This is a genomic window from Streptomyces sp. AP-93, from assembly GCF_022808175.1.
Classification (GTDB): Bacteria; Actinomycetota; Actinomycetes; order Streptomycetales; family Streptomycetaceae; genus Streptomyces.
Genome location: NZ_JALGBX010000034.1, coordinates 1 through 57671 on the forward strand (window position 1 = coordinate 1; position 57671 = coordinate 57671).

Sequence of the window (57671 nt, forward strand, 5' to 3'; positions counted from 1 at the left end):
AGGTCGTTCGTCACACATCGACGTTGGACGCCCTCGTCTCATGTCCGCAGGCGATCCCTTGGACTCATTCATCTAGGCGGTCAGTGCGGGGACTGGAGGTCCTCTACGCGGTCCAGGAGGCGGGTGAGCATGTCGCCCAGCACGCCTCGCTCCGCCGTGGAGAGGTCCTGGAGGAGGTCCTCCTCGAAGACCGTCGCCGCGCGCATCGCGTCCAGCCACTTGCTGCGGCCTTCCGCGGTGAGCTCCACGATCACGCGCACGCGGTTGTTCTCGTCCCGCTCGCGCGTGACCAGTCCTTCCGCCGTCATGCGGTCGATCCGGTGGGTCATCGCCGCCGGCGTGAGGCCCAGCTGCTTCGCGAGCTCGCTCGGGCCCATCCGGTACGGGGCTCCGGACAGGACGAGGGCCTTGAGGACCTCCCACTCCGCGTTGCTGATGCCCAGAGCCGCCGTCTGACGGCCGTACGCGACGTTCATGCGGCGGTTCAGGCGGCTGAGGGCCGATACGACCTTCTCGACCTGGGGGTCGAGGTCCTGGAACTCGCGCTGATAGACGGCGATCTGTTCGTCGAGGCTCGGCTCGTGGACGGGCGCAGTGCCGTCGGGGGTGTCACCCATGAGTCGAAGTATGGCACGGGGTCGTTGGCGTCTAACTCCTTCGGTGTGTAGTGTTAAGGATCGAACTTTAGGTATGAAGTCTTCAAGCTTCAGCAATCAAGGTGGTGAGAAGTGACCAAGGTGATGGGCGCTGCGATGCGGAGGATCCAGGCCGGGAACGCGTTGACCGCGTTCGGTATCGGCTTCACGGTTCCGTTCCTCTACGTCTACGCGGCGAAGGTGCGAGAACTGGACCCCATGTGGGCGACGGGTACGTTCATGGCGTTCGCCCTCGGCGCGCTTCTCGCGCTGCCCTTCACCGGGCGGGTGATCGACCGGCGCGGACCGGTCCCCGTCGTCATCGGTGCGGCCGTCGTCGCCTCGTTCGGCGCACTGTCGCTCGGGCTCTCCACGGGCGTGGTCGCGATCCTGCTCTCCGCGCTCGCGCTGGGTGCCGGCCAGGCCGTCATGCAGCCCGCGCTGGCCACGATGATCGTGCGGTGCTCCACCCCGTCCACCCGGACCCGTGCCTTCGCCCTCCAGTTCTTCATGCAGAACCTGGGTCTGGGCATCGGCGGGCTGATCGGCGGGCTCATCGTCGACGAGAGCCGTCCCGGCAGCTTCACCCTGCTCTTCAGCATCGAGGCCGTGATGTTCCTGGTGCTGGCCGGGGTCATCGCCACCGTGCGGATGCCTCAGGTGCCCGCCATCAGCAGCGCGCTGGCCAAGGACGCCGCCCAGGCGGGCGGCGGCTGGAAGCGGCTGATGGAACACAAGGCGATGGTGCAGTTCTGCATTCTCGGGTTTGTTCTGTTCTTCGCCTGTTACGGACAGTTCGAGTCGGGTCTCGCCGCCTTCGGTACCGAGGCCGCCGGGATCTCCCCGTCCACGCTCGGTTTCGCGCTCGCCGCCAACACCGGTGCGATCGTGCTCGCCCAGTTCGTCGTGCTGCGGCTGGTGGAGAACCACCGCCGGTCCCGCGTGATCGCGCTCGTCGGTCTGCTCTGGACCGTGGCGTGGATCATCGCCGCGTTCTCCGGGCTGGGGCACGGCAGCACGGTCATGGCCGCCGCCGCGTTCGTGACCACGTACGCCCTCTTCGGCATCGGCGAGGCCATGCTGTCGCCGACGCTGGCGCCGCTGGTGGCCGACCTGGCGCCGGAGGGGTCCGTGGGCCAGTACAACTCGGCCTTCGCGCTGGTCAAGCAGATGGCTCTGGCGCTCGGGCCGCTCGGTGTGCCGCTGGCCGCTGGCGTGCCGATGCTCTACATCGGGATCTTCGTCCTGGTCTCGCTCGGCATCGCCGGGCTGGCGCTGCGGCTCGGCAAGCAGCTGACGCCCGTGCAGGACAACCCGTCGCTGGCCGGCAGCACCGTCGTGGTGAAGCGGGTGAAGGACGCCGAGCCCGTGCACGCGTAGGGAAGCAAGAGAGAAGGCCCCGGTCCTGTGGACCGGGGCCGTCTTCGTGTGTGGCTACGGGGCCTTGTCGGGGAGGGCGAACTCGCACCAGACGGCCTTGCCGCCGCCCGGGGTGCGGCGGGAGCCCCAGGCCGAGGCGATGGTGGCGACGATGGAGATGCCGCGGCCGGTCTCGTCGGCCGGTTCGGCGCGGCGGCGGCGCGGGAGGTGGTCGTCCCCGTCGGTGACTTCGATGATCAGCCGGCGGTCGGTGCGGCGCAGCCGCAGGCGCATGGGCGGGGTGCCGTGCTGGAGGGAGTTCGCGACCAGCTCGCTCGCGGCCAGGACTCCGAGGTCGCACAGCTCCACCGGGAAGCGCCAGGAGGCGAGAACGCCCTGGGCGAAGGCGCGGGCGCGCGGGGCGGCCTCGATGCCGCCGAGGAGTTCCAGGGCGGCGTTGTGGAAGAGCTCGGCGTCGGCGCCGGTGCGGGCGGGCTGCTGGAGGACCATCACGGCGACGTCGTCGTCGTGGTCGGCGTCGACCCCGAGGGCGCGCATCAGGCGGTCGCAGATGACGGCGGGGGTGCCCTGGGCGCCGGAGAGGGCACGCTCCAGGGCGGCGACGCCCTCGTCGATGTCCTCGCCGCGGCGCTCGACCAGGCCGTCCGTATAGAGGACGGCGGTGGAGCCGGGGCCCAGCGCGATGGTGCCCGAGGTGTGCAGCCAGCCGCCGGTGCCGAGCGGCGGGCCGGTGGGGTCGGCGGCGCGGCGGACGGTGCCGTCCTCGTCGCGGACGAGGATCGGGAGGTGGCCGGCGGAGGCGTACGCGAGGAGGCCCTCGTTGGGGTCGTGGACGGCGTAGACGCAGGTGGCGATCTGGCTGGCGTCGATCTCGGCCGCGAGGCCGTCGAGGAGCTGGAGGACCTCGTGCGGGGGCAGGTCGAGGCGGGCGTACGCGCGGACCGCGGTGCGGAGCTGGCCCATGACGGCGGCGGCGCGGACGCCGCGGCCCATGACGTCGCCGATGACGAGCGCCGTGCGGCCGGCGCCGAGGGTGATGACGTCGTACCAGTCGCCGCCGACGGCGGCTTCGGTGCCGCCGGGCTGGTAGGTGGCGGCGACGCGCAGGTCGTCGGGCTGTTCGAGCTCCTGGGGGAGGAGGGAGCGCTGGAGGGTGACGGCGGCCTCGCGCTGGCGGCGCTCGCTGGCGCGCAGCCGCTCGACGGCCTCGGCGTGGTCGGTGACGTCGGCGAGGTGGATCAGGACGCCGCTGCCGGTGTGGGCTTCGGCTTCGCTGTCGGATGCTGCGGTGCCGGTGTTGGTGTTGGCGTGGGAGTGGGCGGTGGCCCCGTCGGCGTCGGCCTTGGTCTTGGGGAACTCGATCGGGGTGCAGGTGACCGTGTACGAGTTGGTGCCGCCGGGTGCGGTGCGGTTCTTGGCCGTACGGGGCTTGCCGCTGCGCTGGACCTGGTCAAGGAGCGGGAGCAGGCCGAGCTCGCCGAGCTCGGGGAGGGCCAGGTGCGCGGGGGCGCCGGGGGCGCGGGCACCGAAGCCGGCGGTGTAGGCGTCGTTGACGTAGGCGACGCGGTGCTCGGGGCCGTGCACGAGGGCGACGAGGGCCGGGAGGCGGTCGAGGACGTCGCGTACGGAGAGCTCGTCGAGGGAGGGTGCGGGGGTCCCCGTACCGTCGGTGGCGGCCGGGGCGCAGGCGGCGCCGGGGCCGGAACCGGTGCCCCGGACCGTGGGGTCGGCGGGGCAGCCGTCGGGGCTGGTCGCGGAATGGCCGGCGGCGCCGCGGGCGGCCGGGACCGAGCCCTCGCCCCGTTTGGCCTGGGCGGCGGCGTGTTCGGACCGGGCGGCGGCGCGACGCTGCGTTCCGGGGAACCGGGCGCTCCAGCGCGTGAAGTTCACTGCGTTCAAGCCTCGTGGTGTCGCTCGTGGTCGCTGTGTCACTCGGTGGCGATCGGGTGGCACTCGGATGTCACGCTGATGTCACTCTGTGCAGGTGTGAGCCCACCTATGGTCACACGTCCAGTGTGGCCGACGGGACTGACAGCATCAGCCTTCGCTCTTCTTCGGAGGGTCCTTGGGGCCTCCGCCCGCCGCGAGTTCGAATTCTGCTCTGGGGTGTTCGAGGGATCCCAGCGAGACGATCTCACGCTTGAAGAGGCCGGAGAGCGTCCATTCGGCGAGCACGCGCGTCTTGCGGTTCAGCGTCGGGACGCGGCTGAGGTGGTAGGCGCGGTGCATGAGCCAGGCCGGGTAGCCCTTGAGTTTGCGGCCGTAGATGTGGGCGACGCCCTTGTGGAGTCCGAGGGAGGCCACGGATCCCGCGTACTTGTGGGCGTACTCGGTGAGGAGTCCGCCGCGCAGGGACGAGACGAGGTTGTCGGCGAGGACCTTGGCCTGGCGGACGGCGTGCTGGGCGTTGGGGGCGCAGGGGACGCCCTTCTCCGCGGCCGTGATGTCGGGGACGGAGGCGGCGTCACCGGCGGCCCACGCGTGCTCGACTCCTTCGACGGTGAGGAAGGAGGTGCAGGCGAGGCGGCCGCGCTCGGTCTTGGGCAGGTCGCTGGCGGCGAGGATCGGGTGCGGTTTGACGCCGGCGGTCCACACGACGGTGCGGGTGGGGAAGCGGGCGCCGTCGCTGAGGACGGCGATCCGGTTCTCGCAGGATTCGAGCCGGGTCTCCAGGCGCAGGTCGATGCCGCGGCGGCGCAGTTCGCGGATCGTGTACGTGCCCATCTCGGGGCCGACCTCGGGGAGGATCCGGTCGCTGGCCTCGACCAGCACCCACTTCATGTCCTCGGGCTTGACGTTGTGGTAGTAGCGGGCGGCGTAGCGGGCCATGTCCTCCAGCTCGCCGAGTGCCTCGACGCCGGCGTAGCCGCCGCCGACGAACACGAAGGTGAGGGCGGCGTCGCGCAGGGCGGGATCGCGGGTGGAGGAGGCGATGTCCATCTGTTCGATGACGTGGTTGCGCAGGCCGATGGCCTCTTCCACCGTCTTGAATCCGATGGCGTATTCGGCGAGTCCCGGAATGGGGAGCGTGCGGGAGACGGAGCCGGGGGCGAGGACCAGTTCGTCGTACTCGATCTCCACGGGGCCTGCGCCCTCCTCGTCGGTGGCGAGGGTGGTGACGGTCGCGGTCCGGGCGGCGTGGTCGATGCGGCGGGCCTCGCCGATGACGATGCGGCACTTCGGCAGGACGCGGCGCAGCGGGACCACGACGTGGCGCGGGGAAATGGAGCCGGCGGCCGCCTCCGGGAGGAAGGGCTGGTACGTCATGTACGGCTCGGGAGTGACCACCGTGACCTCGGCCTCGTCGGCTCTCAGCTTTCGCTGGAGCCTGAGCGCCGTGTACATGCCTACGTAGCCGCCGCCGACGATGAGGATCCGCGTGCGGGGCGGGGTACCGGGGGCCGTGCCCCGGGAGTTAGCAGCCTTCACCGTCCCATGACGCAACGTGGCCGGGAGTTTGTCCACAGGCCTGACAAATTGTGTGACCGGAGTGGACGGCGGGGCGAGGTTGTCGGGGGGGTGGATGAAGGGGAAAGTGCGCAGGTCAGACGGTGCGGAATGAGCGATTCTGGGGGCTTCGAACGGAAAATTGAGGGTGAATGCTCCGATCGGGCGGTGGTCCGTCCGGGGCTGCCTCTTCTGAATTGACTCTGGCTCAACTATGTTCGTAACTCGTCGAGGAGTAGGACCAGGGCCCTCATGACCGTGGCCCCCCTCGACTTGAAGGCGGGGAGTGTCTCCGGGGGGAGACAAATGATTACCGGGGGATACATATGCACATTTCCGATTTCCATGGTTCTGCCACCGCTCTGTCGTCGGCCGCTTCCGCGACCGACAACCATGGGCGGCTGATGGCCGGCGGCGCCACGACGCACGGCGTGGGCCGCTCCACGCCGCTGCGCGTCGACGCACAGCGCAACCTCGAACACGTACTTCGCGCCGCCCGCGAGGTCTTCGGCGAGCTCGGCTACGGCGCTCCGATGGAGGACGTCGCACGACGCGCGCGGGTGGGCGTCGGCACCGTGTACCGACGGTTCCCGAGCAAGGACGTCCTGGTCCGGCGGATAGCCGAAGAGGAGACCTCGCGACTGACCGAGCAGGCCCGCACCGCACTCGGCCAGGAGGAGGAGCCGTGGCAGGCGCTGTCGCGCTTCCTGCGCACCTCCGTCGCCTCGGGCGCCGGGCGGCTGCTGCCTCCGCAGGTGCTGCGGGTCGGCGGGCCCGGTGAGGACGGCGCCGACGGGACGGACGGCGAGGCCGCGCGGGTTCCGCACCAGCGTCAGGTCCTCGCGGCCGGCGGTGCGCCCGACCTGCGGGTCGTCGGCGCCGCTCGGACCGGCCTGGACGACGAGCCCTCGGAGGACGCGGGCGCGGGCGAGCTGCTGGAGGTCGTCGGCCGCCTCGTCGACCGGGCCCGGGAGGCCGGTGCGCTGCGCACCGATGTCACGGTGGCCGATGTGCTGCTGGTGATAGCGACGGCCGCGCCCGCGCTGCCGGACGCGGCGCAGCAGGCGGCGGCTTCCGCGCGGCTGCTCGACATCCTGCTCGAAGGGCTGCGGTCCCGGACGGCGTAGGCGCCGGCGGCGTCTCGGGTCTCAGGTCGGCTCGGGTCTCAGGTCGGCTCGGGTCTCAGGCGGCGCAGGTCGGAAGGCTCTTTGGGGCGGCGGGCGTCAACCGGCTCCTTCCTGGGGGCTCTCCCTCGAACGGGTGAGGCTCCGTACGGCGATTCGTCGGGCTTGCCCGGATGAGTGGAAGGTGTGGAGACCGGTTCGGCGCGTGCCCGCCGTGTGACACGCTGGATCGGTGTACCGGTTGAGTGTGTCCTGCGAGGGCTTCCGCGATGAGCGTTGACGGGCGGGAAGAGCCACACGGTGGCGCCGGCGGCGAGGTCGAGGCGGGCAGCCTGCCCGCGCGGCAGGTCCCGGCGCAGCGCGAACCGGGCGGCCGGCACGCCGCCGGAGCGACCGGGGAACTCCCGCCTTCCGACGGGGACTTGATCGCCCGGATGCGCGGGGGTGACGACGGGGCCTACGAGGAACTGTTCCGCCGCCACTCCGATGCCGTGCGGCGCTATGCCCGTACCTGCTGCCGCGACGGGCACACCGCCGACGATCTGACGGCCGAGGTGTTCGCACGGACGCTCCAGGCCGTACGGGGCGGGGCGGGTCCGGACCAGTCGGTGCGCGCCTATCTGCTGACCACCGTGCGCCGGGTCGCCGCGGCCTGGGCGAAAACGGCCAAGCGGGAGCATCTGGTCGAGGACTTCGCGCTGTTCGCGGAGCAGGCCTCGGGGTCCGGCGACGGCACGGTCGGGCTGCCCGTTCGAGCAGGGGACGACACCCTCGAACTCGGCGCCGATGTGCGCGCCATGCACGAGGCCGAGCAGACCCTCGCGATGCAGGCCTTCCGAAGCCTGCCCGAGCGGTGGCAGGCCGTGCTCTGGCACACCACCGTCGAGGAGGCCTCGCCGAGCGCGATCGCCCCGCTCTTCGGGCTCAGCGCGAACGCCACCGCGGTCCTGGCCAGCCGGGCCCGCGAGGGACTCAAGCAGGCGTACCTCCAGGCCCATGTGAGCACCGCGCTGAGTTCCGGCGGGGACTGCGCCCGGTACGCCGACCGGCTGGGGGCCTATGCCCGCGGGGGCTTGCGGATGCGGGCCGAGCGGGGGCTGCGCAAGCACCTCGAGGAGTGCGCCCGGTGCCGGCTCGCCGCCGGGGAGCTCAAGGACGTCAACGCGGGCATTCCCGCGCTGCTGCCGGTCGCCGTCATCGGGTGGTTCGCCGCCGGGTACGCGGCCAAGGCGGCCGGAGTGGTGGCCGGCGGAGCCGTCGCCGCGGGTGGCGCCGGGGCTGCTGCCGCAGCCGCGGGCGGGTCCACGGCTGGTGCCGGGGCCGCCGGGGCCGGGGCTGCTGGTGGTGCCGCCGGTGGCGCCGCTGGTGGAGGCGGGGCCGGTGGGGTCGGCGGAGCCGTGGCTTCCGAGGGGCTGGGGCTGCCCGCCAAGGCGGCCATCGCCGCCGGGGTCGTGGTGGCCGCGGCCGCCGGGGTGGTGTTCGCGCTGGCCGGTGACGACGCCGCTCCGACCGTCCGCGCGAAGCCGGCTCCGGGCGTGGCCGTGCCGGTGCCGCGGAGTCCGGCCCCCGCCGCGCCGGAGCCCGGCCCGTCGCAGGCGCAGCCGTCGGCGGCACGGGCATCCGTACCGCCCCCGAAGAAGCGGACGCCGCCGCCGCCGGTCGTCGCGCCGGCCGTGCCGGAGCCCTCGCGGAGCCCGGAGCGGTCCTCGCCCGCTCCGAGTCCCAGCCGGACCCCGGGTCCGAAGCCGAGCCCCACGCCGAGCCCCACGCCGAGTCCTACGCCGAGTCCGGTACCGCCGCCCAAGCCGACGCCTCCCAAGCCTTCGCCGCAGGCACCGCAGGGTTTCCGGCTCTCCTCACTGGGCCAGTCCGCCTACGGGAACCACGAAGGCCCCGAGATCGAGACCTGGCGGAGCAGCTGGGTGTGGCAGCGCTGGGGGCCGGTGATCGGCGGACAGCGCTTCGCGCACGGGATCACCGTCGGCTCCCGTTCCTCCGTGGAGATCACCCTCAACCGCACGTGCGTCAGCTTCTCCGCGCGAGCCGGTGTGGACGGCATGTCGCTGCTCACGAACGGCACGGTCCGCTTCTCCGTGTACGCGGACGGGCAGCGGCTGTGGCAGTCCCGGGCGCTGGGCTACGAGGACCCGGCGGCGAAGGTGTCCGTCTCGCTCTCCGGGCACAAGACGCTGCGCCTGGTCGTGGAGCGCGCCGGTGGCGGCCGCCTGCCGACGCTGGCGAGCTGGGCCGACTCCGTCATCAGCTGCCGCTGAGGTTCCCCGCGGTCGGAGGCCTCGCCGGGCCTGCGGCCTGCGGCAACGAGCAGTGCGCCGTGGGCATGGTTCGGGCCCGGGGTCGGGGACCGGCGGTCAGGACAGGGCCGGGCGGCGGAGCGGGACTCCGGTGGGGACGGCTCTGCGGCGGGGGGTGGAGGTGCCGGTCCAGCAGGTGCCCCGGCGGGCCAGGAGGCGGCCCAGCCACAGTTCCATCGAGACGAGTTCGGCGAGGCCGTCGAGCGGGACCGGGCGTCCGTCCGCCGCGTCGAGCAGGGCCTGGCGGACGACCCGGGCTTCGATCAGGCCCGCGTCCGCCAGGAGCGGGGACGTGAAGAGGGTCAGGAGTCGCGGGAGGGCCGCGCGCAGTCCCAGACGGGTCGCCGATTCGTTCGGGGCGTGGGCCGTCGCGCCCCACCCCGGGGGGAGGTCCCGGACCCCGGCCGAGGACAGGACCCCGCGCAGGACCGCCGCCCGGGCGCCGGGTTGCACGCGGAGGGATTCGGGCAGGGCCCGGGCGGCCCGTACGACCTGGTTGTCCAGGAACGGGGCGTGCAGCCGCTGGCTGCGGACCTCCACTGCCTGCTCGAAGACCCGGTGGTCGGCGGCGTGCCGGGCCAGGACGGCGCGGGCCCGGGCCTCCCCCGGGCGCAGCGAGAGCGGAGGGCGGCCCGCGGCGGCGGTGAGGCGGATCGATACCTCGGCCAGGGCCTCGCCCGTCAGCCAGGCCGCCGCCGGGCCCGGCCGGGACCAGGTCAGGGCCGCGAGCGAGGCGTCCACCGCGGAGCCCGGGCCCGCGGCCGGGACTCCGTCGCGCAGGCGGGACGCCGCGGCCTCCATGCCGGCGCGGTAGGGCGTACGGGCCAGGCGGCGGGCCGCCGCGTACACGGTGAGGGGGACGAGGAAGGAGTCGCCGGTCGACGGGGACGACCGGGCGAGGGCCAGGGTGGGGCGGAACAGGTCGCGTCGGCGGCGGTCGAGCAGGAGGTCGGCCAGCCGGGCGGGGTGGGCGTCGAGGACCTGGCGGGCTCCGTGGCCGGTGAAGTGGTCCGCCGAGCCCGCCGCGAGGCGGCGCCGCTCGCGGGCGGCGGAGACGAGGGAGGGGCCCGGTTCGTCGGTCAGCGGGCCGTCGAGGTCCGCGTAGGGCAGGGCTTCCTCGGCGGCGGCCACGACCACGTGGTGCAGACGGGGGTCGGCCGCGATGGCGTGGGCGCGTTCCAGTTCGGGTTCGCGGCCCTGAGGGGTGGCCAGGTCGTTGAAGGTGACGGCGAGGAGGCGTTCCCCGGTGCGGCCCAGGAGGGCGCCGGGTGCGCCCGGGAGGCCGGCCGCGAGCAGGGCGAGGGTCGCGGAGGCGCTGCCTCCGGAGAGGTCCGCGCCGACTCCGGGGACGGGCGCGGGGGCGCCGCGTGCGGCCCGCCGGTCGGCCGGGCCCATTCCGGGGACGGGCCCGGGGTCGTGGGGCAGCGTCTCGGGAGCATGCCTCGGAGCCGTGAGCCGGGCGCGCACCGCGTCGACCAAAGCTTCCCGTACGCCCTCCACCGCGAGCTCGGGGTCGGCGGTGGGAGCGGCCACCGCGAGGGAGGCCACCGGTTCGTACCCGGTGATCTCCCGCGAGCCCTCGCGCAGGATCAGCGCGTGGCCGGGCGGGATGCGGCGTACGCCGACGTACGGTGTGCCGTCGCCCAGCGCCTCCGGGCTGTCGGGGCAGGCCAGCAGGGCGGCGAGATGGCCGATGTCGAGCTGCGCCTCGATCAGGTCGGCGAGCGGGAGGGCGGCGGTGGCGTACGCGGTCCCGCTCGCCCAGGGCGTGTAGAAGACGGGGCGGGCGCCGGCCAGGTCGCCGACGACGGTGATGCGGCGGCCGGCCTGGACGACGGCGGTGTAGCTGCCGGGCCATTGGGTGAGGTGGCGCAGCGCGCCGCCGCGGGCGGCGTAGAGCGCGCGGCGCAGTTCCTCGTCGGTGGCGCCGCAGCAGCCGAGGACGGCGAGGCGGGTGAAGGGGTCCGCGGGGTCGGCGGTGAGGGTGCGGATCTCGTCCGGGCGCCAGTCGCCGACGGCCCACAGGGGGTCGGGGTCGCCCCAGAGGAGCTGGGCGCCGACGGGGACCACGGTGCGGTCGGCGTGGGCGGCGCCCGGTTCGTCGGGGTGGCCGGCGTCGGCGAGGCCGCCGTGGACCGGGCCGTCGCCCCATCCGTCGGTGCCGTAGCCGTGCCCGGAGCCGTGGCCCGCGGCCGATCCGTAGCCCGCGCCGGAGCCGGACCCGTAGCCGGACCCGTGGCCCGAGCCGTGGCCCGAGCCGTATCCGCCCTGGTCGGAGGCGTGCGCAGCACCGTGCCCCGCGACCCGTCCGGCCGTGCCGAAGCTCGCGGCGATACTGCTCCAACCCACCAACCAGCGCACCGCCGCCTCCCCAGCCCGTGGGCACCTGACCGGGGTGCGAACCGCGCGGCCGGCGCTCTGCGCGCGGCCGGAGGGACCCCGGGTGGCTCGGGGTCCATGCTGCCACGAGACAGGCGTGCGGGAGTGGGTAAGGGGGGCGCACGTATAAACGAACACGCCCCGGCCATGCGGTATTTGACGTTCCGTTCCGACCGCCCCATAGGTCGGTTTCGGCCATTCTTCGGCCGTACTGAGAGCCCTGCGCAGCGCCTGCGGGCAGCCCCGCGGGTCCGCCTCCCGGGTCCGCCCCGCGGAGCGCGGCCCGGGAGGCGGGATCCACCCCCCGGACCGTTCCGCCACCCGCGGGGATTGAGGCAGCGGCATCCCCCGGCCCGCCCGGTCCACGCGGCGGGCCGACCCACGCACCGCACATCGAATCGCCGGGCCCCCGCAGCGGCCAGAGCGCACGGGCGGGCGCACGGCCACACGGGTGGAGCACGCGCTGACACGTGCGCCCCGGCCCCGGGCCCCCGCCCGACTGTGCATACGGACAACAATCCCGCCATACGGAACAGGGGGCCTTAACGCTTGGGAGGCGGGGAACTACGCTGGGTTTACGAAATGCCGGGCGCCTATGCCCCGGCGGCGTCTGCGTTCCGCGTGTGACGAGGGGTGGCGCATGTCCAGGGAGCTCCGCGAGCCCAATGAGAAGCTCGGCGCCGTCCTCGCCCTCGCGGGCATCAGCAACGCCGGGCTGGCCCGGCGGGTCAACGACCTCGGCGCTCAGCGCGGTCTGACCCTCCGCTACGACAAGACGTCGGTGGCCCGGTGGGTGTCGAAGGGGATGGTGCCGCAGGGCGCCGCCCCGCACCTGATCGCGGCCGCGATCGGCGCGAAGCTCGGCCGGCCCGTGCCCCTGCACGAGATCGGGCTCGCCGACGCCGACCCGGCGCCCGAGGTGGGGCTGGGCTTCCCGCGCGACGTCGGCGCCGCCGTGCGCTCGGCCACCGACCTCTACCGGCTCGACCTCGCCGGCCGGCGCGGGGGTGGCGGGATCTGGCAATCGCTCGCCGGTTCCTTCTCGGTGTCGGCGTACGCGACGCCGGCCTCGCGCTGGCTGATATCTCCTGCCGACAGCTCGGTGGCACGCGAACCCGTGGCACGCGAACCGGTGGCGCGCGAACCGCTGGCGCGCGACGCGGTGACGCGCGAAGCAGTGCCGGGCGCGGCCCCGCCGGAAGGCCTGCCGGCGCCGCCCGGCGCCCATGTCGGGGGTGTGCCCGCCCAGCCGTCGCGTGAAACGCCACCGCCGCCCGCTCCGGCCGCGCCCGACACCGGGAGCCTGCAGCGCGTGGGCCACAGCGACGTGACCAAGCTGCGCGAAGCCGCCGAGGACGCCCGCCGCTGGGACTCCAAGTACGGGGGCGGCGACTGGCGTTCCTCGATGGTCCCCGAATGCCTGCGGGTGGACGCGGCGCCGCTGCTGCTCGGCTCCTACACCGACGAGGTGGGCCGCGCGCTCTTCGGCGCCACCGCCGAACTGACCCGGCTGGCCGGCTGGATGGCCTTCGATACCGGACAGCAGGAAGCCGCCCAGCGCTACTACATCCAGGCGCTGCGCCTGGCCCGCGCCGCAGCGGACGTACCGCTCGGCGGGTACGTGCTGGCGTCGATGTCCCTGCAGGCCACCTACCGGGACTTCCCGGACGAGGGCGTGGACCTCGCGCAGGCCGCCGTCGAGCGCAACCGGGGCCTGGCCACCGCGCGGACGATGAGCTTCTTCCGCCTCGTCGAGGCCCGGGCGCACGCGAAGGCGGGCGATTCGGCGGCCGCAGGGGCCGCGCTGCGCGCCTCCGAGGGCTGGCTGGAACGGGCCCGGGACGGCGACGCCGATCCGACCTGGCTGGGCTTCTACTCGTACGACCGCTTCGCGGCGGACGCGGCCGAGTGCTACCGGGACCTCAAACTCCCGCGCCAGGTAAGGCGTTTCACGGAACAGGCACTGTCCCGGCCGACGGAGGAGTACGTACGATCACACGGGCTGCGGCTCGTCGTGAGCGCCGTGGCCGAGCTGGAGTCAGGGAACCTCGACGCGGCGTGCGCGGCGGGGACCCGGGCGGTGGAGGTCGCGGGACGGATCTCGTCGGCGCGGACGACGGAGTACGTACGGGACCTCCTGCACCGGCTGGAACCGTACGGGGACGAACCGCGCGTCGCCGAACTGCGCGAGCGGGCCAGGCCTCTGCTGGTAACCCCGGCATAGGCCCCGCGTGGCCTCGTTGTCAGTGGCGGGGTGCACTATGCAGGGGTGGGAGGTGTCAGTGTGGGCGGCGGCGTGGGCGGCATGAGCAGACTGGGCAGGCTGGACTGCGACGTGCTGGTGATCGGCGGCGGGATCGTCGGCCTGTCGACGGCGCATGCCCTCGCGGGGCTCGCTCCGGGGACCCGGGTGGTCGTCCTGGAGAAGGAGGACGGCCCCGCCCGGCACCAGACGGGGCGCAACAGCGGTGTGATCCACAGCGGGATCTACTACAAGCCGGGCTCGCTCAAGGCGCGCTTCGCGGTGCGCGGTGCGGCCGAGATGGTCAAGTTCTGCGCGGAGCACGGCATCCCGCACGAGGTGACGGGCAAGCTCATCGTCGCCACCGAGCGGGACGAGCTGCCGCGGCTGCACGCGCTCGTGCAGCGGGGCCGGGAGAACGGCATCCCGGTGCGGGAGCTGGGGCCGACACAGATCGCGGAGTACGAGCCCGAAGTGCGCGGGCTCGCGGCGATCCACGTCGGGACCACGGGGATCGTGGACTACGGGCGGGTCGCCCAGCAGCTCGCGGAGTCCTCGGGGGCGGAGATCGTCTACGGCGGGGCGGTCGATCTGATCTCGCGGCGGGCCTCGGGCGTGGCGGTGCGGACGAGCGGCGGGCTGGTCGTGCGCGCGCGGGTGCTCGTGAACTGCGCGGGGCTGCAGTGCGATCGGATCGCACGGCTGACCGGGGACGACCCGGGGATGCGGATCCTGCCGTTCCGGGGCGAGTACTACGACCTGGCCCGCCCCGAGCTGGTGCGCGGGCTGGTCTATCCGGTGCCGGACCCGGCGTTCCCCTTCCTCGGCGTCCACCTGACCCGGGGCATCGCAGGCGGGGTCCACGTCGGACCGAACGCGGTGCCGGCGCTGGCCCGCGAGGGGTACGGCTGGGGCGTGGTCCGGCCGCGGGACCTCGCGGACGAGCTGGCCTGGCCGGGATCCTGGCGGATGGCCGCGCGGCACTGGCGCTACGGGGCGGGCGAGGTGCGGCGGTCGCTGTCGAAGGCGGCGTTCGTCGAGGCGGTACGCAGACTCCTGCCGGCGGTGCGCGGGGAGGATCTGGTGCCTGCGGCGGCGGGGGTGCGGGCGCAGGCCGTGCTGCGGGACGGGACGCTGGTGGACGACTTCCTGATCCGGGAGGGGGAGCGGGCGGTGCACGTGCTGAATGCGCCTTCGCCTGCGGCTACCGCTTCGCTGCCGATCGGGCGGGAGATCGCGGGCCGGGCCCTCACGTTGCTGCGCAGCGCGTAGCCCTGCCGGGCCTGGCCTTCGCCCGGCGGCCCTGGCCTTCGCCCGGCGGCCCTGGCCTTGGAGGGCCTTGGCCCGGCAGGGCTGGCCCCGGCGGGCCTGGCCCTGGACCACCGCTGCGCGGGCCGTTCCCGTCGGCGGAGCGCGGCTGCTGGTGTGCCGCTGCGCGGGGCTGTCCCCTACCCGCCCTTCCTCCGTTCCCCGGGCTCTGCCCGGAGCCCGGTCCTCAAACGCCGGACGGGCTGGAGGGGTCCCGGGCTGCGCCCGGACCCCCTGGGGCTCCGCCCCAGACCCCGGTCCTCAAACGCCGGACGGCTGAAAGAACAAACCCCGGCCGGACGGCTGAGAAGCGCCCGACCCCGTGCCTCGGACGCTGGACGGCTTGGTGGGCGGCGCAGTGTGGGTGGGGGGTGGGCGCGCGTAGAATCCGGGGATTGTGTCTGAGTCTCTGAGTCCCCAGAATCCCGCCGCCGAGCCCGCGCCGGAGGCGACCTCCAGCTACGTGCCCCCGAAGTGGCGTACCGAGCCGCGGTTTCCCGACGGGCCCGCTCCCGATCCGGCCGGGTCGCATCACGAGCGGCGGATCCGGAGCTTCCAGCCCCGTCGCAGCCGGGTGACCACCGGGCAGGGCGAAGCCCTGAAGCGGCTCTGGGGGACCTGGGGGCTCGACATCGACGGGCACGACGTGATCGATCTGAAGGAGATGTTCGACGGGCTTCCCGTCGTCCTGGAGATCGGCTTCGGCATGGGCGAGGCCACCGCTCAGATGGCCGCCGCCGACCCGGGGACCGGGATCCTCGCCGCCGACGTGCACACCCCCGGGCAGGGCAACCTGCTCGCCCTCGCCGAGCGGGGCGGGATGACCAATGTGCGCGTCGCGAACGGCGACGCCATCATCCTGCTCCGCGAGATGCTGCCCCCGGACTCCCTCGCCGGGCTCCGCGTGTACTTCCCGGACCCCTGGCCCAAGGCCCGCCACCACAAGCGGCGCCTGATCCAGCCCGAGTTCCTCGCGCTCGCCGCCACCCGCATGGCGCCCGGGGCGATCCTGCACTGCGCGACCGACTGGGAGCCGTACGCCGAGCAGATGCTCGAAGTGCTGAGCGCCCAGCCGGAGTTCGAGAACACGCAGGCGGACGGCGGTTACGCGCCCCGCCCCGACTTCCGGCCGCTCACCCGTTTCGAGGGGCAGGGCCTCGACAAGGGGCACGTCGTACACGATCTGCTGTTCCGGCGCACGGGTATCGCCCAGAACTGAGCACATCACTCCGCGTGTCGGGTCCGCTCGGTAGAGTCATCACGTGCTCCGAGCGACCCGGCCGCCCCGGCTGCTGCACCGCGTGCCGCGTACCCCCGGCGCCGCCCGTACCTGCGTGCTCGTCGTGCTGCTCGGCGCCTGCGGCATCGCGATCCTGGAACTCGTACGCGAACAGACCGGTACGCCCGGGTTCTTCGTCGGTCTGGGCCTGGCCCTGCTGCCCGTGGCGCCGCTCGTGGCGGCGTTCCGCTGGGTGGGGCGGGCCGCGCCGCATCCGTGGGCGCAGGTGTCGTTCTGCTTCGGCTGGGGGGCGTGCGCCGCGGCGCTGATCGCCATACTGGCCAACAGTTTCGCGACCCAGTGGATAGCCGCGGCCACCGCCGATCCCTCCAATGCCGACCAGCTCGGCTCGGTGGCGATCGCTCCGGTGGTCGAGGAGAGCGCCAAGGCGGCCGCCCTGCTGCTGGTGTTCCTGTTCAGGAGGCGGCAGTTCACCGGCCCCTCCGACGGTTTCGTGATGGCCGGTTTCACCGCCACCGGCTTCGCCTTCACCGAGAACATCCTCTATCTCGGCAACGCCTTCGACGAGGACGTCGAGAACGGCACGGGGGTGCTGAACTCCGTGACGGCGGCGACGTTCTTCGTCCGGGGTGTCATGTCCCCGTTCGCGCATCCACTGTTCACCGTGGCCACCGGTCTCGGCTTCGGCGCCGCCGCGCTTACCGTGCGCCGGACGCGCCGGATCGGTCTGCCGCTGCTCGGCCTGGGCTCGGCCATGGGGCTGCACGCCCTGTGGAACAGCTCCTCGGACCTGGGCGAGTCCGGGTTCTACGTGGTCTACGGCTGCGTGATGGTCCCGGTGTTCGGGCTGCTGGCCTGGCTGGCCGTGTGGATACGGCGCCGCCGACTGCGGGCCGTCGCCGGGGAGCTCGCCCTGTACGCGGCCGCCGGCTGGCTGAGCCCGGCCGAGGTGCCCGCGCTGGTGTCGATGCCCGCGCGCTCCCTGGCCCGCGCGCTGGCCCGGAGCACCGGGGGCCGGCCGGCGGGACGGGCGGTCGCGCTGTACGAGGCCGATGCCGCGGCCCTGGCCCTGCTACGTCACCGGGCGCGCAGCGGCGGCCCGGCCCGGGAGCCCGACTTCGCCGGGCGGGAACGGGAGTTGCTGCGCCGGCTCTGGCTGCGCCGAGCGACGGCCGGCCCGGCGCTGTCCCGGGCCGCGGTGCTGGAGGACTTGCTCCCGCCCTGGTTCGACCCCCTGGGCCCGCCGGGCGGGCCGGCGCTGGAACACGTACCGGGTTCTGGACGCGTACCGGGTTCCGGACGCGTACCCGGTTCCGGACGCGTACCCGGTTCTAGACGTTCAGGCCCCGTGCCTTCAGCCATGACAGCGGGTCCACCGTGACGCCGCCCTGGCGCACTTCGAGGTGGAGGTGGGGGCCGGTGACGTTGCCGGTCGCGCCGACCCGGCCGATGGTGTCGCCCCCGGCGACGGAGCCGCCGGTCACCGACATCGAGGACAGGTGGCAGTACCAGATCTCGGTGCCGTCGGGGAGCTCGAGCACGATGCGGTAGCCGTACGCCCCGGACCAGCCGGCCGAGGTGATCTTGCCGGAGCCGACCGCCTTGACGGGGGTGCCGGTCGGGGCGGCGAAGTCGAGGCCGGTGTGGTGGCCGGAGGACCACATCGAGCCGGAGTCGCCGTAGTGCGAGGTGAGGGTGTAGGCCGAGGTGGGCAGGAAGAAGGATCCGGCCGCCCGGGCCGCGGCCTCCGCCTTGGCCTTGGCCTCGGCGGCTTCCTTGGCCGCCTGCGCCTGGCGCGCCTTCTCGGCCGCGGCCTTCTCGGCCGCCTCCGCCGCCGCCTTCTCGGCCGCCTCCTTGGCCGCCCGGGCGTCGCGCGCCTGCTGGGCCGCGGCTTCCTGTGCCACCCGCTCGGCTTCGGCCCGCTCCTGGGCCGCGGCGGCCTCCTGCTGGGACTCGGCCTGCTGGAGGATGCGGCTGCGCAGCAGCTCGCCCGCGTCGGAACGGCGGTCGGCCTGCTGCGGGATGATCCCCGACCGCGCCGGCTCCGCGGACCGCGCGGCGCCGGTGCCCGCGTCGGCGCCGCCCTGGTCCGCGCCGTCCTGGTCCGCGCCGCCCAGCGCCTCCGGGAGGGAGGCCAGGGGCGGCAGCGAGGGCAGGGATATGGCGACCTGGGGCCGGTCCTGCGCGGTGGCGATGCCGCCCGCGCCGACCGCGGCGATCACGCCGACGCCGAGGACCGTGGAGGAACGGGCCAGTCCCCCGCGCTGCTTGAGCACGCGGTGCTTGCCGCGTGGCGGCCGGGCCGAGTCCTCGGTGGGGTTCCACTCGCCCCAGGCTCCGGCGGTGGGCTGCTCCTGGACGTCGATGCCTTCAGGGGCAGGCGAGTTGGAGGCCACCGGGGCACACTCCTCATGGGCGAGCACGCGTACGGTGCCGTCTCTTGCGACGGCTGGGACGACCGCTCTGCGTTATCGAAAGGTAATAGAGAAGGGGGAGTGATTCCAAGCAGTTGCGATTGATCGTTAATGACATTCAGCCACCGACTGCACAGCTCTGGCCTGGACTTCTCACCGCACTCAGGGATCAACCCGGTCAAAAAACGACTACCCCTCCCACCCCTCTCGCCACATCTTCACATTGACGGTCTGTCAGATTGCTCGCCGAGAGCGCCGCTTCGGCTACGTTCGGTCACGCTCCACCCTCCTTCCGGACAACCCGCACCGTCCGGCGCCGGTTCGGCTGCCGCTCCCCCGGCCTGGCGACCGCCAGCAGGGCCATGTCGTCCGTCGCCGCGCCGCCCGTGTGACGGCGGACATCGGTGGCGAGCGCGCTCAGCAGCTCGTCGGGTCCGGGGAAGACCCGCCCGCGCAGCCGGGCCGCCGGATCGTAGAAGGCGCCCGTCCCGTCCCGGGCCTCGGTCAGCCCGTCCGTGTACAGGAGCAGCGTCGCCCCCTCCGGGAAGGGCCACTCCTGCACCCGGTCCGGCCAGCCGCCCAACTCCCCCATGCCCAGCGGCAGCGCCGGCTCGGCGGGGACCAGCTCCGCGAGACCGCCGTTCGCGTACAGCAGCAGCGGCTCCGGGTGGCCGCGGTTGACGAGCCGCAGCAGGCCCGCGCCCGGCGGGATCTCGCCGAGCACGCACGTGGTGAACCCCTCCACCGCATCCAGGCTGTCGCGCCGGTTCCCCTCCCGGGCGAGCGCCCGCTCCAGCCGCCTGGCCACCCCCTCCAGGGTGGGCTCGTCCTCGGCCGCCTCCCGGAACGCCCCGAGCACCACGGCCACCGCCTCGACCGCACCGAGCCCCTTCCCCCGTACGTCGCCCACCGCGAGGCGCACCCCGTACGGGGTGTCCTGCACGGCGTAGAGGTCGCCGCCGATGAAGGCGTCCGCCTGCGCAGCCTCGTACGAGGCTGCGACCCGGAGGCCCGCGATCCGCTCGGCGGGCGTCGGCAGTACGGCGCGCTGGGCGGCCTCGGCGATCCCGCGCGCGGAGGCGAGCTGCTCCGTACCGCGCCGCACGACGATGTTGATCAGCGTGGCCAGTCCGGAGACGGTCAGGACGGTGGCCAGCTCGGTCATGGCCTCCACCTTGAAGGTGGTGCCGTTGTAGAGGTGCAGCACGACCACGGCGAGGGTGGCGAGGATCCCGGTGAGGACGGTGGCCCGGAGCGAGAACAGCGGGGCCGCGATGAGCGGGGCGGCGGAGAAGAAGGGGGACCCGGTGAAGCTCGGCGGGGTCAGCACGTCGAAGAGGAAGCCGAGGACGATCAGGGTGCCGGGGAGCGTCTTGACGATCCGGCGGACCACGGCGCTGCCGGCGACCGCGCCGAAGACGCGCTCGCCCCTGCCCTGCCGGCCCAGCCCCGCCACGCTGCTCTCCTGCCGCCCGGTCCGCCTCGCCCCCCAAGGCTGGGGGCAGCAGGGCCCGTACGGCGACCCGGGCGGGACCGTTCGAGTGACGGCGCGCGCACCGCGGACACGGACACGCACCGCGGACACGACGAAGGCCCGGCCCCCCAAAGGGGACCGGGCCTTCGTACTGAGTAGCGGGGGCAGGATTTGAACCTACGACCTCTGGGTTATGAGCCCAGCGAGCTACCGAGCTGCTCCACCCCGCGTCGGTAAACCCAACTCTACGCCATCCGGGGGGAGGCCTACGCCAATTAACGTCCGAGCCACCCCCGGATCGGACATAACCGCTGGTCAGAGCCCTGAAAGCGGCGGCCACCGGGGCTCTCCGGTCAAGACCTCTCCGATCAGGACCTCACCGGTCCGGTCGGACTGCCCGGCGGACGGCCCGGTCGGCGAGCATCGCCACGGCCGGGTAGACGAAGGCCAGGACGGCGATCTTTGCCTACTCGCCAATCCGGCCGGGCGGGCGCATCGAGGCGACGGCCCGGCCTGCGGCGGCTTGCAGGGCGGCGCGCAGCTCGGTGTCCCTGGTGCGGTCGGTGCGCACCTCGATCAGGCGGAGGCCTTTGCCGCTCAGCACGTCGGTGAGCTGTTGCGAACGGGTGAGGAGGGTGTAGGGGGTTCCGGTTGCCTCGGCCAGGAGGGACAGGTCCGTGCTGTGGGGGGTACCGAAGATTCGCTCGAAGGGCCCCGTGTGCTCGGCTTGTTCGAGCAGCGAGAAGATGCCGCCCCCGTCGTTGTTGATCACGAGGATGGCGAGGTCGGGTACGGGTTCGTCGGGTCCGAGCAGCAGTCCGTTGTGGTCGTGGAGCAGCGTCAGATCGCCCATCAGCGCCCAGGCGGGTCCGCCGTGAGCCAGGGCCGCGCCGATCGCGCTGGAGACCACTCCGTCGATACCACTCGCTCCGCGGTTGGCGAGGACTCTCGGCCCTGGGGTGCCGGTGGGTGCGTGGAGGTGCTGGTCGAGATCGCGGATGCAGAGGCTGGGGCCGGTGAAGAGAAGCCCCCCAGGGGGCAGCCTCCGCGCCAGAGCGCGGACGATGCCGGGTGCGGTGGGGGCCGGACCGTCGTCAAGGAGGGCGTCCAGTGCCTCGCGGACGGCCCGGTCGGCCCGGAGCCATGAGGCCATCCAGCGGGAGGGGGGAGGCGCGGCGTTGTCGGAGTCGGCCTGGTCGGCGTCGGCCTGTGGGGACGCACACGGGTGTACGTGAGCTCGAGCCGTCCTGGCGGGGTCCGCGGGGTAGGTGCCGGGCACCACCACGTGGGCCCTGGCCGCGTGGAGCAGGGCGGTCTGCTGCCGGGTCAGGCCGGGCCGGCCGGCGCTCACGACCAGGTCGGGGCGGTGCGCGTCGAGGAATCCGGGGACGCGGAGCAGGTACGGATAGGCGGTGAGCGCGTTCGGCCCGTAGCGGCCGCCGGAGGTGGGCTCGGCCAGTACGGGCCACCCCGCGCGCTGCGCGTGGGCCACCAGTGGTGTGGGGTCCGAGCAGCCGTCGCCGAGCAGCAGAACGCCGCGCTCGGTGGCGGGCAGCGGCTCGCCCTCTGCCGTCCGGTGGGGTGTGGTGCGGCACCAGGGCTCGCCCTCGGGCCGTCCCGCGAGGGGTTCCGGCCAGGGATGGAGGCTGCCGCTCCGGGTGGGTACCAGGGGGTCGCGGAAGGCGATGTTGAGGTGGACGGGGCCGGGAGGGCTACGGTGCGAGCCGGTGGCGTGGCCGTACGCACGGGCGGCCAGTGAACGCCAGTACGCCACCGCGCCCGCGCGCCGCTCGGGGACGCCCGTCTCGCAGAACCATCGCACCGCTCCGCCGTACAGCCGGATCTGGTCGATCGTCTGGGGCGCGCCTGTGTCGCGCAGTTCTGGAGGCCGGTCGGCGGTCAGTACGAGCAGGGGGACGCACGAGAGGTCCGCCTCGACCACGGCCGGGTGGAAGTTCGCGGCGGCCGTACCCGAGGTGCACAGCACCGGGACCGGACGTCCGGAGGCCTTGGCGAGGCCGAGGGCCAGGAACGCGGCCGAGCGTTCGTCGATCCGCACGTGCAGCCGGAGCCGGCCGGTGCGGTCGGCCTCGTGGAGGGCGAGGGCGAGGGGCGCCGAGCGCGAGCCCGGGGACAGGACCGCTTCGCAGGCGCCGTTCCTGATCAGCTCGTCGATGAGCACCTCGGCCATCGCCTCGGCGGGGTGGACGGCGGGGCCGGTCATGCGTACTCCAGTCGCGCGTGTGCCAGCGCTGCGCGTTCCACCCAGGGGGCGAGCGGAGCGGCGTGGGCTGCCAGTTCGGCTGGGGAGACGGACGGGGTGCGTACCTCGATCCAGCCGTCGCGGGGAGCCAGCGGGGCCTCGGTCAGGTCCCCGGCCAGCAGACCGATGGTGCCCAGGCCGCAGGCGTACGGAAGTTCCGGCAGCGCCGCGGCCAGGGCGATTCCGGCGGCCAGACCTACCGAGGTCTCGACCGCGCTGGAGACCACGACGGGCAGGGCGCAGGCCTCGGCCACGGCCAGCGCCGCCCGTACCCCGCCGAGGGGTTGCACTTTGAGGACCACCAGGTCGGCCGCCCCGGCGGCGCGTACCCGTACGGGGTCCTCGGCGCGCCGGATCGATTCGTCGGCGGCCAGCGGCACGTTCACCCTGCGCCGGAGGCGGGCCATCTCGTCCAGCGTGGCGCACGGCTGCTCCGCGTACTCCAGGTCGTAGCGGTCCAGGGCGCGCAGCATGCGCAGCGCGTGGTCGAGGTCCCAGGCGCCGTTGGCGTCGATGCGGACGCGTCCCGCGGGGCCGAGCGCGTCGCGTACGGCCTCCACCCTGGCGATGTCGTGGGCGTCGCTCTGGCCCGGCTCTGCGACCTTCACCTTGGCCGTGGTGCAGCCCGAGGCCGACACCAGCGCGTGCGCGGCCCCGGCGCTGACGGCCGGCACCGTCGCGTTGACCGGGATCCTGGTCCGCAGGGGGGCCGGCCAGCCGGTGTACGCGGCTTCCCGGGCGCAGGCCAGCCAGCGGGCGCACTCGCGCGGCCCGTATTCGGCGAACGGGGAGAACTCGCCCCACCCGGCGGGGCCGCGCAGCAGGCAGCCCTCGCGCCGGGTCAGGCCGCGGAAGCGGACCCGCATGGGGATGGAGAACGCGTGCAGGGGGCCGGAGCCCCCCGGCGGGGTCAGTACTGCCACGCGAAGTCCGTCCAGTCGGCGGGGCGCTTCTCCAGGAAGGAGTCGCGGCCCTCCTCGGCCTCCCGCGTGCCGTAGGCCAGCCGGGTCGCCTCGCCCGCGAACACCTGCTGGCCGACGAGCCCGTCGTCGATCAGGTTGAAGGCGAACTTGAGCATGCGCTGCGCGGTGGGGCTCTTGCCGTTGATCTTCCGGCCCCATTCGAGGGCGGCGTTCTCCAGGTCCTCGTGTGCGACCACGGCGTTGACCATGCCCATCCGGTGAGCGGCCTCCGCGTCGTACGTGTCGCCGAGCAGGAAGATCTCCCGGGCGAACTTCTGGCCCACCTGGCGGGCCAGGTAGGCGGACCCGAAACCGCCGTCGAAGCTGGCGACATCGGCGTCGGTCTGCTTGAAGCGCGCGTGCTCGCGGCTGGCGAGGGTCAGGTCGGACACCACGTGCAGGCTGTGCCCGCCGCCGGCGGCCCAGCCCGGCACCACGCAGACCACGATCTTCGGCATGAAGCGGATCAGCCGCTGCACCTCCAGGATGTGCAGCCGGCCGGCTCGCGCCGGGTCCCAGCTCTCCGAGGTCTCCCCGGCCGCGTAGCGGTAGCCGTCGCGCCCCCGGATCCGCTGGTCGCCGCCGGAGCAGAAGGCCCAGCCGCCGTCCCGGGGGGAGGGGCCGTTGCCGGTGAGCAGGACGCAGCCGACGTCGCCGCTGCACCGCGCGTGGTCGAGGGCCTGGTACAGCTCGTCCACGGTGTGCGGGCGGAACGCGTTGCGCACCTCGGGCCGGTCGAAGGCGATGCGCACCGTGCCCTGGTCCACCGCGCGGTGGTAGGTGATGTCGGTGAAGTCGAATCCGTCGACGGTCTTCCAGCGGGAAGCGTCGAACAGGGCTGAGACCACGGGTCTGCCTCTTCCTCTCTTCGAAACGGCTGCGTGTGACGGCCACGCGTGACGGGTGTTGCGTACGAGGTCAGTTGTGCCGGGTGATGCGTTGGGAGGCACCCGTCTACGACGAGTAGGGTCCCCCGCATGGAAGATCGCAGCGTAGCCGTTCAGTCACTGTGCGCAGTCGTCGGTCTCACGGGGGAAACGTTCCTGGCCGCGCTCCGCGCGGCCCTCCGGGGCAGCGGGCCCGCACTCCTTCCCGTCAGCGGCCAACTGGCCGCCCCCGCGCGCGCATCCCTTCTGGCGGCGCTGCGCCCCACCAGCGTCCGGACCTCCGACGGTGAACGTCCCTACCCGGGGGGTCTCCCGGTGAACGCCGCGACCGCCCTGGTCATCGCGACGTCCGGGTCGACCGGATCACCCAAAGGGGTGGAGCTCACGGCGGCGAGCCTGACCGCTTCCGCCCGTCTGTCCCTGGCCCGCATCGACTCCGGCGACGAAGACGAAGGGGCGCGCCAGGCCCCCTGGTTGTGCGCACTCCCCGTCGACCACGTCTCCGGGATCCAGGTCCTGGTCCGCGGCCTGGTCGGCGGCACCCGGCCCGTCTTCCTCGACCGGTTCTCGCCCGAAGCCGCCCTGGCCGCGGCTGAGGCCGGATGCGCCCGGACTTCCCTGGTGCCCACGCAGCTGCGCTGCCTGACCGCTCTGGGCCGGGACCTCTCGGCGTTCCGGACGATCCTGCTCGGCGGGTCAAGGGCACCGGCCGGGCTGGCCGAGGAGGCGCGACGCCTCGGGGCCCGCGTCATCTGCACCTACGGCATGACCGAGACCGCCGGCGGCTGCGTCTACGACGGGATCCCCCTCGACGGCGTGCGGGTGGCGACCGAGGCGGAGTCCGGACGGATCGTCCTGGCCGGGCCGACCCTGTTCTCCGGCTACCGCCTCGACCCCGGCCGGACCCGCGAGGCACTCGTCCCGGACGGCTACCGCACGGGCGACACCGGGGTGCTGGACCCGGACGGCAGCCTGACCGTCCACGGACGACTGGACGACATCGTCATCAGCGGCGGGAAGAACATCGCCCCGGGGCCCGTCGCCACGCTCCTGGAGTCCCACCCCGCCGTACGCGAGGCGGCGGTCACCGGGCGGCCCGACCCGCACTGGGGACAGTGCCTGGTCGCCGCCGTCGTCCCCGCCGACCCCGCCGCGCCGCCGTCCGAGGACGAGCTGAGGGCCTGGGTCCGCGAGCGGCTCGCGCCCTGGGCGGCCCCGCGCCGCATCACGCTCCTGCCCGGACTTCCCCGCCTGCACGGCGGGAAGACCGACATGCCCGCACTCACCGCGCTGCTCGACCGCGAACACGCCCTCCTCGGAAGGACACCATGACCACCAAGACCGGCAAGACCCACGTCCCCGGCCCCGCCGTCTCGGGCCCCGCCTACGCCTTCGACAACACCAACGAACACGCCGCGGGCCAGCACGACAGCCTGGCCCGGCTCCTGGACCCCCTGACGTGCCGGCGCCTGACCGCCACCGGCATCCGGGCCGGATGGCACTGCCTGGAAGTCGGCGCGGGCGGCGGAAGCGTCGCCCTGTGGCTCGCCGCCCAGGTCGCGCCCGGCGGAAGCGTCCTGGCCACGGACATCGCACCGCACCGCATCCCCGAAGCGCCCGGACTGACCATCCGCGCCCACGACGTCACCGTGGACCCGCTGCCCGAGAGCGCCCACGACCTCGTCCACGCCCGCTTCGTCCTGAGCCACCTGCCCGACCGCCGGGCCGTCCTCGGCAGGCTCCTGCGCACCCTCAAGCCGGGCGGGGTCCTGCAGATCGACGAGCTCGACACCACGCACTGGCCGCTCCTCACCGCGCACGACGAGGACCACGCCCGGGCCTACGCCACGTACCGGGACACCCTCGTGGCCGTGCTGCGGGGGGCCGGAGCGGACCCCACCTGGGGTCCCGGCGTGGCTCCCGCCCTGGTCGAGGCCGGCTTCACCGGGATCGACGCGCACTGCCACACCGAGGTCTGGGACCGCACCTCGCCGGGCGCCGCCCTGATGCTCAGCAACAGCCACCACCTCGAACCAGCGCTACTGAGCGCCGGCCTGGACCGGGACACCGTGCACGCTGCTCGCGCCGCCATGCAGCACGACACCTTCCGCGCGGTGTCCTTCACCGTGCACACCGTGCAGGCCCGCCGCCCTTGAGCACTCAGCCCCTCCCCCGAAAGCGAGCGACCACCACGTGAGCAGCAGCACTCCGCTCGTGGTCACCACCCTTCGCATCCCCGACCCCGGACCCCTCGCCACCCTGCCCCCCGGGCCGTCCAGCACCCTGTGGCTGCACCGCGGGGATGGACTGGCGGCCTGGGGAGAAGCCGCCCGACTGGAGACAGCGGGGCCCGACCGATTCGACGAGGCGGACCGCCTGTGGCGGGAGTGGACCGCGGCGGCGGTGATCCGTGACGAGGTCCGCCGGCCCGGTACCGGCCCCGTCGCCTTCGGCAGCTTCACCTTCGCCACGGCGGGAACATCAGCGCTGGTGGTACCCCGCGTACTTGTCGGCCGCCGGGACGGCGTCTCCTGGATGACCACAGTCGGAACACCCCCCAGCCCCCTCCCGAGACAGGAGCCCGCCCCGATGCCCCGGGCGATCTGGCAGCGCGACACGGCCGCCAGGCCCCACTGGCAGCACGCCGTCGACGAGGCCGTGCGCCGCATCCGCGACGGCGAGGCCCACAAAGTCGTCCTCGCCCGGCAGGCGGTCGGAGAACTCAGCCACGCCGCCGACTTCCGGACCCTGACGTCCGCGCTCTCCCACCGCAACCCGGACTGCTTCACCTTCGCCGTCGACGGTCTCACCGGTGCCACACCGGAACTCCTTGTCCGCCGCACAGGACGGCAGATCACATCCATCGCCCTGGCCGGCACCTCCTGGCCGGGCGGCACCAGTCCGATCGGCACCGCGAAGAACGCGGAGGAACACGGCTACGCGGCAACCTCCGTCACGGACACGCTGCGCCCCCTCTGCAGCGAACTCCACGCCTGCGACCAGCCAGAACTCCTACACCTTCCCCACCTCACCCACCTGGCCACCCGCATCACCGGAACCCTGAACGAGGACGTGTCCTCCCTCGGACTCGCAGGGGCGCTCCACCCCACCGCAGCGGTCGGAGGCACACCCACCGACCGCGCACTCGACCTGATCCAGATCCTGGAGAACACCGACCGCGGGAGGTACGCGGCCCCGGTGGGATGGCAGGACGCCCACGGGGACGGCGAATGGTGCATCGCCCTGCGATGCGCGGCCATCAAGGGCAACCGCCTACAGCTGTACGCGGGCTGCGGAATCGTGGCCGACTCAGAACCGGAAGCCGAGTGGCAGGAGACCGAGGTGAAGCTGACCGCGATGCGCAGCCTCTTCGAGGAACTCGTGCCCGCTCTCAGGTAGCTGAGGAGACCGGCAGGACCTGGCTCGGCCGGGTTGTGCCGGGCATCAGCTCAGATTGCCGGGCGGGTTCCTTCGCGAGGTTCGGCCGTGCACGCCCCCACGGACAGGGAACGGGGTGTGTGGAAGGCCCCGGCGAACGTCGCTCTGGCCGGGATCACCGGCCTGGAATCCAGGGCGAGCGACCAGGACCAGGGCGACAACCTGTCGCTGAACTTCCTGCGCGAGTTTGCCGGCCGGGGGACCGTGGTCTGGGGGTCATGGGCGCCACGCAGGCGGAGGGCTACTTCGTCCAGGCCGGGAAGGGCGTCACCATGACCCAGGACGACATCGACCGGACCCTGCTACCCGCCGGCCCGGCCGGCAAGCCCCGTTACCTCGTGCCCGCTCGTGCGCCTCCTGCCCAGCAGATGATGGGCCGTCCGCTCACGCATCGCCCACGCACGGGCCCGGAAACGACTGAGCGCCCCACCCGGTCGGAACCGGGTGGGGCGCTCAGTAGCAGGTCAGAGGACGTGTCCCCCGCCTGCGAGCAGTAGGCCATGTCGGACTCGAACCGACAACCAACGGATTAAAAGTCCGCTGCTCTGCCAATTGAGCTAATGGCCCTCGGTGTGCTCACCCCAGAGCATAGCCGCAGAGCGCGGGACAGCCGATCGCATATGGGTCGTCCGGCCCGGGGAAGTCGTCGCGGCGGTGGGCGCGCACGGACAGGGCCCCTACGACGAGTTGTCGCAGGGGCCCTGTCAGGCGATCAGTTCAGCGGCTGGTCTCAGCCGTTGCGCTTCCAGCGGGGCTTGTCGTCGCGGCGCCCGAAGGAGGAGCCACCGGTCGAACCGGAGCCGGAGGGGCGGTTGTCGTCGCGGCGGCCGTACGGGCGGTCGCCACCGGCGGCCGGACGGTCGCCACCGGAGCGGAAGCCGCCCGAGGGACGGTCGTCGCGACGGAAGCCACCACCGGCGGGACGGTCGCCACCGGAGCGGAAGCCGCCACCGGCCGGGCGGTCGCCACCGGAGCGGAAGCCGCCACCGGTGGGACGGTCGCCACCGGAGCGGAAGCCGCCACGGTCGCCACCACGGTCGTCACGGTTGAAGCCACCGGACGGACGGTCGTCGCGACGGAAGCCGCCACGGTCGCCACCACGGTCGTCACGGTTGAAGCCACCCGAGGGGCGGTCGTCGCGACGGAAGCCACCACCGGTGGGACGGTCGCCACCGGAGCGGAAGCCGCCACCGGCCGGACGGTCGCCACCGGAACGGAAGCCACCGGACGGACGGTCGTCGCGGCGGAAGCCGCCACGGTCGCCACCACGGTCGTCACGGTTGAAGCCACCCGAGGGGCGGTCGCCACCGGAGCGGAAGCCGCCTCCGGCCGGACGGTCGCCACCGGAGCGGAAGCCGCCACGGTCGCCACCGCGGTCACCGCGGTCGTCACGGCGGAAGCCGCCACGGTCGCCGCCACGGTCACCACGGTCGTCGCGACGGTTGTCACGGCGCTCGTAGTTGCCACGGTCGTCACGGCTCTGGAACGCGGGGCGCTCCTCCGCGACCGGCTCGGCCACGGCGGCCGCGACCTCGGCCTCGGCGGCCTCGACCACCTCGGCGACAGCGGCCTCCGGGTCCTCGCCGCGCTCACGCGCGGAGCGGGCGACCAGGCGGTCGGCCTCCTCGCGCAGCTCGACGGCACGGCGCGACAGGCGCTCCAGCTGCTTGGTGAGGTCGGCGACCTCGCGCTCGGCCTGCTTCGCGGCGTTGTTCGCGGAGTCGGCCTGGACCTGGGTCAGCGAACGGGCACCGGTGATCTCGGCGACCTCGGGGTCGAAGGCGCCGACGCCCTGGACGATGTGGCGCGAGGCGTCGACGCCCGCGTCCTCCATCAGGCGGAAGATCTGGCGGCGCTGGTGCGGAAGCGCCAGCGAGACGACGACACCGGACTTGCCGGCGCGGGCGGTACGGCCCGAGCGGTGCAGGTAGTCCTTGTGGTCGCCGGCCGGGTCCACGTTCAGGACCAGGTCGATGCCGTCGACGTGGATGCCGCGGGCGGCGACGTCGGTGGCGACGAGCGCGTTGACGTATCCGTCCTTGAAATCGGCGAGGACGCGGGTACGGGCACCCTGCGTCATGCCGCCGTGCAGCGCGTCGGCCTTCACACCGGACTCGATGAGCTGCTCGGCGATGCGGTCGGCGCCCAGCTGGGTGCGGACGAAGATGATGGTGCGGCCCTTGCGGGCGGCGATGGCGGCCGTGACCGGCGCCTTGTCCTTCGGCTTCACGACGAGGACGTGGTGCGTCATGGTCGTGACGTTGCCCTGCGCGCTGTCGACCTCGTGCGTGACGGGGTTGGTCAGGTAGCGCTTGACCAGGGTGCCGATCTCGTTCTCCATGGTGGCGGAGAAGAGCATGCGCTGGCCGCCGCCGGGGATCTGGTCGAGCAGCTCGGTGACCTCGGGCAGGAAGCCCAGGTCCGCCATCTGGTCGGCCTCGTCGAGGACCGCGACCTGGACGTTCGCCAGGGAGCAGGCGCCACGGTTGATGATGTCGCGCAGACGGCCCGGGGTGGCGACGAGGACGTCGACACCGCGCTCCAGAGCGAAGATCTGGTTGCTCATGGAGGTACCGCCGCAGACGACCTTCATCTTGAGGCCGAGGACGTCGCCGTAGGGCTGGAGAGCGTCGGCGACCTGCATCGCGAGCTCACGCGTCGGCGTCAGGATGATCGCGCGGGGCTTCTTCTTCTCGGTGTGCCCGCCGGCCAGCGAGGCCAGGGTCGGCAGACCGAAGGAGAGGGTCTTGCCGGAGCCGGTGCGGCCACGGCCGAGGATGTCCTTGCCGGCCAGGGCGTCCGGGATGGTCGCGGCCTGGATCGGGAAGGGCGCGGTGACGCCGTTCTGCGCGAGCTTGCGCACGATGCCGTCCGGCAGACCGAGGTCGCCGAAGGTCAGGGTGGGCTCGGCGTCGGCGTCGTCGGCAGCGTCGTCATCGGACGCGGCGTCGTCGAAGTCTTCGGTGGAGTCCTCGAAGGAGTCGTCGGACTCGGCGGACCCGTGGTTCGTCACGTCGGCCTCGAGGGCCTCGATGATCTCGTCGGCGACTACGGCCTCGATGGCCTCGGTGACCGCGAGGGTCTCGGCGTCGACGATCTCGTTGGAGTCGTTCTCGGGCATGACGGAACGGTCAGAACTGGAAATGGACATGCGAAATGCGAAACCTTCCGGAGTCTCGGCACGCGCCCAAACTCCGTGAATTCGCAAATCGACCGCCTCAATGCGGTCAGCCACGGCTGGGGAGAGTACGCGCCACGCGGCGCTCTTCGGAGTCGGCGCCGGGCAATGGGATCAAACGATCTATAACCATACGCACCCTCCCCCGGGTCTGGCAAGTCACTCCCCCGAAGACGGCGCTGACCTGCGGAAACACCATCCGCCCGCCGGACCGAGACGGGCGGATGGGCCCGGTCCGAGCCGGAACCGGGCCTACGGCTGGGTGCCCGGACCGTCCGACGGCTCCGGCTGCGGGGGCTCCGGACTCGGTGTGGGTTCCGTCACGGGCGGCGGCGGGGAGACCGGCGGTTCGGGGGTCGGCGGCTGCGGGGTCGGGGAGGCGGGCTGGCCGCCCCCGGAGGAGCCGCCTCCGCCGGAGCCCGACCCGGAACCGGAACCGCCCGCCGGGGGCTGCTGGGGGCCCTGGCCGCCCGCTCCGCCGCCCGGACCGGCCGACGGTGAGGGGGCCCCGGGCGGACCGGCCGGCGCGCCCGGGCTGGGGGAGGCCCCGGCCGCGCCGGAGGTGGTCCCGGGGCCCCCGGCCTTGCCGTCCTGGTTGCCCGTACCGCCCTTCGAGCCGTGGCCGCCGCCCTGGGTCCCGGCGCTCTTCCCGGACGAGGAGCCACCGCCGGACGTGCCGCCCTGGACGCCCGTCGACGCGGAGGGCCCGGGCTTCGCGGTGTCCTCCCCGACGCTCATGCAGCCCGCGGTCGCCGCCACCGCGAGCGCGGCGACGGCCAGGCGAAGCGACCGGGAGGATCGGAGGGAAGCGGACAACTGGCGCACGGGGCACCTCCGGAACGCTGGCAAGGGTCCGCGGTGAGCGGGTCAGTGTGCCCAACTCCCTCTGCCCCGTAAGGGACACGCCCCAAAACGCCCCGAGGGGAGACGGGTGGCGCACCCTCAGGCGAACAGGTGTCCCGCCACCTGGTGGCCGAGCGTGACCCCACCCAGCCCGACCAGCACCGAGGCCGCCACATTGGCCGCCGCCAGGAACGTCCAGCCCCGCTCGGCAAGGCGCAGCGTCTCGTAGGAGAACGTCGAGTAGGTGCTCAGTGCCCCGCACAGTCCCGTACCGAGCAGCAGGTTCAGCCGCGAGGAGGCGGCCCCGTCCAGCACCGCCCCGGTCAGCGCCCCCAGCACCAGGGAGGCGGCCGCGTTCACCACGAAGGTCCCCCAGGGGAAGACCGAGTCGTGCCGCGCCTGCACCGCCCGGTCGGTCAGGTACCGCAGGGGCGCCCCGACGGCCGCGCCCACCATGACGATCAGCCAGTTCATGCCCGGCCCCGGACGCGCCCCGGGACGTGCCCCCGGCCCCGGCCGTCGCCTGCCGCGCGCCGGGTGATCGCGGCCGCCGCCCACACCGCGCCGAGCGCCCCGGCCACCGTGAGCCCGGCGTACGCCAGCGCGGTACCGGCCTCACCTGCGTCGAGCAGCCGCGCGAAGTCCACGGCGTAGGTGGAGAAGGTGGTGAACCCGCCGAGTACCCCGACCCCGAGGAAGGGCCGTACGAGGGGATGCGCCGACCGGCCGCCCTCGCTGATCAGCACCATGAGGACACCGATGAGCGCGCAGCCCGTCACGTTGATCCAGAAGGTCCCCCACGGGAAGGCCGCGGGCGCGGCCGGCCACAGCAGCCCGACCCCGTACCGCGCCGCGGCGCCCGCCGCGCCGCCGGCCGCCACGGCCGCGAGCACCCGGCGCTGCGGTTCGGCGCGCTGGGCCGGCACGTGGAGATCGACGTCCGGGTCGATGGCCTCGGCACCTTCCGCCGGCCGGGTCATCCCCGCTCCCCTTCGCATGTCGCCACCGGGCCATTCTCGCGCGCCGGGTCCCGGCCCGCCGGAAACGAGCCGCCGCAATCGGAGCCCGGCACGGGAGAATGGCCCCGTGCTGGAGATGACGCGTGACGCGTTCGAAGAGCTGGTGGCCGAAGCGCTGGACTCGATCCCCGAGGAGCTGACCCGGGTCATGGACAACGTGGCCGTCTTCGTGGAGGACGAGCCCGCTTCCGACGACCCCGAACTGCTCGGCCTCTACGAGGGGACCCCGCTCACGGAGCGCGGCGAGTGGTACGCCGGGGTCCTGCCCGACCGGATCTCGATCTACATGGGGCCGACCTTGCGGATGTGCGAGAGCGCGGAGGAGGTGGTCCACGAGGTCGCCGTGACGGTCGTCCACGAGATCGCCCACCACTTCGGCATCGACGACGAGCGGCTCCACGAACTCGGCTGGGGCTGACCTCCCGGGGCGCCCCGGACCCGCCCCGGACCCGCCCCGGACCCGCCCGCGGGAATCGTTTTGGCGATCGCCGCCGGGATCCCATATGCTTCTCACGTCCCCGACGCGCTGGAAAGTGCCCGGCGGGCCTTTAGCCCTCATCGTCTAGTGGCCCAGGACGCCGCCCTTTCAAGGCGGTAGCACGGGTTCGAATCCCGTTGGGGGTACGCATTACCGTGTGCGAGACTTGTGCTCGCACATTGCAAGGACCTGTGGAGCAGTTGGTTAGCTCGCCACCCTGTCAAGGTGGAGGTCGCGGGTTCAAGTCCCGTCAGGTTCGCTGAAGCCGGAAACGGTTTCGTGGCTGGGTAGCTCAGTTGGTACGAGCGATCGCCTGAAAAGCGATAGGTCGCCGGTTCGACCCCGGCCCCAGCCACCAGAATCAAGAAGGCCCCGTCCATCGGACGGGGCCTTCTTCGTCATTCCCCGCCGGCCTGCGCCGCCCGGGCCCGTCGGCGCCACTGCGCCAGGCCCACGCCCGCGGCCGACACGGCCACCAGCCCGAGCAGCGCCCAGTCCGGAACCGCGTCCGCCACGGCCTGGACCCGCTGCTCCACCGCGAACGAATCGTCCACGTCCAGCAGCCCCGGCAGGGCGCTCGCCCCGTCGTAGGCCAGGAACAGCGCGCCCAGCAGGATGAAGAACAGGCCCGAGGCGAGCGAGGTCGTGTGCAGTTCGAAGCGGCCGACCGAGAGCGCGCGGCCGCGCAGCCAGCGCCGGCGGCCCAGATCGAAGCGCTCCCAGAGCAGTGCCAGCACGAACAGCGGCACGGCCATGCCCAGTGCGTACACCGCCAGCAGCAGGCCTCCGTAGACCGGACTGCCGCTGACCGCCGCCACCGTCAGGACGCTGCCGAGGATGGGCCCGGCGCAGAAGCCGGCCAGCCCGTAGACCGCGCCCAGCGCGTACACCGACAGGGCGGTGGTCGGCCGGATCCTCCCCGACAGCTCCGAGATCCGCTTCGGGGCAAAGCCCAGGCCCAGGATCTGGGCGAGGCCGAGCCCGATGATCAGCCAGCCGCCGAACATCACGAGGGCCTCGCGGTTGCCGTGGAAGAACCGCCCGGCGTACGACCCTGCCGCTCCCAGCGGTACGAGGGTGCTCGCGAGGCCCGCGTAGAAGATCCCGGTGCGCGCCAGCAGCCGGGACGTGGAGTCGATGGAGTAAGCGAAGAAGGCGGGCAGGAGCAGCGCGCTGCACGGGCTGAGCAGCGCGAGGAGGCCGCCGAGCAGGGCGGCCAGGTATCCGACGTCGGTCACTTCGCTGCCGCCTGCGCCTTGGCCTTGGCGATGGCGGCCTCGAAGGCCGCCGGGGGCTGGGCTCCGGCGATGGGCTGCCCGTTGATCAGGAAGGACGGGGTGGAGGTGACGCCGATGCGGTACCCCTCCTCCTGGTCCTTCGCCAGAGCGGCGGCGGCCTGTTCCCCTGCCATGTCCGTCGTGAAGCGCTCCAGGTCCGGGACCCCGGCCTCGCGCGCCAGCTCGGTCAGCCGCTCCGCGCCGAAGCCCTTCTCCCTGGCGCCCTCTGCGTACGCGGCCGCGTGGAACTGCGCGAAACGGTCCTGCTGCCCCGCCGCCCAGGCGGCCTTGGCGGCGGCCTCGGAGTCGGCGCCGAAGATCGGGAAGTTGCGCCACTCGATGCGCAGGGTGCCGTCCTCCACGTACTTCTTCACGAGCCCGGGCTCGGTGTCGCGGGCGAACTTCCCGCAGTAGCCGCACTTGAAGTCGGAGTACTCGATCAGGACGACGGGGGCGTCGGCCCGGCCGGCGGCGAGCTTGTCCCCGGACTCGCGGCGGGCCAGGGCCTTGAGCTGCGCGGTGGGGTCCGCGGTGGCTCCGGCCTCCGGAGCGGAGGCCGCGGACGACCGGGCGGCAGTGCCGGCGCCGTTCTCCGGCTTGGTCGCCTGCCAGGAGACGAGGCCGAGGGTGACGGCGGCGAGGGCGACCCCCGCGGAAATCAGCAGGGGCTTGCGGGAAGGAGAGGAAGGGGAAGGCGAAGCGGACATGCGGGTGCTCCAGGGCTGTGCGGGACGGGCGGGACGTGGCGGACCGGGCGGCTGGTGCGGCCGGTCCTCCTACACCCGCATCACGGACAGCTCCGGCGGGGACGGCGCCGACTGGCCGGGCCCGCGTACGAGGACCCGTACGGGTATCACCTGCGCCGGGACCGCCACCTCGGCCCCGGGCCGCGCGGGCGGGGCCTGGGCCTGGTCGGCCCCGGCCCGCGCCGGCAGGGCGGGTACGCCGTCCCGGCCGGGCGATCCCGGCGCGCAGGCGGGCCCGGCCGGACCGGCGGAGACGAAGGCGGAGGCGGAGGCCGCGGGGGAAGAGGAGCCCGGCTCCGCGGGAGCCGAGGCCCTCACGGCCCCCTGCCCGACGGCTGCGGAAGCCACGGCGGCCGAGACGGCCGGGGCCGCCGCCGCCTGCAAGGTCCCGGCCAGCAGGGCCCAGCCCAGCAGCACCGCGAACACGCACCGGAGGCGGCGGCTGCGGGACATCGTGGGCGGCCTCTCGCTGGGACACGGCTCGGACAGGGCTGGGACATCACGGGTGACACGTCGGGGGGACACGTCGGGGGGCACGTCGGGGGACACATCGGGGTAACGCTCGGGGGACTCGTCCCGAAATGGTACGGGTCAGCCCCACAAATGCGTTCGCCACCCGGCACCTACGGGTGAGATCCTCGACCAGGTATGTCTACTTCCTTCGCCGCCCTGCAGACGCTTCTCGGTGAGATCTCCCTCCGTGACGCGCACCGCCTCGGCCGCCGCCTCGAAGGCGCCCGCCGCATCCGCAAACCCGAGGCCAAGCAGGCCGTGCTCGACGAGATCGCCGCGGAGGCCGAAACGGCCGCCGTGCGACTGGCCGGCCGCGCCTCGCGGAAGCCCGAGGTCACGTATCCCGAGAACCTTCCCGTCAGCCAGAAGAAGGACGAGATCGCCGAGGCGATACGCGACCACCAGGTCGTGATCGTCGCGGGCGAGACCGGCTCCGGCAAGACCACGCAGATCCCCAAGATCTGCATGGAGCTGGGGCGCGGGGTCCGGGGCATGATCGGGCACACCCAGCCCCGCCGGATCGCGGCCCGCACGGTCGCGGAGCGCATCGCGGAGGAGCTGAAGTCCGAGATCGGCCAGACCGTCGGCTGGAAGGTCCGGTTCACCGACCAGGTGGACCAGGACGCGACCTTCGTGAAGCTGATGACGGACGGCATCCTGCTCGCCGAGATCCAGACGGACCGCGAGCTGCGCGCGTACGACACGATCATCATCGACGAGGCCCACGAGCGGTCGCTGAACATCGACTTCCTGCTCGGCTACCTCGCCACGCTGCTGCCCAAGCGCCCCGACCTCAAGGTGATCATCACCTCGGCGACCATCGACCCGGAGCGCTTCTCCCGGCACTTCGGCGAGGCCCCGATCGTCGAGGTCAGCGGCCGGACGTATCCGGTGGAAGTGCGCTACCGCCCGCTCCTGGAGGACGATTCCGAGGACAGCGACCGCGACCAGATCACCGCGATCTGCGAGGCCGTGGACGAGCTCCAGGCGGAGGGGCCCGGCGACATCCTGGTCTTCCTCTCCGGCGAGCGCGAGATCCGCGACACGGCGGACGCGCTGGAGAAGCGCAAGCTCCGCCTCACCGAGGTCCTCCCCCTCTACGCGCGGCTCTCGCACGCCGAGCAGCACCGCGTCTTCCAGCAGCACACCGGCCGCCGGATCGTCCTCGCGACCAACGTCGCCGAGACCTCGCTGACGGTCCCCGGCATCAAGTACGTGATCGACCCGGGCACCGCCCGCATCTCCCGCTACAGCCACCGCACCAAGGTCCAGCGGCTGCCCATCGAGCGGATCTCGCAGGCCAGCGCCAACCAGCGCAAGGGCCGTTGCGGCCGTACCTCGGACGGCATCTGCATCCGCCTCTACTCCGAGGACGACTTCCTGACCCGTCCGGAGTTCACGGACGCCGAGATCCTGCGCACCAACCTCGCCTCCGTCATCCTCCAGATGACCGCGGCCGGCCTCGGCGAGATCGAGAAGTTCCCCTTCATCGACCCGCCGGACCACCGCAACATCCGCGACGGCGTGCAGCTCCTCCAGGAGCTCGGCGCGCTCGACCCCGAAGAAAAGGACCACAAGAAGCGGCTCACGCCCATGGGCCGCCAGCTCTCCCAGCTGCCCGTGGACCCGCGCCTGGCCCGCATGGTGGTGGAGGCGGACAAGAACAACTGCGTCCGCGAGGTCATGGTCATCGCGGCGGCCCTGTCCATCCAGGATCCGCGCGAGCGGCCCTCGGACAAGCAGACGCAGGCGGACCAGAACCACGCCCGGTTCAAGGACGAGACGAGCGACTTCCTCTCGTTCCTGAACATGTGGCGCTACGTCCGCGAGCAGCAGAAGGAGCGCGGCTCGTCCTCCTTCCGCCGGATGTGCAAGCAGGAGTACCTGAACTTCCTGCGGATCCGCGAATGGCAGGACATCTATTCGCAGCTGCGTACGGTCGCCAAGTCCATGGGCATCCACGTCAACGAGGCCGACGCCCCCGAGACGAGCGTGCACATCTCGCTGCTGGCCGGTCTGCTGTCGCACATCGGGCTCAAGGACACCGACAAGAACGAGTACCTGGGGGCCCGCTCCGCCAAGTTCGCGATCTTCCCGGGTTCCTCGCTGTTCAAGAAGCAGCCCAAGTTCCTGATGTCGGCCGAGCTGGTGGAGACCTCGCGGCTGTGGGCCCGGGTGAACGCCAAGGTCGAGCCGGAGTGGGTGGAGCCGCTCGCCCAGCACCTGATCAAGCGCACGTACAGCGAGCCGCACTGGGAGAAGGACCAGGCGGCGGTGATGGCCTTCGAGAAGGTCACGCTGTACGGCGTTCCGATCGTCGCCCAGCGGAAGATCAACTACGGCCGGATCGACGCCGAGGTCTCGCGCGACCTGTTCATTCGCAACGCCCTGGTCGAGGGCGACTGGCGGACCCACCACAAGTTCTACGCCGACAACCGCAAGCTCCTCACCGAGGTGGAGGAGCTGGAGAACCGGGCCCGGCGCCGCGACATCGTGGTCGACGACGAGACGCTCTTCGACTTCTACGACCAGCGGATCCCCGAGCACGTGGTCTCCGGGGCGCACTTCGACTCCTGGTGGAAGCACAAGAAGCGCGACGAGCCCGAACTGCTCGACTTCGAGCGGGAGATGCTCCTGACGGAGAAGGCGGCCGGGGTCACCAAGGCCGACTATCCGGACTCCTGGATGCAGGGCCGGCTGAAGTTCCGGGTGACCTACCAGTTCGAGCCGGGCGCGGACGCGGACGGCGTGACCGTCCACATCCCGCTCCAGGTGCTGAACCAGGTCACGGACGAGGGCTTCGACTGGCAGATCCCGGGCCTGCGCGAGGAGGTCGTCACCGAGCTGATCCGGTCCCTCCCGAAGCCGATCCGCCGGCACTACGTACCCGCGCCGAACTTCGCGACCCGCTTCCTGGCCACCTCCCACCCGCTCCAGGAGCCCCTCCACGTGACGCTCGCCCGGGAGCTCCAGCGGATGGTCGGGGTCCCGGTCACCGCCGAGGACTTCGACCTGACCCGGATCCCCGACCACCTGAAGATCACCTTCCGGATCGTCGACGAGCGCCGCAAGAACCTCGCCGAGGCCAAGGACCTGGAGGCCCTGCGGCTCCAGCTCAAGCCCAAGGCCCGCCAGGCGCTCTCGCAGGCCGCCGCCGCCAGCGCCGAGCGCGAGGGCGGGGAGTCGGTGGAGAAGACCGGCCTCACGGACTGGACGATCGGCACGCTGACCAAGGTCTTCGAGACCCGCCGGGCCGGCCAGCCGGTGAAGGCGTACCCGGCGCTCGTGGACGCCGGTACGAGCGTCTGCGTACGCCTCTTCGACACCGAGGCCGAGCAGCAGCAGGCGATGCGGCTCGGTACCCGGCGCCTGATCCTGCTGAACATCACGGTGAACCCGGCGAAGTTCGCCTCGGACCACCTGAGCAACCAGCAGAAGCTGGCGCTGTCGCGCAATCCGCACGGCTCCATCCAGGCGCTGTTCGACGACTGCGCGACCGCGGCGGCCGACCACCTGATCGCCCGGCACGGCGGACCGGCGTGGGACGAGGCGGGCTTCCGCAAGCTCTACGAGGCCGTGCGGACCGACCTGGTGGACACGACCGTACGGACGATCACGCAGGTGCAGCAGGTGCTGGCCGCCTGGCAGGCCTGCGAACGCCGGCTGAAGACCACGGCCAGCCTCGCCCTGGTGGCCAACGTCCAGGACGTCAGGACGCAGCTCGCGGCCCTCATGCCGGCCGGGTTCGTCACGCTGACCGGACTGCGCCGGCTGCCGGACCTGATGCGCTACCTGGTGGCCATCGACCGGCGGCTCCAGCAGATGCCCACGGGCGTCCAGCGCGACACCACGCGCATGGAGAAGGTCCACGAGATGCGGGACGAGTACCTGTGGCTGCTGGAGCAGTTGCCGAAGGGCAGGCCGGTCCCCGCGGAGGTCACCGAGATCCGCTGGATGATCGAGGAACTGCGGGTCAGCTACTTCGCGCACGCGCTCGGAACGGCCTATCCGATCTCCGACAAGCGCATCGTGAAGGCGGTGGACGCGGCGGCCCCGGGACCTTCCAGGTGATCGGGTTCGACTGCACCCCCTGAGCTGCGGTACAGTCTGATTCGCAGCCGCCCAGCGGCCGCAAATCAAGGACCTGTGGAGCAGTTGGTTAGCTCGCCACCCTGTCAAGGTGGAGGTCGCGGGTTCAAGTCCCGTCAGGTTCGCAAGATCGTCAGGGCCCGCATCCTCAGGGATGCGGGCCCTGACGCATTTCCGGTGACTGACGACCGGGGCGCGGGATTGCGGGCCCAGCCGCAGGGCCGCGTACGGGCGCTCCCGGCATCGGCGCCCCACCAGGGCGCCCCACGGCCCCGATTGAACCTCTGGGGCACCTGGGACCCCACCCGGCCCCTCGCGGCGCCCCCAGAGCCGCCTGGAAGCCCGCCGCGGGCCGACGGGCAAACTCCGCCCGCAGCCCCCACCCGGAGCCCCCACCCGGAGCCCCGCCGATGCCGGCCCCGAAGCCGGCCCCGCCGCCCCGGAGAATCACCCGTCCGGATGATGCGCTCCGCGCGGCACACCCCTTTACGCGGTGCATTGCCTGATCCACAAGAGTGATCATCTGTGACGGGAGTCACCTCATGTGTTTTTGAGACGCACGCTTTTATGGCACTCATACGCCCACTCGATTTTATATGTGCCATTGCACCCACCCCCGCCGACTCCGCACACCAGCTCGATAACCCGCTGACCAGGGCATAAAAAAGATCGCGCTGGACCCGGCGGAGTCCAGCGCGATCGAACGACTGGTGAACCTGTTGGGGCAGGTCCGGCCGTTTGAAGCTCTGTGGGGCTCATCGGATTGGGGGACCCGATATAGACCCGGTATTAAGTGGTGCTGCGGAACCTCAGGCCTCGCTGCGCTGCTGCGGAATTCCCGCAAGCAGTGCGCGGACCTCAGCCTCGCGGTAGCGGCGGTGTCCACCCAGGGTGCGGATGGACGTGAGCTTGCCAGCCTTGGCCCAACGGGTGACCGTCTTCGGGTCCACGCGGAACATCGTGGCAACCTCAGCCGGGGTCAGCAGCGGCTCGGCATCAGGGGTGCGAGCGGTCATGAGCGGCCTCCTCGGGAGAACCGAACCATCTCGGTTCTTTCCTCTAAATTCTGCACCTTGGCCCACGTTGCCCGAAATGGACATACGCGGGCCGAGTCGGTTATAGGACGAACGGCTTGTCCTCGGCACTACAACTACACCATCCGTCCAGCCTCGACGGCCAAACCGATGGAATTGCCCTCCGAGGTGTTCATCAGCGGCGGAAGCCGATGGACCGTCCCATAACGGACAGTCACCCCACTGTGACGATCAGTCACAGAGCGATCAGGAGTCGTCAGACCCCCCGTAGAGTGCAATACCGAGCATTCCGCCCTTAGTTGGACGGAAGGAACCCTCCCCGGACTCCTTGTCCTATTTTGGCACGAGGGTAGGGGAAGGGCGCAAGGGTGTAGAAAGTGCGGTCCGTCACGCTTGGGCCAATGGCCCGTATCGGGACGTAGGTCCCGGAACAAAGACCCAAAAGAGGGCATCACGGCCTTGAGCTGGCCGTTCTCTTCCAGGCTCGGCCGATCGCCGGATGGACAACCGCGCCCGGAGTCGCTACCCGGGTCGCGCAGGTCACCGCGGCGACTCGACCGGGTTCCGGAACCGAACGGCTCAATTGGCGAAGAGTCTCTCCCGGACCGCCCGCCACCGCTCCGCCAGGGCCCCGTACGTCCGCGCCGCCCCGTCCCGGTCCCCGGCCCGCAGGGCCGCGAGTCCCGCCGCCAGGTCCGCGGCCGAGTGGTCGGCCTCGAGCCGGTCCCCCGGCAGCGCGTGCAGCAGCCCGCCGTAGTCCAGCTCCACCATCGAGCGGGGGTGGAACTCCTCCAGCCAGCTCCCGACCTCCACCAGGCCCTCGGCGAGCATCCCGTACCCGTCCGCCTCCCGCAGGGTCCGCAGCCCCCGCGCGAGCCGGCGCCGCGCCTGCACCATCGGCGTCCGGTAGCGCAGCCCCTCGCCCGGCACGTACTCCCGCTCCTCGTCGGACACCAGCACGAACCAGCGCAGCGGCACCTGCCAGACCCCCGTACGGATCCACGGCCGCGCATCGGGATTGCGCCCGCGCCAGACCTCGTACTCCTCGGCCGCGCGCCGGCGGGCGGTCGCGGGCAGGGCGGCGTCGAGCACCGGGAGCGGGAACTCGGCCACCAGCTCCTGGAGCGCGAGCCAGCCGCGCAGCCTCGTCCGCCAGGGGCAGACCAGCAGGACCCCGTCGACCTCGGCGGTGAAGGCGTCCGCGCTCTCGTGCGCCGGGACCCCGACCACGGGCACCCGTACCAAGTCCACCAGCGACCGTCGCAATTCGTCCTGGGCCGTCGGGGTGGCCCCGCGCCGGGCGTAGTCGGCCCAGTGGGCGCGCTCGGGCTCCGGGAAGGCCGTCAGCGGCTCGTAGACGCGCAGGTAGGAGGCGTAGGGGACGGCGGGGGCCGAGCGGGCGGACGGCAGCCGGGGATCGGGGGATTCGCTCACGCTCTCGTACTCCCCCGCCCCGCCCGGCGCTACTCCGACGGCCGCCCGCGGCCCCGCCCGCGCGCCGGGCGGCCACCCCGGAACGTCCCGATCTCCGGACAGGGAGGATCGCGGGGCTCCGCAGGTCTTACGCTGCTCACAGCACGCCCTCCCCCACCCGCAGGGCGGGCGTCTTTCCCGCCGCATCTCATCCATGGGAGTCACCACCGTGACCGAAATGACCGACGGCGTCCTGCACACCCTGTTCCGCAGTGAACAGGGCGGCCACGAGCAAGTCGTGCTGTGCCAGGACCGAGCCTCCGGCCTGAAGGCCGTCATCGCGATCCACTCCACCGCCCTGGGCCCGGCCCTCGGCGGTACGCGGTTCCACGCGTACGCCTCGGACGAGGAAGCCGTCCTCGACGCGCTGAACCTCTCGCGCGGCATGTCGTACAAGAACGCGCTCGCCGGGCTCGACCTCGGCGGCGGCAAGGCCGTCATCATCGGCGACCCCGCCAGCAGGGAAGAAGGCGGTCTCAAGTCCGAGGAACTGCTGCTGGCCTACGGCCGGTTCGTGGAGTCCCTCGGCGGCCGCTACGTGACCGCCTGCGACGTCGGCACCTACGTGGCCGACATGGACGTCGTGGCCCGCGAGACCCGCTGGGCGACCGGCCGCTCCCCGGAGAACGGCGGCGCCGGCGACTCCTCGGTCCTCACCGCCTTCGGCGTCTTCCAGGGCATGCGCGCCAGCGCCCAGCACCTGTGGGGCGACCCGACCCTGCGCGGCCGCAAGGTCGCCGTCGCGGGTGTCGGCAAGGTCGGCCACCACCTGGTCGAGCACCTGCTGCAGGACGGCGCCGAGGTCGTCATCACGGACGTCCGCGCCGAGTCCGTGCAGCGCATCCTCGACAAGCACAGCGTCGACAAGTACGCGGGCAAGGTCACCGCCGTCGCAGACACCGAGGCGCTGATCCGCGTGGAGGGCCTGGACATCTACGCCCCCTGCGCGCTCGGCGGGGCCCTGAACGACGACTCCGTGCCCGCGCTCACCGCCAAGATCGTCTGCGGTGCGGCGAACAACCAGCTCGCCCACCCGGGCATCGAGAAGGACCTCGCGGACCGCGGGATCCTCTACGCGCCGGACTACGTGGTCAACGCGGGCGGGGTCATCCAGGTCGCCGACGAGCTGCGCGGCTTCGACTTCGACCGCTGCAAGGCCAAGGCCGCGAAGATCTTCGACACCACGCTGGAGATCTTCGCACGTGCGAAGGCGGACGGGATTCCGCCGGCCGCGGCCGCCGACCGCATCGCCGAGCAGCGGATGGCGGACGCCCGCAGCGCGACGCGCACCGTCTGACCCTCCTGACCCTCCTGACCCTCACGGGGCCCTTATGGGGCTTCTGGGCGGCCCGCCGGGGCGCGGCGAGACGGAACTCACTGCGCTTCGGCGGGTCGCTCGTCAGGAAACGGCTAAAATCGCAGCTGACCAGCGAGGACGGGGCGCCTTGCTGGTACTGCACCGGGGCGCGTCATGCGGGCGGCGTACCGTATGGCCGCGGAAGCAGGTACCGTTAAACCCCTACGGACGGTCTCTCCACGGAGAGCCCGCTCCGAACCATGAACGCGTGTCAGACTCTGGGGCCGTCGAGCCCCGTCACCGAGGGGGTCGAGCCATGGGGCGCGGCCGGGCAAAGGCCAAGCAGACGAAGGTCGCCCGCCAGCTGAAGTACAGCAGCGGCGGGACTGACTTGTCGCGTCTGGCCAATGAGCTGGGCGCATCGCACACGGAACCGCTGCCTGTCAGCGAGCCGGTCGTCGATGACGAGCTTGATGATGATGACGAGGACGACCCGTACGCCAAGTACGCGGAGCGCTACAACAGCGATGACGAGGACGAGGACGAAGAGTCCGGTCCGTCCGTCTACCGTCGCGGTGCTTGACGCGCCACTCGGCGTCGGACTCGCGGTGCGCTGATCCTCATCCTCAGCAGCGGCACACAGCTTCACATGCACGGAAACCCGGTCCAGGGCATCGCCCCGGGCCGGGTTTCCGTGCTGTTCGCACGGGTGGGAGCCTCGCTCCCGCCCGTGCGAACAGGTCAGCTCGCGTAGTCGCCGGTCATCGTCGCGCCCTCGGCGTGGTCGCCGCGCTCCAAGATCTCACCCGCGACCCAGGCGTCGACGCCCCGGTCGGCCAGGGCCGTCAGGGCCACGTCCACCGAGTCCTGCGGGACCACGGCCATCATGCCGACGCCCATGTTCAGCGTCTTCTCCAGCTCCAGGCGCTCGACCTGACCGGCCTTGCCGACCAGGTCGAAGATCGCGCCCGGGGTCCAGGTCGAGCGGTCGACCGTGGCGTGCAGGTGGTCCGGGATCACCCGGGCGAGGTTCGCCGCGAGGCCGCCGCCCGTGATGTGGGAGTAGGCGTGCACGTCGGCCGCACGGGTGAGGGCCATGCAGTCCAGCGAGTAGATCTTGGTGGGCTCCAGCAGCTCCTCGCCGAGGGTCCGGCCGAGCTCCTCGACGTGGCCCTCCAGGGACATTCCGGCCCGGTCGAAGAGGACGTGGCGGACCAGCGAGTACCCGTTCGAGTGAAGACCGGAGGACGCCATCGCGATGACGGCGTCGCCCGTACGGATGCGGTCCGCGCCCAGCAGCCGGTCGAACTCGACGACGCCGGTGCCGGCGCCCGCCACGTCGAAGTCGTCCGGACCCAGCAGGCCCGGGTGTTCGGCGGTCTCGCCGCCGACCAGGGCGCAGCCGGCCAGGACACAGCCCTCGGCGATGCCCTTGACGATGGCCGCGACGCGCTCGGGGTGGACCTTGCCGACGCAGATGTAGTCGGTCATGAAGAGCGGCTCGGCGCCGCAGACGACGATGTCGTCCATGACCATCGCGACGAGGTCGTGGCCGATGGTGTCGTACACGCCCATGCGGCGGGCGATGTCCACCTTGGTGCCGACGCCGTCGGTGGCGGAGGCGAGCAGGGGGCGCTCGTAGCGCTTGAGGGCGGAGGCGTCGAAGAGGCCGGCGAAACCGCCGAGGCCGCCGAGGACCTCGGGGCGCTGCGTCTTCTTCACCCACTCCTTCATCAGCTCGACGGCGCGGTCTCCCGCGTCGATGTCCACGCCCGCGGCTGCGTAGCTGGCACCGGTGGTCTTCTCTGTCATGACAGGAGAGAGCTTTCGTGTCGTTGCTGCGTGTGGTGCGAGGCCCTGGAAAAGCCTGAAAGAGAAGGCCCCGCGCAGGTTGAGCAGGATGAGGGGGAAGGGGAGGGGCCGGCCGGTCCGCGGGCTCGGGTGAGCTCGCGGACCGGCCGGCGTCGCCTCGGGTCCTACGGGCGCCGGAGGGCGTCGGCGGCGTCGGTGCCGCCGGCCAGCTCCGTCTCCAGGAGCTGCTTGCCCAGGAGCTGCGGGTCGGGCAGTTCCATGGGGTACACGCCGTCGAAGCAGGCACGGCAGAGGTTGGGCTTCTGGATGGTCGTCGCTTCGATCATCGAGTCGAGCGAGATGTACGAGAGCGAGTCCGCGCCCAGCGACGTGGCGATCTCGTCGACCGTCATGCCGTTGGCGATCAGCTCGGCCCGGGTGGCGAAGTCGATGCCGAAGAAGCACGGCCACTTCACCGGCGGCGAGGAGATCCGGATGTGGACCTCGGCCGCGCCGGCCTCGCGGAGCATCTTGACCAGGGCGCGCTGGGTGTTGCCGCGGACGATCGAGTCGTCGACGACCACCAGGCGCTTGCCCCGGATGACTTCCTTGAGGGGGTTGAGCTTGAGGCGGATGCCGAGCTGGCGGATCGTCTGCGAGGGCTGGATGAAGGTCCGGCCCACGTAGGCGTTCTTGACCAGGCCCACGCCGTACGGAATCCCGCTGGCCTCGGCGTAGCCGACGGCGGCGGGCGTGCCCGATTCCGGCGTCGATATCACCAGGTCGGCGTCGGCCGGGGCTTCCTTGGCCAGGCGCCGTCCCATCTCGACACGCGAGAGGTAGACGTTCCGGCCGGCGATGTCGGTGTCCGGGCGCGCCAGGTAGACGTACTCGAAGACACAGCCCTTGGGCTTTGCTTCCGCGAAACGAGAGGTCCGCAGGCCGTTCTCGTCGATCGCGATGAGCTCGCCCGGCTCGACCTCGCGGACGAAGCTGGCGCCGCAGATGTCGAGGGCGGCGGTCTCGCTCGCCACCACCCAGCCGCGCTCCAGGCGGCCGAGGACCAGCGGGCGGATGCCCTGCGGGTCACGGGCGGTGTAGAGCGTTCCCTCGTCCATGAAGACGAGCGAGAAGGCGCCCTTCACCTTCGGGAGGACCTTGGTGGCCGACTCCTCGATGGTCAGGGGCTTGCCGTCGTCGTCCGTCTGGCCGGCCAGCAGGGCGGTGACCAGGTCGGTGTCGTTGGTGGCCGCCACCTGGGTGGCACGGCCGTCCTGACGGGGGAGGTCGGCGACCATCTCGGCCAACTCGGCGGTGTTCACCAGGTTGCCGTTGTGACCCAGGGCAATGGAGCCGTGGGCGGTCGCACGGAAGGTCGGCTGAGCGTTCTCCCAGACGGAGGCGCCAGTGGTCGAGTAGCGGGCGTGACCGACCGCGATATGACCCTGGAGCGAGCCGAGAGAGGTTTCGTCGAAGACTTGGGAAACGAGGCCCATGTCCTTGAAGACGAGGATCTGGGAACCGTTGCTCACAGCGATACCCGCGGACTCTTGTCCGCGGTGCTGCAATGCATACAGTCCGAAGTAGGTGAGCTTGGCGACCTCTTCACCCGGAGCCCAGACACCGAAGACGCCGCAAGCGTCCTGGGGGCCCTTTTCGCCGGGGAGCAGGTCGTGGTTGAGTCGTCCATCACCACGAGGCACGTCTCCGAGTGTAGGCGAGATCGACCACTGGTCCGAATTGGGGATGCCCGGGAAATGTCACAGCACGCAGGGTGACGGAACCTGTTCGGAGGCCGGTCGTCTCAATATCCGGATTGCCCTGGTTGACAGTCGCCTGTGGTTTCGTACAAGCTCCGGCTCATGCAGCCTCTCGGTGACCGCACCGTCACCCTCGTCGCGCGCCGACACGTGGACCTCGTCCGTGTCGCCAGCGCCATCTGTCGCTGTTCTGCGTAGTCACACGCCGGTTTTCCTTTTCTTTTTCTCCTTTCCCCGCTGCTTTCCGTCCGTGTTTGCTCCGGCATGCGCTCCGCCGCGCCCTGCGCCGTCCCGCGCTGCCCGGAGCGGCGGTGGGACTGGGCGCCGCCGCCCCGGCCCACGCGGCGCCCCCCGCCGAAGCGCAGCACGCGAGCCCGCAGGAGCGGGAGTTCCGGGCCGAGCGGGGACGCCGTTCCCGCCGCCCGAACATCCTGTTCATCCTCGGGGACGACCTCGGCTGGGCCGACCTGTCCTCCTACGGCTCCCCGCACATCAAGACCCCGAACCTGGACCGGCTCGCCCGCCAGGGCGTCCGCTTCACCGACGCCTACTCGGGCTCCGCGACCTGCTCCCCGACCCGCTTCAGCCTGTACACCGGCCTCCCCCATAGCCCTGAACGGGCATGGGAGGTGCCCCCTTCCCGGGCCGCGCCAGGGGCGGGCTCGCCGAGCCCATCGCCGACAAGACGGCGGGCCTGGAGCCGACCCACCCGACGCTGGCCTCGCTGCTGCGCGGATCCGGGTACGCGACCGCGCTGATAGGCAAGTGGCACTGCGGCTCCCTGCCCGACTACAGCCCGACCAAGTCGGGCTGGGACGAGTTCTTCGGCAACTTCGGCGGGGCCCTGGAGTACTACTCCAAGCTGTCCGGCGACGGCTCGTACGACCTCTACGAGGGCGACGCCGAGTACAAGGACCTGCGCTACTACACGCGGATCCTGACCGAGCGCGCGAGTGAGTACGTCTCCCGCGACCACGGGGACGAGCCGTGGCTGCTGAACCTCAACTTCACCACCCCGCACTGGCCGTGGATCGCCGACGGGGACACCGGGGCGAGCGCCGAGGTCACGCGCCGGATCAAGGCCGGCGACCGGCGGGCCCTGTGGCACGAGGACGGCGGGTCCATCGAGAAGTACCAGCAGATGGTGGAGGACCTCGACCGCTCGATCGGCGAGGTGCTGAAGGCGCTGAAGCGCTCCGGCCAGGAGGAGGACACCCTGGTCTTCTTCTCCAGCGACAACGGGGGCGAGCGCTTCTCCCACAACTGGCCGCTCGCCGGCAACAAGTCCTCGCTCCAGGAGGGCGGCATCCGCGTCCCGAACATCGTGCGCTGGCCCGCCCGGCTCGACGGCGGCCAGGTCAGCCACGTGCCGGTCTTCACCCCGGACTGGACGGCCACCCTGCTGGAACTGGCGGGCGCCCGCGCGCACCCGGCGTACCCGCTGGACGGGGTCAGCCTGGCCGGGTACCTGCTGCGCGGCGAGAAGGTCGCCGAGCGGAACCTGTTCTGGCGGGTGCGCGGGGAGCGGGCGCTGCGCCGCGGGGACTGGAAGTACTACCGCGGCAAGGCGGGCCGCGACCAGCTCTTCAACCTGGCCGGGGACATCCGCGAGCAGGCCGACAAGGCGGCGCTGGAGCCGTCCCGGCTGGCCGAACTGCGGGCGGCCTGGGAGAGGACGGACGCCGGGCTGCTGCCGTACCCGGGCTGAGCGGCCGGGGGTCACTCCACGGCCGAGGCCGCCTTCGCGGTGATGCCGGTGCCCGAACCGGGCGCTGTGAGCGTGAGGGCGTCGCCCTGGATCTTCCAGTCGAGCGGGCCGCCGCCGAACAGCTCGGTGAGGGTCCGCTCGACCTCTCCGGGTCCGCCCTCGCAGGCCATCCGGGTGGTGGTGAGGGGGCCGACGGTCAGCCGGTTCCCCTCGACGGCGGCCGACGCGTTGAAGCGGTTGCAGCCGAGGTTGCCGCTCACGTTCCCGTCCGCGGCCACGGTGAAGCGGGCCCGGCCCTCGGCGCCGGCCGGGACCGAGGAAGCGGTCTCGCCCTTGATCAGGGAATCGACGGTCCACTGCGTGGCGACGAGCGGGGCCGAGGGGGCCGGGGGCTTCGAGCTCAGGGCGATCGTGTTCCCGTCCGAGGTCTTCAGCGTGATCTTCTCCTGGCCCTGTTCCACGGTCAGCGGGCCCCGGAAGAGCCTGGCGAAGGCCGTCTCGAACGGCAGGTCGGGGCAGGCCATGTCGGTGTGGGCGCCGGGCGACACCGTCATGACGGCCGCCGAGTCGAAGATCACCGCGGCGGTGAAGCCGTTGCAGCCGTAGTTGCCGGTGGCTTCGGCCTCGTAGCCCTTGCCGCGCTCCACGGACAGCCGGGCGGCGGCCGGGGCCCGCAGCGTCTTGCCGTCGACGGTGAGGCTCTCGACCGACCAGGATCCGGAGAACCCGCGGGCGGGGGGCGTCCCCGGCGCGGCGCCGTCGTCACCGCAGGCGGTGGCGGTGGCGGACAGCGCGAGTACGGCGACCAGGGCGGCGGGGACGAGCGGCAGCGTACGCATGCCGGTGGGACGCGGCCGGCTGCGAACCGGTTCCCGGATCAGCTCATCAGGGGGAGCAGCGCCGAGAGGTCGGCGCGCTCGCCGCTGGCCCGGACCTGGGCCACGTCCAGTGCTTCGGCCCAGCTCGTACGGCCGGTGGCGAGCCGGATCCAGGTCAGCGGGTCGGTCTCCACCACGTTCGGCGGGGTGCCGCGGGTGTGCCGGGGTCCCTCGACGCACTGCACCACCGCGAACGGCGGGACGCGGAACTCCACCGCCCCGCCCGGCGCCTTGAGCGCGAGGGCGTCGGCGAGCAGCCGGGTGCAGGCCGCCAGGGCCTGGCGGTCCACGGGGATGTCCAGTCCGGTGGCGCGGCGCAGGTCGTCGGTGTGGACGACCAGCTCGACGGTGCGGGTGACCAGGAAGTCGGCCAGGGTCATGGCCCCGATCCACAGGTCCAGTACGCGCCCGCCCGGGTTCGCGTCGAGCGCCTCGGCCAGGCGGGCGCCGGCCCGGTCGTAGAGCTCGGCGAGCGGGGCGCCCTCCAGGGTCTCCTTCGCGGCCTCGGCGATCTTCCCGGCGAGCGAGGCCGTCGCGAAGGGCCATTCGGCGGCGGACAGTTCGGCGACGGCGGCGGGCGGCCGGGCGAGGCCGCCCGCCAGCGAGTCGGCGATCCACGCGATGTGCGCGGCCAGCTCCGCGACGGACCAGTGCCCGACCCCGCTGGGGCGGGCCAGCCGCTCGGGGTCCAACTCCCGTACGGCGTCCTGTACGTGCCCGAACTGCGCGAGGACGGCCGTACGTGTCCTGGCGTGGTCGTAGGTACGCGGCTTCTTCTTGGCGGGCGGCATGGGGCCGACCTTACGCCGCCGCCGCCCGCCCGGGGTCCCGTAGCCGTCAGGTCGTGGGGGCCGCGGGCAGCGTGGTCTCGCACCCGGCCTTCGCCGCAGCGCGCAGGGCCGCCTCGCGGGCCAGCGCCGCCAGGGCCCCGGGCTCGCCGCGGGTCGCGAGGTCACCCTCGCGCACGGCGGTCACCCGCAGGGAGGTCACCCCGGCGGCCTTGACCGGGTCGGCGCACTTCGCGGTCACCTCGACGCTGCGGATCCCGAGGTCGAACCGGCTTTCGCCCGGCTCGGCGTCCTTGGAGGCGACCACCTTGAGCGAGAAGTACTCGGCCATCTCCTCCTGCCCCTCGAAGGTCACCGCCCGGCGCAGCACGCACACCTGGCCCCCCGTGCCGGTGGAGTCCACCTTGCGCCCGCCTCCGCCGAACCGCATCACCGCGTCCGGGTCCACCAGCCCCTCGCAGGCCTCGGTGATCTCCGCCCGGCTGTCCTGGCGGATCTCGTACGCCCCGTAGACGAACCAGCCGCCGACGGCCAGAGCCGCCACGCACACGACCAGACCGACCACTCCGCCCGTACCGAGCCTTCGGCTCCTCTTCTCGGACATCCGCCCCCCCTTGCTCCGTTCGGGGCATCATGCCGGACACGGCCGAGCCCCCGCCCGGGAAACCGGACGGGGGCTCGGGAACCTCCGGGCTCAGGCGAGCAGCGCCGGGATCGTGGTCTCGTGGGCGGTACGGAGCTCCGCCAGGGGGAGGGTGAACTCGCCCTGGATCTCGATCTCCTCGCCGTCGACCACACCGATCCGGCTCGCCGGCAGGCCCCGCGCACCGCACATGTCGGTGAAGCGGAGCTCCTCGCTGCGCGGGACGGCCACGATGGCCCGGCCCGCGGACTCGGAGAACAGGAAGGTGAAGGCGTCCAGCGCCTCCGGCACCACGATCCGCGCACCGTTGCCGCCGCGCAGGCAGGACTCGGTGAGCGCCTGGATCGCGCCGCCGTCGGACAGGTCGTGCGCGGCGTCGATCATGCCGTCGCGCGAGGCCGAGATGAGGATCTCCGCGAGGAGCTTCTCGCGGCCCAGGTCCACCTTGGGCGGCAGGCCGCCGAGGTGCTGGTGGACCACCTCGGACCAGGCGGAGCCGCCGAACTCCTCGGCGGTGTCGCCGAGCAGGTACAGGAGCTGGCCGGCCTCCGCGAACGCCATCGGCGTACGGCGGTTGACGTCGTCGATCACACCGAGGACCGCCACGACCGGGGTCGGGTGGATCGCGATGTCGCCCGTCTGGTTGTAGAGGGAGACGTTGCCGCCGGTCACCGGGGTGCCCAGCTCCAGACAGCCGTCCGCGAGACCGCGGGTGGCCTCGGCGAACTGCCACATGACGTCCGGGTCCTCGGGGGAGCCGAAGTTCAGGCAGTTCGAGATCGCGATCGGCTTGGCGCCGGTCGCGGCCACGTTGCGGTACGACTCCGCCAGCGCGAGCTGCGCGCCCGCGTACGGGTCGAGCTTGGCGAAGCGGCCGTTCCCGTCCGTGGACATGGCCACGCCGAGGTTGGTCTCCTCGTCGATGCGGACCATGCCGGCGTCCTCGGGCTGCGAGAGCACCGTGTTGCCCTGCACGAAGCGGTCGTACTGGTCGGTGACCCAGGACTTGGAGGCCTGGTTCGGGGAGGAGACCAGGGCCAGGACCTGCGCGCGGAGCTCCTCGGAGGTCTGCGGGCGGGGCAGCTTGCCGGCGTCGTCGGCCTGGAGCGCGTCCTGCCACTCCGGGCGGGCGTACGGGCGGTGGTAGACGGGGCCCTCGTGCGCGACGGTGCCCGGGGGCACGTCCACGATGAGCTCGCCGTGCCAGAAGATCTCCAGGCGCTCGCCCTCGGTCACCTCACCGATGACGGTGGCGATGACGTCCCACTTCTCGCAGATCTCCATGAAGCGGTCCACGTACTGCGGCTCCACGATCGCGCACATGCGCTCCTGCGACTCGCTCATGAGGATTTCCTCGGGCGAGAGCGTCGCGTCGCGCAGCGGGACGGTGTCCAGCTCGACGCGCATGCCGCCGGAACCGGCGGAGGCCAGCTCGCTCGTGGCGCAGGAGAGCCCGGCGCCGCCGAGGTCCTGGATGCCCGCGACCAGCTTCTCCTTGAAGATCTCCAGGGTGCACTCGATGAGGAGCTTCTCCTGGAAGGGGTCGCCGACCTGCACGGCGGGGCGCTTGGTGGGCTTGGTGTCGTCGAAGGTCTCCGAGGCGAGGACCGAGACGCCGCCGATGCCGTCGCCGCCGGTGCGGGCGCCGTAGAGGATGACCTTGTTGCCCGGGCCGGAGGCCTTGGCGAGGTGGATGTCCTCGTGCTTCATGACGCCGATGCAGCCGGCGTTCACGAGCGGGTTGCCCTGGTAGCAGGCGTCGAAGACGACCTCGCCGCCGATGTTGGCCAGGCCCAGGCAGTTGCCGTAGCCGCCGATGCCCGCGACGACGCCCGGCAGGACGCGCTTGGTGTCGGGGTGGTCGGCCGCGCCGAAGCGCAGCGGGTCCACGACCGCGACCGGGCGGGCGCCCATCGCAAGGATGTCGCGGACGATGCCGCCGATGCCGGTGGCCGCGCCCTGGTAGGGCTCGATGTAGCTCGGGTGGTTGTGCGACTCGACCTTGAAGGTGACCGCGTAGCCCTGGCCGACGTCGACGACCCCGGCGTTCTCGCCGATCCCGACGAGCATCACGTCGTTCTGCGGGACCTTCTCGCCGAACTGCTTCAGGTGGACCTTGCTGCTCTTGTACGAGCAGTGCTCGGACCACATGACGGAGTACATGGCGAGCTCGGCGCCGGTGGGACGGCGGTCGAGGATCTCGCGGATCCGGGCGTACTCGTCCTCCTTGAGGCCGAGTTCCTTCCAGGGCTGGGAGGCGTCCGGGGTCTCGGTGGCGTTCTTGACGGTGTCGAGGCTCATGCGCTGACCAGCTTCTTCAGGACCGAGGTGAAGAACGGGAGGCCGTCGGTGCGGCCCGTCCCGATCAGCGGCTCGACCGCGTGCTCGGGGTGCGGCATGAGGCCGACGACGTTGCCCGCGGCGTTGGTGATGCCGGCGATGTCGCGCAGCGAGCCGTTCGGGTTGACGTCCACGTACCGGAAGGCCACGCGGCCTTCGGCCTCCAGTTCGTCCAGCACCCGCTCGTCGGCCACGTAGCGGCCGTCCATGTTCTTGAGCGGTACGGAGATCTCCTCGCCGGCGGTGTAGTCACCGGTCCAGGCGGTCTCCGTGTTCTCCACCCGCAGCTTCTGGTCGCGGCAGATGAAGTGCAGGTGGTTGTTGCGGAGCATCGCCCCCGGCAGCAGGTGGGCCTCGGTGAGGATCTGGAAGCCGTTGCAGATGCCGAGGACGGGCATGCCGCCCTTGGCCTGCTCGATGATGCTCTCCATCACCGGCGAGAAGCGGGAGATGGCTCCGGCGCGCAGGTAGTCCCCGTAGGAGAAGCCGCCCGCGAGGACGACCGCGTCGACCTGGTGGAGGTCCTTGTCGCGGTGCCAGAGCGATACGGGCTCGGCTCCCGCGAGGCGCACGGCGCGCAGCGAGTCACGGTCGTCGAGCGTTCCGGGGAACGTGACGACTCCGATGCGAGTGGTCACCGTCAGGCCTCGACCTTCACGGTGAAGTCTTCGATGACGGTGTTGGCGAGGAAGGTTTCGGCCATCTTGTGGATGCGGTCGAGGGCGGCCTGGTCGACCGGTCCCTCCACCTCCAGTTCGAAGCGCTTCCCCTGGCGGACGTCGGCGATCCCTTCGAAGCCCAGGCGCGGCAGTGCACGCTGCACCGCCTGGCCCTGGGGGTCGAGGATCTCCGGCTTGAGCATGACGTCGACTACGACGCGTGCCACTGGCACTCCCGATGAGGTGGTTGGTGCGAAGGCGGTTCCCTCAGCGTACCTGGAGGAAATTTCTACGCGGGTAGATATCGCTCTTGTACGATCCTCCGGTCGTTTCCGCTTCACCAACGCTTCGCAAAATCCGCCGGAAAACCACGCGTCCGGGATTGCGGCGGGACACGCGGAGATAATTAACTGGGCTTCGCAATGCAATGAGAATCGGGGTACAAAGGATTCCTCCGATGCACCGGCATTTTTCGGTGCACGGCGACGCCAGAAAGATGCATTCCTCCGAAACATCCACACAGGCGGCATCACCGCTCCGTCCGCGCACGTCAGCGGGAGCGGCGTCGCACGAAGGGACCGATATCCGTGGCGCAGCGCGTAGTAGTCACGATCTCCGACGACATCGATGGCGGAGATGCATCGGAAACGGTCGTCTTCGGGCTGGACGGTAAGTCGTACGAGATCGACCTCAATGTGGCCAACGCAAAGAAACTGCGGAAGAGCCTCGCCCCGTTCGTGGCCGCCGGCCGCCGGCAGGCCCGCTCCGGGAAGACCTTCAAGCACACCGCCATCGCCCCCGACCCGGCGGTCGTCCGGGCCTGGGCCCGCTCCCACCAGCGCGACGTCCCGCCGCGCGGACGGATCCCCAAGAAGATCTACGAGGAGTACAACGCCGCGCACTGAGAGCCGATTTGCCATCCACCCCCACCGGTCCGCTAGTGTGTGGATCACGCCAAGGGGCGCGGCCGCAGGTCAGACCCCGAAGTCGTGCGGGTGTAGTTCAGTAGCAGAACATCCCCCTTCCAGGGGGAAGGCGCAGTGTGCGATCCCTGTCACCCGCTCTGCTCGCTTTACCGACCACGGTTGTGGATCAGGTAGAGTGATGCACGCATCGCACGGCAGTTTCGCCGTGGGAAGCATGCGGACGTAGCTCAGTTGGTAGAGCACCACCTTGCCAAGGTGGATGTCGCGCGTTCGAGTCGCGTCGTCCGCTCAGCGTATGAAGGCCCCGGTCATTGACCGGGGCCTTTGTCGTATGCCCGGTTATCGGAGATCCCGGCCCCGAGATCCCGGCACCGAGATCCATGACAGGTGTCATGGCCTCCCCGGCCCGGAGCCCGCGAGACTGGGGCCATGAAACTCAGCGGCTGGTGGAAGAACCGCAGCAGCGCGGGGAAGGTCGAGCTGTACACGCGCTGGTCGTTCCACTTCTTCGTGGTCATCGAGATCACGTCGATCGGACTGACCGTGCTGGGCTCGACCGCCGGAAAGGGCTCGGCGGTGGTGCCGGTCGCGCTCTTCCTCATGGTGTGCGCGCACTCCCTGCTCGTCGGCTTCCTCTCCTCCCGGTCGGTCGACTGGATCCTGGGCCTGCGCGAGCGGCCGGTGCGGCTCGCGGTCGCCGTCACCGCCCTGACCGCCGCCGCCACCCTGGGCGTCCTCGGCGTGCGCGCAGCCGGGCTCATCAGCGACCCGGCGGTGCCCACGACCCTCGTCGCCGGCATGAGCTGCTTCACCAGCGGCACGCTCGTCCTGTGCCTGCGCAAGGTCCGCCAGATGCGCCACGTGGCCCCGGCCACCGCCGCCTTCGTCGGCCTGGTCTCCCTCGCCTTCGACATCTCGGCCGGTGAGTCCGCGGGGGTGGCCGTCGGGGTGCTGCTGACCAGCGCCCTGCTCTGCGCGGCCTGCGGGTTCTCCGGCTGGCTGCTCGACACCGTGTACGAGCTGGACCGGGCCCGCGAGGTCCAGGCGCAGCTCGCGGTGGCCGAGGAGCGGCTGCGGTTCGGCCGGGACCTGCACGACGTGATGGGCCGCAATCTGGCGGTGATCGCCCTCAAGAGCGAGCTGGCCGTGCAGCTCGCGCGGCGCGAACGCCCCGAGGCCGTCGACCAGATGATCGAGGTTCAGCGGATCGCCCGGGAGTCCCAGAAGGAGGTCCGCGACGTGATCCGCGGCTACCGGGAGGCGAACCTCGCGGTAGAGCTGGAAGGTGCGCGCGGGGTGCTGCACGCGGCCGGGATGGACTGCCTGGTCGAGTACGAACAGGGCCGCGAGCTGCCCGCCGAGGCCCAGTCGGCGCTCGGCTGGGTGGTGCGCGAGGCCACGACGAACGTGCTGCGGCACGGCGACGCCCGCAGCTGCGTGATCCGGCTGACGGCGGGCCCCTCGGGCGCGCTCACCCTGGTGGTGGAGAACGACGGGGCCCCCAAGGCCCCGGCGGGGCCGCCGGGCTCGGGGCTCGCGGGCCTGCGGGAACGGCTCGCGGTGCTGGACGGCACGCTGGAAGCCGGCCCGGTGGACGGCGGCCGGTTCCGGCTGCGGGCGCAGATTCCCGGCCCGGCGGCCGGGCCGATCCGAGAACTGGAGGCGCGGGCATGAGCCCCGTACGCGTACTGCTGGCCGACGACGAACACCTGATCCGGGGTGCGCTCGCCGCGCTGCTGGGACTGGAGGACGATCTGCTGGTCGTCGCCGAGGCCGCCTCGGGGCCCGAGGCGCTCGCGATGGCGCGGGCCCACCGGCCGGACGTGGCGGTGCTGGACCTGCAGATGCCGGGGGCCGACGGTGTGAGCGTGGCCACATCCCTGCGGGCCGAACTCCCCGACTGCAAAACCATGATCGTGACCAGCCACGGGCGGCCCGGGCATCTGAAGCGGGCCCTCGCCGCGGGCGTACGGGCCTTCGCGCCGAAGACCGTTTCGGCGCAGCGGCTGGCCGAACTGATCCGCACCGTGCACGCCGGAGGCCGTTACGTGGACCCGGAGTTGGCGGCCGACGCGATCAGCGCGGGCGACTCCCCGCTGACCGCCCGCGAGGCCGAGGTGCTGGAACTGGCGGGGGACGGGGCGCCGATCGCGGAGATCGCGGAGCGGGCCTCGCTGTCCCCGGGGACGGTACGGAACTACCTGTCCTCGGCGGCGACGAAGCTGGGCGCCGAGAACCGGCACACGGCAGTGCGTCTCGCGCGGTCCCGGGGTTGGGTATAGTAGTTCTCGCGCTACGGCGCACCTGCGGACATAGCTCAGTTGGTAGAGCACCACCTTGCCAAGGTGGATGTCGCGCGTTCGAGTCGCGTTGTCCGCTCAGCAGTGAAGAAGCCCCGGTCCTCGGACCGGGGCTTCTTTCGTTCCCGGACCGGTTCCGGACCGGTTCAGGCCCGGTTCCGGGGCCCCGTTGCCGGGGCCCCTTCGCCGCGCTTCGCTTCAGGACCAGGTGTGACCGGTGAGCCGCTCGTAAGCCTCGACGTACCGGGAGCGGGTCTGCTCCACGACCTCCTGCGGGAGGGCGGGCGGCGGGAGTTCGCCCTTGGAGTCCCAGCCGGAGGCCGGGGAGGACAGCCAGTCGCGGACGTACTGCTTGTCGAAGGACGGCTGGCTGTGGCCCGGCTCCCACAGGTCGGCCGGCCAGAAGCGGGAGGAGTCCGGGGTCAG

Annotated in this window: 45 protein-coding genes, 9 tRNA genes and 1 pseudogene (1 of these 55 running past the window's edge); 26 read left to right on the forward strand and 29 right to left on the reverse strand. The window is 72.2% G+C overall.

What is annotated here, in order from left to right; all coding sequences use genetic code 11:
• Positions 1–80 precede the first annotated feature (80 nt).
• Positions 81–617 carry a MarR family winged helix-turn-helix transcriptional regulator gene (locus tag MTF69_RS37805; protein WP_243341117.1) on the reverse strand — a complete coding sequence of 179 codons (537 nt, stop codon included), beginning with the start codon at positions 615–617 and terminating at the stop codon, positions 81–83.
• Between the two features lie 111 nt (positions 618–728).
• On the opposite strand from MTF69_RS37805, the gene MTF69_RS37810 reads away from it, so the two are divergent.
• Positions 729–2015, forward strand: coding sequence for an MFS transporter (locus MTF69_RS37810; protein ID WP_243341118.1), 1287 nt, complete (start codon positions 729–731; stop codon positions 2013–2015).
• A gap of 54 nt (positions 2016–2069) precedes the next feature.
• Here MTF69_RS37810 and MTF69_RS37815 read toward each other — a convergent pair whose 3' ends face one another.
• Both MTF69_RS37815 and MTF69_RS37820 read right to left on the reverse strand, forming a co-directional pair.
• A complete protein-coding gene (locus MTF69_RS37815) occupies positions 2070–3905 on the reverse strand; it encodes an ATP-binding SpoIIE family protein phosphatase (RefSeq protein WP_243341192.1) in 1836 nt (611 codons plus the stop codon).
• 147 nt (positions 3906–4052) lie between these two features.
• Entirely contained in the window at positions 4053–5444 is a 1392-nt protein-coding gene (locus MTF69_RS37820; RefSeq protein WP_308401507.1) for an NAD(P)/FAD-dependent oxidoreductase, read from the reverse strand.
• 344 nt (positions 5445–5788) lie between these two features.
• Between MTF69_RS37820 and MTF69_RS37825 the strand changes: the two genes are divergently transcribed.
• A complete protein-coding gene (locus MTF69_RS37825) occupies positions 5789–6589 on the forward strand; it encodes a TetR/AcrR family transcriptional regulator (RefSeq protein ID WP_243341119.1) in 801 nt (266 codons plus the stop codon).
• A 266-nt stretch (positions 6590–6855) separates the two neighbouring features.
• Positions 6856–8859 carry a sigma-70 family RNA polymerase sigma factor gene (locus tag MTF69_RS37830; protein ID WP_243341120.1) on the forward strand — a complete coding sequence of 668 codons (2004 nt, stop codon included), beginning with the start codon at positions 6856–6858 and terminating at the stop codon, positions 8857–8859.
• Positions 8860–8955: 96 nt separating this feature from the next.
• On the opposite strand, the gene MTF69_RS37835 is transcribed toward MTF69_RS37830, so the two are convergent.
• Positions 8956–11259, reverse strand: coding sequence for an asparagine synthase-related protein (locus tag MTF69_RS37835; protein WP_243341121.1), 2304 nt, complete (start codon positions 11257–11259; stop codon positions 8956–8958).
• A gap of 658 nt (positions 11260–11917) precedes the next feature.
• Here MTF69_RS37835 and MTF69_RS37840 point away from each other — a divergent pair.
• The 4 genes from MTF69_RS37840 (at position 11918) to MTF69_RS37855 (ending at position 17448) form a co-directional block, all read left to right on the forward strand.
• Positions 11918–13501 carry a sporulation protein gene (locus MTF69_RS37840; RefSeq protein ID WP_243341122.1) on the forward strand — a complete coding sequence of 528 codons (1584 nt, stop codon included), beginning with the start codon at positions 11918–11920 and terminating at the stop codon, positions 13499–13501.
• A gap of 81 nt (positions 13502–13582) precedes the next feature.
• Complete coding sequence (gene lhgO / locus MTF69_RS37845; RefSeq protein WP_243341196.1) at positions 13583–14791, forward strand: L-2-hydroxyglutarate oxidase; 1209 nt, start codon at positions 13583–13585, stop codon at positions 14789–14791.
• A gap of 433 nt (positions 14792–15224) precedes the next feature.
• Positions 15225–16046 carry a tRNA (guanosine(46)-N7)-methyltransferase TrmB gene (gene trmB, locus MTF69_RS37850; protein ID WP_243341124.1) on the forward strand — a complete coding sequence of 274 codons (822 nt, stop codon included), beginning with the start codon at positions 15225–15227 and terminating at the stop codon, positions 16044–16046.
• A 43-nt stretch (positions 16047–16089) separates the two neighbouring features.
• The gene (locus tag MTF69_RS37855; RefSeq protein ID WP_374325245.1) at positions 16090–17448 is read left to right on the forward strand and encodes a PrsW family intramembrane metalloprotease; all 1359 of its coding nucleotides are present in this window, start codon (positions 16090–16092) and stop codon (positions 17446–17448) included.
• Here MTF69_RS37855 and MTF69_RS37860 read toward each other — a convergent pair.
• From MTF69_RS37860 to MTF69_RS37885, 6 genes are all read right to left on the reverse strand, one after another.
• Entirely contained in the window at positions 17399–18463 is a 1065-nt protein-coding gene (locus tag MTF69_RS37860; protein WP_374325248.1) for a M23 family metallopeptidase, read from the reverse strand. The genes MTF69_RS37855 and MTF69_RS37860 overlap by 50 nt on opposite strands.
• 292 nt (positions 18464–18755) lie before the next feature.
• On the reverse strand, positions 18756–19928 hold the full coding sequence (locus tag MTF69_RS37865; protein ID WP_279346769.1) for a PP2C family protein-serine/threonine phosphatase: 1173 nt from the start codon (positions 19926–19928) through the stop codon (positions 18756–18758).
• A 183-nt stretch (positions 19929–20111) separates the two neighbouring features.
• Positions 20112–20185: transfer RNA gene (locus MTF69_RS37870), tRNA-Met, on the reverse strand.
• Between the two features lie 236 nt (positions 20186–20421).
• Positions 20422–22179: a 2-succinyl-5-enolpyruvyl-6-hydroxy-3-cyclohexene-1-carboxylic-acid synthase gene (gene menD / locus MTF69_RS37875; RefSeq protein WP_243341126.1), complete on the reverse strand. Its 1758-nt coding sequence runs from the start codon at positions 22177–22179 to the stop codon at positions 20422–20424.
• Positions 22176–23141 (reverse strand): o-succinylbenzoate synthase, encoded by a 966-nt coding sequence (locus tag MTF69_RS37880; RefSeq protein ID WP_243341129.1) that lies wholly within the window; start codon positions 23139–23141, stop codon positions 22176–22178. The genes menD and MTF69_RS37880 overlap by 4 nt, the downstream gene beginning before the upstream one ends.
• Positions 23129–24028 (reverse strand): 1,4-dihydroxy-2-naphthoyl-CoA synthase, encoded by a 900-nt coding sequence (locus MTF69_RS37885; RefSeq protein WP_243341131.1) that lies wholly within the window; start codon positions 24026–24028, stop codon positions 23129–23131. The genes MTF69_RS37880 and MTF69_RS37885 overlap by 13 nt, the downstream gene beginning before the upstream one ends.
• A gap of 129 nt (positions 24029–24157) precedes the next feature.
• On the opposite strand from MTF69_RS37885, the gene MTF69_RS37890 reads away from it, so the two are divergent.
• The 3 genes from MTF69_RS37890 to MTF69_RS37900 are packed head-to-tail and all read left to right on the forward strand — an operon-like array spanning position 24158 to position 27466.
• On the forward strand, positions 24158–25399 hold the full coding sequence (locus tag MTF69_RS37890; RefSeq protein WP_243341133.1) for an AMP-binding protein: 1242 nt from the start codon (positions 24158–24160) through the stop codon (positions 25397–25399).
• Positions 25396–26223 carry a class I SAM-dependent methyltransferase gene (locus MTF69_RS37895; protein ID WP_243341135.1) on the forward strand — a complete coding sequence of 276 codons (828 nt, stop codon included), beginning with the start codon at positions 25396–25398 and terminating at the stop codon, positions 26221–26223. Before MTF69_RS37890 ends, MTF69_RS37895 begins: the two co-directional genes overlap by 4 nt.
• Before the next feature lie 37 nt (positions 26224–26260).
• Entirely contained in the window at positions 26261–27466 is a 1206-nt protein-coding gene (locus MTF69_RS37900) for an isochorismate synthase MenF (RefSeq protein ID WP_243341137.1), read from the forward strand.
• Between the two features lie 533 nt (positions 27467–27999).
• On the opposite strand, the gene MTF69_RS37905 is transcribed toward MTF69_RS37900, so the two are convergent.
• The 5 genes from MTF69_RS37905 to MTF69_RS37925 form a co-directional block, all read right to left on the reverse strand.
• Positions 28000–28072, reverse strand: a tRNA-Lys gene (locus tag MTF69_RS37905).
• Between the two features lie 163 nt (positions 28073–28235).
• Complete coding sequence (locus tag MTF69_RS37910) at positions 28236–30656, reverse strand: DEAD/DEAH box helicase (protein ID WP_243341138.1); 2421 nt, start codon at positions 30654–30656, stop codon at positions 28236–28238.
• Between the two features lie 279 nt (positions 30657–30935).
• Complete coding sequence (locus MTF69_RS37915) at positions 30936–31499, reverse strand: hypothetical protein (RefSeq protein WP_243341140.1); 564 nt, start codon at positions 31497–31499, stop codon at positions 30936–30938.
• A 126-nt stretch (positions 31500–31625) separates the two neighbouring features.
• Positions 31626–32000, reverse strand: a complete 375-nt coding sequence (locus tag MTF69_RS37920; protein ID WP_243341141.1) for a CrcB family protein — start codon at positions 31998–32000, stop codon at positions 31626–31628.
• Entirely contained in the window at positions 31997–32506 is a 510-nt protein-coding gene (locus MTF69_RS37925; RefSeq protein ID WP_243341143.1) for a CrcB family protein, read from the reverse strand. Before MTF69_RS37925 ends, MTF69_RS37920 begins: the two co-directional genes overlap by 4 nt.
• A 106-nt stretch (positions 32507–32612) precedes the next feature.
• Here MTF69_RS37925 and MTF69_RS37930 point away from each other — a divergent pair, with 106 nt between their 5' ends.
• The 4 genes from MTF69_RS37930 (at position 32613) to MTF69_RS37945 (ending at position 33381) form a co-directional block, all read left to right on the forward strand.
• Positions 32613–32963 (forward strand): metallopeptidase family protein, encoded by a 351-nt coding sequence (locus tag MTF69_RS37930; protein ID WP_243341145.1) that lies wholly within the window; start codon positions 32613–32615, stop codon positions 32961–32963.
• A 133-nt stretch (positions 32964–33096) separates the two neighbouring features.
• Positions 33097–33169, forward strand: a tRNA-Glu gene (locus tag MTF69_RS37935).
• Between the two features lie 39 nt (positions 33170–33208).
• Positions 33209–33282, forward strand: a tRNA-Asp gene (locus tag MTF69_RS37940).
• Between the two features lie 22 nt (positions 33283–33304).
• Positions 33305–33381, forward strand: a tRNA-Phe gene (locus tag MTF69_RS37945).
• Positions 33382–33421: 40 nt separating this feature from the next.
• Here MTF69_RS37945 and MTF69_RS37950 read toward each other — a convergent pair.
• The 3 genes from MTF69_RS37950 to MTF69_RS37960 all read right to left on the reverse strand — a co-directional run bounded on the left by MTF69_RS37950 (position 33422) and on the right by MTF69_RS37960 (position 35499).
• The gene (locus tag MTF69_RS37950) at positions 33422–34261 is read right to left on the reverse strand and encodes a cytochrome c biogenesis CcdA family protein (protein ID WP_243341147.1); all 840 of its coding nucleotides are present in this window, start codon (positions 34259–34261) and stop codon (positions 33422–33424) included.
• A complete protein-coding gene (locus MTF69_RS37955; RefSeq protein WP_243341148.1) occupies positions 34258–35007 on the reverse strand; it encodes a thioredoxin domain-containing protein in 750 nt (249 codons plus the stop codon). The genes MTF69_RS37950 and MTF69_RS37955 overlap by 4 nt, the downstream gene beginning before the upstream one ends.
• A 69-nt stretch (positions 35008–35076) precedes the next feature.
• On the reverse strand, positions 35077–35499 hold the full coding sequence (locus MTF69_RS37960) for a hypothetical protein (RefSeq protein ID WP_243341150.1): 423 nt from the start codon (positions 35497–35499) through the stop codon (positions 35077–35079).
• Between the two features lie 195 nt (positions 35500–35694).
• Between MTF69_RS37960 and hrpA the strand changes: the two genes are divergently transcribed.
• Positions 35695–39630: an ATP-dependent RNA helicase HrpA gene (hrpA, locus tag MTF69_RS37965; protein WP_243341152.1), complete on the forward strand. Its 3936-nt coding sequence runs from the start codon at positions 35695–35697 to the stop codon at positions 39628–39630.
• Positions 39631–39699: 69 nt separating this feature from the next.
• Positions 39700–39773 (forward strand) — tRNA-Asp (locus tag MTF69_RS37970).
• A gap of 684 nt (positions 39774–40457) precedes the next feature.
• On the opposite strand, the gene bldC is transcribed toward MTF69_RS37970, so the two are convergent.
• Both bldC and MTF69_RS37980 read right to left on the reverse strand, forming a co-directional pair.
• Positions 40458–40664, reverse strand: a complete 207-nt coding sequence (gene bldC, locus MTF69_RS37975; protein ID WP_003949541.1) for a developmental transcriptional regulator BldC — start codon at positions 40662–40664, stop codon at positions 40458–40460.
• Between the two features lie 597 nt (positions 40665–41261).
• Complete coding sequence (locus MTF69_RS37980) at positions 41262–42092, reverse strand: hypothetical protein (RefSeq protein ID WP_243341205.1); 831 nt, start codon at positions 42090–42092, stop codon at positions 41262–41264.
• Between the two features lie 232 nt (positions 42093–42324).
• Here MTF69_RS37980 and MTF69_RS37985 point away from each other — a divergent pair, with 232 nt between their 5' ends.
• Both MTF69_RS37985 and MTF69_RS37990 read left to right on the forward strand, forming a co-directional pair.
• Complete coding sequence (locus MTF69_RS37985; protein ID WP_308401508.1) at positions 42325–43452, forward strand: Glu/Leu/Phe/Val dehydrogenase; 1128 nt, start codon at positions 42325–42327, stop codon at positions 43450–43452.
• 316 nt (positions 43453–43768) lie between these two features.
• Entirely contained in the window at positions 43769–44035 is a 267-nt protein-coding gene (locus tag MTF69_RS37990) for a DUF3073 domain-containing protein (protein WP_243341155.1), read from the forward strand.
• 158 nt (positions 44036–44193) lie between these two features.
• On the opposite strand, the gene purM is transcribed toward MTF69_RS37990, so the two are convergent.
• Positions 44194–45264 carry a phosphoribosylformylglycinamidine cyclo-ligase gene (purM, locus tag MTF69_RS37995; RefSeq protein ID WP_243341157.1) on the reverse strand — a complete coding sequence of 357 codons (1071 nt, stop codon included), beginning with the start codon at positions 45262–45264 and terminating at the stop codon, positions 44194–44196.
• Between the two features lie 164 nt (positions 45265–45428).
• On the reverse strand, positions 45429–46946 hold the full coding sequence (purF, locus tag MTF69_RS38000) for an amidophosphoribosyltransferase (RefSeq protein ID WP_243341158.1): 1518 nt from the start codon (positions 46944–46946) through the stop codon (positions 45429–45431).
• A gap of 159 nt (positions 46947–47105) precedes the next feature.
• Between purF and MTF69_RS43945 the strand changes: the two genes are divergently transcribed.
• Positions 47106–47201, forward strand: coding sequence for a putative leader peptide (locus MTF69_RS43945; RefSeq protein ID WP_323187867.1), 96 nt, complete (start codon positions 47106–47108; stop codon positions 47199–47201).
• A gap of 56 nt (positions 47202–47257) precedes the next feature.
• Positions 47258–48711, forward strand: a pseudogene (locus MTF69_RS38005) (sulfatase-like hydrolase/transferase).
• Positions 48712–48722: 11 nt separating this feature from the next.
• Here the strand turns inward: MTF69_RS38005 and MTF69_RS38010 are convergent.
• From MTF69_RS38010 to purS, 6 genes are all read right to left on the reverse strand, one after another.
• Positions 48723–49550 carry an META domain-containing protein gene (locus MTF69_RS38010; protein WP_243341160.1) on the reverse strand — a complete coding sequence of 276 codons (828 nt, stop codon included), beginning with the start codon at positions 49548–49550 and terminating at the stop codon, positions 48723–48725.
• A gap of 38 nt (positions 49551–49588) precedes the next feature.
• A complete protein-coding gene (locus MTF69_RS38015; protein ID WP_243341162.1) occupies positions 49589–50380 on the reverse strand; it encodes a maleylpyruvate isomerase family mycothiol-dependent enzyme in 792 nt (263 codons plus the stop codon).
• A gap of 46 nt (positions 50381–50426) precedes the next feature.
• Positions 50427–50981, reverse strand: coding sequence for a hypothetical protein (locus MTF69_RS38020; RefSeq protein ID WP_243341163.1), 555 nt, complete (start codon positions 50979–50981; stop codon positions 50427–50429).
• Positions 50982–51071: 90 nt separating this feature from the next.
• Positions 51072–53321: a phosphoribosylformylglycinamidine synthase subunit PurL gene (purL, locus tag MTF69_RS38025; protein WP_243341165.1), complete on the reverse strand. Its 2250-nt coding sequence runs from the start codon at positions 53319–53321 to the stop codon at positions 51072–51074.
• The gene (gene purQ, locus MTF69_RS38030) at positions 53318–53998 is read right to left on the reverse strand and encodes a phosphoribosylformylglycinamidine synthase subunit PurQ (protein WP_243341167.1); all 681 of its coding nucleotides are present in this window, start codon (positions 53996–53998) and stop codon (positions 53318–53320) included. Before purQ ends, purL begins: the two co-directional genes overlap by 4 nt.
• A 2-nt stretch (positions 53999–54000) precedes the next feature.
• The gene (purS, locus tag MTF69_RS38035) at positions 54001–54252 is read right to left on the reverse strand and encodes a phosphoribosylformylglycinamidine synthase subunit PurS (RefSeq protein WP_008740952.1); all 252 of its coding nucleotides are present in this window, start codon (positions 54250–54252) and stop codon (positions 54001–54003) included.
• Positions 54253–54606: 354 nt separating this feature from the next.
• Here purS and MTF69_RS38040 point away from each other — a divergent pair, with 354 nt between their 5' ends.
• From MTF69_RS38040 to MTF69_RS38065, 6 genes are all read left to right on the forward strand, one after another.
• Entirely contained in the window at positions 54607–54924 is a 318-nt protein-coding gene (locus MTF69_RS38040) for an Lsr2 family protein (RefSeq protein ID WP_243341169.1), read from the forward strand.
• A gap of 86 nt (positions 54925–55010) precedes the next feature.
• Positions 55011–55082, forward strand: a tRNA-Gly gene (locus tag MTF69_RS38045).
• A 79-nt stretch (positions 55083–55161) separates the two neighbouring features.
• Positions 55162–55234, forward strand: a tRNA-Gly gene (locus MTF69_RS38050).
• 140 nt (positions 55235–55374) lie between these two features.
• A complete protein-coding gene (locus MTF69_RS38055) occupies positions 55375–56619 on the forward strand; it encodes a sensor histidine kinase (protein ID WP_243341171.1) in 1245 nt (414 codons plus the stop codon).
• The gene (locus MTF69_RS38060) at positions 56616–57227 is read left to right on the forward strand and encodes a response regulator transcription factor (protein ID WP_243341173.1); all 612 of its coding nucleotides are present in this window, start codon (positions 56616–56618) and stop codon (positions 57225–57227) included. The genes MTF69_RS38055 and MTF69_RS38060 overlap by 4 nt, the downstream gene beginning before the upstream one ends.
• Before the next feature lie 24 nt (positions 57228–57251).
• A tRNA-Gly gene (locus tag MTF69_RS38065) sits at positions 57252–57324 on the forward strand.
• A gap of 119 nt (positions 57325–57443) precedes the next feature.
• Here MTF69_RS38065 and MTF69_RS38070 read toward each other — a convergent pair.
• Positions 57444–57671 carry the 3' portion of a phosphoribosylaminoimidazolesuccinocarboxamide synthase gene (locus MTF69_RS38070; protein ID WP_243341175.1) on the reverse strand. Its footprint extends 675 nt past the window's final position, so the window shows 228 of its 903 coding nt (coding positions 676–903); the start codon falls outside the window, past its right edge — the gene reads right to left on this strand; it ends in the stop codon at positions 57444–57446.

Coding starts and splice junctions, on each gene's coding strand:
- MTF69_RS37805 (WP_243341117.1), bottom strand. CDS start 617: ATGGGTGACACCCCCGACGGCACTGCGCCCGTCCACGAGCCGAGCCTC.
- MTF69_RS37960 (WP_243341150.1), bottom strand. CDS start 35,499: ATGTCCCGCAGCCGCCGCCTCCGGTGCGTGTTCGCGGTGCTGCTGGGC.
- MTF69_RS37895 (WP_243341135.1), top strand. CDS start 25,396: ATGACCACCAAGACCGGCAAGACCCACGTCCCCGGCCCCGCCGTCTCG.
- MTF69_RS38015 (WP_243341162.1), bottom strand. CDS start 50,380: ATGCCGCCCGCCAAGAAGAAGCCGCGTACCTACGACCACGCCAGGACA.
- MTF69_RS37925 (WP_243341143.1), bottom strand. CDS start 32,506: ATGACCCGGCCGGCGGAAGGTGCCGAGGCCATCGACCCGGACGTCGAT.
- MTF69_RS37840 (WP_243341122.1), top strand. CDS start 11,918: ATGTCCAGGGAGCTCCGCGAGCCCAATGAGAAGCTCGGCGCCGTCCTC.
- MTF69_RS38010 (WP_243341160.1), bottom strand. CDS start 49,550: ATGCGTACGCTGCCGCTCGTCCCCGCCGCCCTGGTCGCCGTACTCGCG.
- MTF69_RS37830 (WP_243341120.1), top strand. CDS start 6,856: ATGAGCGTTGACGGGCGGGAAGAGCCACACGGTGGCGCCGGCGGCGAG.
- MTF69_RS37990 (WP_243341155.1), top strand. CDS start 43,769: ATGGGGCGCGGCCGGGCAAAGGCCAAGCAGACGAAGGTCGCCCGCCAG.
- lhgO (WP_243341196.1), top strand. CDS start 13,583: ATGAGCAGACTGGGCAGGCTGGACTGCGACGTGCTGGTGATCGGCGGC.
- MTF69_RS38020 (WP_243341163.1), bottom strand. CDS start 50,981: ATGTCCGAGAAGAGGAGCCGAAGGCTCGGTACGGGCGGAGTGGTCGGT.
- MTF69_RS37825 (WP_243341119.1), top strand. CDS start 5,789: ATGCACATTTCCGATTTCCATGGTTCTGCCACCGCTCTGTCGTCGGCC.
- MTF69_RS43945 (WP_323187867.1), top strand. CDS start 47,106: ATGCAGCCTCTCGGTGACCGCACCGTCACCCTCGTCGCGCGCCGACAC.
- MTF69_RS38055 (WP_243341171.1), top strand. CDS start 55,375: ATGAAACTCAGCGGCTGGTGGAAGAACCGCAGCAGCGCGGGGAAGGTC.
- bldC (WP_003949541.1), bottom strand. CDS start 40,664: ATGACCGCTCGCACCCCTGATGCCGAGCCGCTGCTGACCCCGGCTGAG.
- hrpA (WP_243341152.1), top strand. CDS start 35,695: ATGTCTACTTCCTTCGCCGCCCTGCAGACGCTTCTCGGTGAGATCTCC.
- menD (WP_243341126.1), bottom strand. CDS start 22,179: ATGACCGGCCCCGCCGTCCACCCCGCCGAGGCGATGGCCGAGGTGCTC.
- MTF69_RS37890 (WP_243341133.1), top strand. CDS start 24,158: ATGGAAGATCGCAGCGTAGCCGTTCAGTCACTGTGCGCAGTCGTCGGT.
- purL (WP_243341165.1), bottom strand. CDS start 53,321: ATGAGCCTCGACACCGTCAAGAACGCCACCGAGACCCCGGACGCCTCC.
- MTF69_RS37920 (WP_243341141.1), bottom strand. CDS start 32,000: ATGAACTGGCTGATCGTCATGGTGGGCGCGGCCGTCGGGGCGCCCCTG.
- MTF69_RS37955 (WP_243341148.1), bottom strand. CDS start 35,007: ATGTCCGCTTCGCCTTCCCCTTCCTCTCCTTCCCGCAAGCCCCTGCTG.
- MTF69_RS37910 (WP_243341138.1), bottom strand. CDS start 30,656: ATGTCCATTTCCAGTTCTGACCGTTCCGTCATGCCCGAGAACGACTCC.
- MTF69_RS38060 (WP_243341173.1), top strand. CDS start 56,616: ATGAGCCCCGTACGCGTACTGCTGGCCGACGACGAACACCTGATCCGG.
- purM (WP_243341157.1), bottom strand. CDS start 45,264: ATGACAGAGAAGACCACCGGTGCCAGCTACGCAGCCGCGGGCGTGGAC.